General features: G+C 34.1%; 52 protein-coding genes, 2 tRNA genes and 1 pseudogene (1 of these 55 cut by a window edge). 27 read left to right on the forward strand and 28 right to left on the reverse strand.

Annotated elements, in window-relative coordinates; genetic code table 11:
• Positions 1–354: 354 nt before the first annotated feature.
• The 4 genes from ttcA to NPY00_RS02225 form a co-directional block, all read right to left on the reverse strand.
• Positions 355–1,227, reverse strand: coding sequence for a tRNA 2-thiocytidine(32) synthetase TtcA (gene ttcA / locus NPY00_RS02210; protein ID WP_269020397.1), 873 nt, complete (start codon positions 1,225–1,227; stop codon positions 355–357).
• 286 nt (positions 1,228–1,513) lie between these two features.
• Positions 1,514–2,131 (reverse strand): 30S ribosomal protein S4, encoded by a 618-nt coding sequence (gene rpsD, locus NPY00_RS02215; protein ID WP_269020398.1) that lies wholly within the window; start codon positions 2,129–2,131, stop codon positions 1,514–1,516.
• Positions 2,132–2,299: 168 nt separating this feature from the next.
• Positions 2,300–3,115: a glutamate racemase gene (murI, locus tag NPY00_RS02220; protein ID WP_269020399.1), complete on the reverse strand. Its 816-nt coding sequence runs from the start codon at positions 3,113–3,115 to the stop codon at positions 2,300–2,302.
• The gene (locus tag NPY00_RS02225) at positions 3,108–3,944 is read right to left on the reverse strand and encodes an RNA methyltransferase (RefSeq protein ID WP_269020400.1); all 837 of its coding nucleotides are present in this window, start codon (positions 3,942–3,944) and stop codon (positions 3,108–3,110) included. The genes murI and NPY00_RS02225 overlap by 8 nt, the downstream gene beginning before the upstream one ends.
• A 307-nt stretch (positions 3,945–4,251) precedes the next feature.
• Between NPY00_RS02225 and sfsA the strand changes: the two are divergent.
• From sfsA to radC, 3 genes and pseudogenes are all read left to right on the forward strand, one after another.
• Positions 4,252–4,950: pseudogene (sfsA, locus tag NPY00_RS02230) on the forward strand (DNA/RNA nuclease SfsA).
• 20 nt (positions 4,951–4,970) lie between these two features.
• A complete protein-coding gene (gene map / locus NPY00_RS02235) occupies positions 4,971–5,801 on the forward strand; it encodes a type I methionyl aminopeptidase (RefSeq protein ID WP_269020551.1) in 831 nt (276 codons plus the stop codon).
• 21 nt (positions 5,802–5,822) lie between these two features.
• Complete coding sequence (gene radC / locus NPY00_RS02240) at positions 5,823–6,617, forward strand: RadC family protein (RefSeq protein ID WP_269020401.1); 795 nt, start codon at positions 5,823–5,825, stop codon at positions 6,615–6,617.
• Between the two features lie 43 nt (positions 6,618–6,660).
• On the opposite strand, the gene NPY00_RS02245 is transcribed toward radC, so the two are convergent.
• From NPY00_RS02245 to NPY00_RS02260, 4 genes are all read right to left on the reverse strand, one after another.
• Positions 6,661–6,873 carry a DUF3126 family protein gene (locus tag NPY00_RS02245; protein WP_269020402.1) on the reverse strand — a complete coding sequence of 71 codons (213 nt, stop codon included), beginning with the start codon at positions 6,871–6,873 and terminating at the stop codon, positions 6,661–6,663.
• Positions 6,874–7,716: 843 nt separating this feature from the next.
• A complete protein-coding gene (locus tag NPY00_RS02250) occupies positions 7,717–8,490 on the reverse strand; it encodes an alpha/beta fold hydrolase (RefSeq protein ID WP_269020403.1) in 774 nt (257 codons plus the stop codon).
• On the reverse strand, positions 8,487–8,951 hold the full coding sequence (locus tag NPY00_RS02255; protein WP_269020553.1) for a DUF192 domain-containing protein: 465 nt from the start codon (positions 8,949–8,951) through the stop codon (positions 8,487–8,489). The genes NPY00_RS02250 and NPY00_RS02255 overlap by 4 nt, the downstream gene beginning before the upstream one ends.
• A 115-nt stretch (positions 8,952–9,066) precedes the next feature.
• Positions 9,067–9,642, reverse strand: a complete 576-nt coding sequence (locus NPY00_RS02260; RefSeq protein ID WP_269020404.1) for a cold-shock protein — start codon at positions 9,640–9,642, stop codon at positions 9,067–9,069.
• Positions 9,643–9,973: 331 nt separating this feature from the next.
• On the opposite strand from NPY00_RS02260, the gene NPY00_RS02265 reads away from it, so the two are divergent.
• The 5 genes from NPY00_RS02265 (at position 9,974) to NPY00_RS02285 (ending at position 14,849) form a co-directional block, all read left to right on the forward strand.
• Positions 9,974–11,107 carry an ABC transporter substrate-binding protein gene (locus tag NPY00_RS02265; protein WP_269020405.1) on the forward strand — a complete coding sequence of 378 codons (1,134 nt, stop codon included), beginning with the start codon at positions 9,974–9,976 and terminating at the stop codon, positions 11,105–11,107.
• Positions 11,108–11,237: 130 nt separating this feature from the next.
• Complete coding sequence (locus NPY00_RS02270) at positions 11,238–12,314, forward strand: branched-chain amino acid ABC transporter permease (RefSeq protein ID WP_269020406.1); 1,077 nt, start codon at positions 11,238–11,240, stop codon at positions 12,312–12,314.
• Positions 12,314–13,372 carry a branched-chain amino acid ABC transporter permease gene (locus tag NPY00_RS02275; RefSeq protein WP_269020407.1) on the forward strand — a complete coding sequence of 353 codons (1,059 nt, stop codon included), beginning with the start codon at positions 12,314–12,316 and terminating at the stop codon, positions 13,370–13,372. Before NPY00_RS02270 ends, NPY00_RS02275 begins: the two co-directional genes overlap by 1 nt.
• Positions 13,369–14,142, forward strand: coding sequence for an ABC transporter ATP-binding protein (locus NPY00_RS02280; protein ID WP_269020408.1), 774 nt, complete (start codon positions 13,369–13,371; stop codon positions 14,140–14,142). The genes NPY00_RS02275 and NPY00_RS02280 overlap by 4 nt, the downstream gene beginning before the upstream one ends.
• Positions 14,139–14,849 (forward strand): ABC transporter ATP-binding protein, encoded by a 711-nt coding sequence (locus tag NPY00_RS02285; RefSeq protein WP_269020409.1) that lies wholly within the window; start codon positions 14,139–14,141, stop codon positions 14,847–14,849. The genes NPY00_RS02280 and NPY00_RS02285 overlap by 4 nt, the downstream gene beginning before the upstream one ends.
• A gap of 94 nt (positions 14,850–14,943) precedes the next feature.
• On the opposite strand, the gene gatA is transcribed toward NPY00_RS02285, so the two are convergent.
• Positions 14,944–16,428, reverse strand: coding sequence for an Asp-tRNA(Asn)/Glu-tRNA(Gln) amidotransferase subunit GatA (gatA, locus tag NPY00_RS02290; RefSeq protein ID WP_269020410.1), 1,485 nt, complete (start codon positions 16,426–16,428; stop codon positions 14,944–14,946).
• A gap of 30 nt (positions 16,429–16,458) precedes the next feature.
• Positions 16,459–16,746 carry an Asp-tRNA(Asn)/Glu-tRNA(Gln) amidotransferase subunit GatC gene (gene gatC, locus NPY00_RS02295; protein WP_269020411.1) on the reverse strand — a complete coding sequence of 96 codons (288 nt, stop codon included), beginning with the start codon at positions 16,744–16,746 and terminating at the stop codon, positions 16,459–16,461.
• Positions 16,747–16,910: 164 nt separating this feature from the next.
• Between gatC and ruvX the strand changes: the two genes are divergently transcribed.
• Positions 16,911–17,390: a Holliday junction resolvase RuvX gene (gene ruvX / locus NPY00_RS02300; protein ID WP_269020412.1), complete on the forward strand. Its 480-nt coding sequence runs from the start codon at positions 16,911–16,913 to the stop codon at positions 17,388–17,390.
• On the opposite strand, the gene NPY00_RS02305 is transcribed toward ruvX, so the two are convergent.
• Entirely contained in the window at positions 17,375–19,003 is a 1,629-nt protein-coding gene (locus tag NPY00_RS02305; protein WP_269020413.1) for an acyl-CoA dehydrogenase family protein, read from the reverse strand. The two genes, ruvX and NPY00_RS02305, sit on opposite strands and share 16 nt — an antisense overlap.
• A 115-nt stretch (positions 19,004–19,118) precedes the next feature.
• Between NPY00_RS02305 and NPY00_RS02310 the strand changes: the two genes are divergently transcribed.
• From NPY00_RS02310 to dprA, 4 genes are read left to right on the forward strand one after another with little or no spacing between them, the layout of a single operon-like run.
• The gene (locus NPY00_RS02310) at positions 19,119–20,096 is read left to right on the forward strand and encodes an aspartate carbamoyltransferase catalytic subunit (protein WP_269020414.1); all 978 of its coding nucleotides are present in this window, start codon (positions 19,119–19,121) and stop codon (positions 20,094–20,096) included.
• Entirely contained in the window at positions 20,081–21,388 is a 1,308-nt protein-coding gene (locus NPY00_RS02315) for a dihydroorotase (RefSeq protein WP_269020415.1), read from the forward strand. The genes NPY00_RS02310 and NPY00_RS02315 overlap by 16 nt, the downstream gene beginning before the upstream one ends.
• An 8-nt stretch (positions 21,389–21,396) precedes the next feature.
• Positions 21,397–22,014, forward strand: coding sequence for a glycerol-3-phosphate 1-O-acyltransferase PlsY (gene plsY / locus NPY00_RS02320; protein WP_269020416.1), 618 nt, complete (start codon positions 21,397–21,399; stop codon positions 22,012–22,014).
• Positions 21,998–23,215, forward strand: coding sequence for a DNA-processing protein DprA (dprA, locus tag NPY00_RS02325; RefSeq protein WP_269020417.1), 1,218 nt, complete (start codon positions 21,998–22,000; stop codon positions 23,213–23,215). Before plsY ends, dprA begins: the two co-directional genes overlap by 17 nt.
• Here the strand turns inward: dprA and NPY00_RS02330 are convergent.
• A complete protein-coding gene (locus NPY00_RS02330; RefSeq protein WP_269020418.1) occupies positions 23,145–23,351 on the reverse strand; it encodes a hypothetical protein in 207 nt (68 codons plus the stop codon). The genes dprA and NPY00_RS02330 overlap by 71 nt on opposite strands.
• A 238-nt stretch (positions 23,352–23,589) precedes the next feature.
• On the opposite strand from NPY00_RS02330, the gene topA reads away from it, so the two are divergent.
• From topA to NPY00_RS02360, 6 genes are all read left to right on the forward strand, one after another.
• A complete protein-coding gene (gene topA / locus NPY00_RS02335; RefSeq protein ID WP_269020419.1) occupies positions 23,590–26,163 on the forward strand; it encodes a type I DNA topoisomerase in 2,574 nt (857 codons plus the stop codon).
• Positions 26,164–26,377: 214 nt separating this feature from the next.
• Entirely contained in the window at positions 26,378–28,423 is a 2,046-nt protein-coding gene (gene rnr / locus NPY00_RS02340) for a ribonuclease R (RefSeq protein WP_329957995.1), read from the forward strand.
• A gap of 491 nt (positions 28,424–28,914) precedes the next feature.
• Entirely contained in the window at positions 28,915–30,087 is a 1,173-nt protein-coding gene (locus NPY00_RS02345) for an MFS transporter (RefSeq protein ID WP_269020420.1), read from the forward strand.
• Positions 30,088–30,189: 102 nt separating this feature from the next.
• Entirely contained in the window at positions 30,190–30,357 is a 168-nt protein-coding gene (rpmG, locus tag NPY00_RS02350; protein WP_269020421.1) for a 50S ribosomal protein L33, read from the forward strand.
• A gap of 393 nt (positions 30,358–30,750) precedes the next feature.
• Positions 30,751–31,320 carry a thermonuclease family protein gene (locus NPY00_RS02355; protein ID WP_269020422.1) on the forward strand — a complete coding sequence of 190 codons (570 nt, stop codon included), beginning with the start codon at positions 30,751–30,753 and terminating at the stop codon, positions 31,318–31,320.
• 43 nt (positions 31,321–31,363) lie between these two features.
• Positions 31,364–31,999 (forward strand): uracil-DNA glycosylase family protein, encoded by a 636-nt coding sequence (locus NPY00_RS02360; RefSeq protein ID WP_269020423.1) that lies wholly within the window; start codon positions 31,364–31,366, stop codon positions 31,997–31,999.
• A 56-nt stretch (positions 32,000–32,055) separates the two neighbouring features.
• Here the strand turns inward: NPY00_RS02360 and NPY00_RS02365 are convergent, their stop codons facing one another.
• From NPY00_RS02365 to glpD, 3 genes are all read right to left on the reverse strand, one after another.
• Positions 32,056–33,054 carry a nicotinate-nucleotide--dimethylbenzimidazole phosphoribosyltransferase gene (locus NPY00_RS02365; RefSeq protein ID WP_269020424.1) on the reverse strand — a complete coding sequence of 333 codons (999 nt, stop codon included), beginning with the start codon at positions 33,052–33,054 and terminating at the stop codon, positions 32,056–32,058.
• Positions 33,055–33,353: 299 nt separating this feature from the next.
• Positions 33,354–34,334 carry a tRNA dihydrouridine(20/20a) synthase DusA gene (gene dusA / locus NPY00_RS02370; protein ID WP_269020425.1) on the reverse strand — a complete coding sequence of 327 codons (981 nt, stop codon included), beginning with the start codon at positions 34,332–34,334 and terminating at the stop codon, positions 33,354–33,356.
• Positions 34,335–34,592: 258 nt separating this feature from the next.
• Positions 34,593–36,107, reverse strand: coding sequence for a glycerol-3-phosphate dehydrogenase (gene glpD / locus NPY00_RS02375; protein ID WP_269020426.1), 1,515 nt, complete (start codon positions 36,105–36,107; stop codon positions 34,593–34,595).
• 318 nt (positions 36,108–36,425) lie between these two features.
• Between glpD and NPY00_RS02380 the strand changes: the two genes are divergently transcribed.
• The 4 genes from NPY00_RS02380 (at position 36,426) to NPY00_RS02395 (ending at position 39,943) form a co-directional block, all read left to right on the forward strand.
• Positions 36,426–37,283 carry a DsbA family protein gene (locus NPY00_RS02380; protein WP_269020427.1) on the forward strand — a complete coding sequence of 286 codons (858 nt, stop codon included), beginning with the start codon at positions 36,426–36,428 and terminating at the stop codon, positions 37,281–37,283.
• Between the two features lie 244 nt (positions 37,284–37,527).
• Positions 37,528–38,028 (forward strand): acetyl-CoA carboxylase biotin carboxyl carrier protein, encoded by a 501-nt coding sequence (accB, locus tag NPY00_RS02385; RefSeq protein WP_269020428.1) that lies wholly within the window; start codon positions 37,528–37,530, stop codon positions 38,026–38,028.
• 14 nt (positions 38,029–38,042) lie between these two features.
• The gene (gene accC / locus NPY00_RS02390) at positions 38,043–39,407 is read left to right on the forward strand and encodes an acetyl-CoA carboxylase biotin carboxylase subunit (protein WP_269020429.1); all 1,365 of its coding nucleotides are present in this window, start codon (positions 38,043–38,045) and stop codon (positions 39,405–39,407) included.
• Between the two features lie 460 nt (positions 39,408–39,867).
• Positions 39,868–39,943, forward strand: a tRNA-Thr gene (locus tag NPY00_RS02395).
• Between the two features lie 738 nt (positions 39,944–40,681).
• Here NPY00_RS02395 and NPY00_RS02400 read toward each other — a convergent pair.
• From NPY00_RS02400 to folE, 6 genes are all read right to left on the reverse strand, one after another.
• A complete protein-coding gene (locus NPY00_RS02400; RefSeq protein ID WP_269020430.1) occupies positions 40,682–41,107 on the reverse strand; it encodes a GNAT family N-acetyltransferase in 426 nt (141 codons plus the stop codon).
• Between the two features lie 480 nt (positions 41,108–41,587).
• The gene (locus NPY00_RS02405; RefSeq protein ID WP_269020431.1) at positions 41,588–46,210 is read right to left on the reverse strand and encodes an AAA domain-containing protein; all 4,623 of its coding nucleotides are present in this window, start codon (positions 46,208–46,210) and stop codon (positions 41,588–41,590) included.
• Between the two features lie 326 nt (positions 46,211–46,536).
• Positions 46,537–47,031 (reverse strand): hypothetical protein, encoded by a 495-nt coding sequence (locus NPY00_RS02410; protein WP_269020554.1) that lies wholly within the window; start codon positions 47,029–47,031, stop codon positions 46,537–46,539.
• Between the two features lie 133 nt (positions 47,032–47,164).
• The gene (locus NPY00_RS02415) at positions 47,165–48,367 is read right to left on the reverse strand and encodes an alpha/beta hydrolase (RefSeq protein WP_269020432.1); all 1,203 of its coding nucleotides are present in this window, start codon (positions 48,365–48,367) and stop codon (positions 47,165–47,167) included.
• Positions 48,368–48,550: 183 nt separating this feature from the next.
• Positions 48,551–48,635 (reverse strand) — tRNA-Leu (locus NPY00_RS02420).
• Positions 48,636–48,785: 150 nt separating this feature from the next.
• Positions 48,786–49,406, reverse strand: a complete 621-nt coding sequence (folE, locus tag NPY00_RS02425) for a GTP cyclohydrolase I FolE (RefSeq protein ID WP_269020433.1) — start codon at positions 49,404–49,406, stop codon at positions 48,786–48,788.
• A 124-nt stretch (positions 49,407–49,530) separates the two neighbouring features.
• Here folE and NPY00_RS02430 point away from each other — a divergent pair, with 124 nt between their 5' ends.
• The 3 genes from NPY00_RS02430 to thrS all read left to right on the forward strand — a co-directional run bounded on the left by NPY00_RS02430 (position 49,531) and on the right by thrS (position 52,427).
• The gene (locus NPY00_RS02430; protein WP_269020434.1) at positions 49,531–49,944 is read left to right on the forward strand and encodes an iron-sulfur cluster assembly scaffold protein; all 414 of its coding nucleotides are present in this window, start codon (positions 49,531–49,533) and stop codon (positions 49,942–49,944) included.
• 15 nt (positions 49,945–49,959) lie between these two features.
• Positions 49,960–50,313, forward strand: a complete 354-nt coding sequence (gene yidD / locus NPY00_RS02435) for a membrane protein insertion efficiency factor YidD (protein ID WP_269020435.1) — start codon at positions 49,960–49,962, stop codon at positions 50,311–50,313.
• A gap of 137 nt (positions 50,314–50,450) precedes the next feature.
• The gene (gene thrS, locus NPY00_RS02440) at positions 50,451–52,427 is read left to right on the forward strand and encodes a threonine--tRNA ligase (protein ID WP_269020436.1); all 1,977 of its coding nucleotides are present in this window, start codon (positions 50,451–50,453) and stop codon (positions 52,425–52,427) included.
• A 38-nt stretch (positions 52,428–52,465) separates the two neighbouring features.
• On the opposite strand, the gene NPY00_RS02445 is transcribed toward thrS, so the two are convergent.
• The 5 genes from NPY00_RS02445 to NPY00_RS02465 all read right to left on the reverse strand — a co-directional run bounded on the left by NPY00_RS02445 (position 52,466) and on the right by NPY00_RS02465 (position 56,354).
• Entirely contained in the window at positions 52,466–52,969 is a 504-nt protein-coding gene (locus NPY00_RS02445; RefSeq protein WP_269020437.1) for a MerR family transcriptional regulator, read from the reverse strand.
• A 204-nt stretch (positions 52,970–53,173) separates the two neighbouring features.
• Complete coding sequence (locus NPY00_RS02450; protein WP_269020438.1) at positions 53,174–53,485, reverse strand: integration host factor subunit alpha; 312 nt, start codon at positions 53,483–53,485, stop codon at positions 53,174–53,176.
• Between the two features lie 78 nt (positions 53,486–53,563).
• The gene (locus NPY00_RS02455) at positions 53,564–54,538 is read right to left on the reverse strand and encodes a beta-ketoacyl-ACP synthase III (RefSeq protein WP_269020439.1); all 975 of its coding nucleotides are present in this window, start codon (positions 54,536–54,538) and stop codon (positions 53,564–53,566) included.
• A gap of 49 nt (positions 54,539–54,587) precedes the next feature.
• The gene (gene plsX / locus NPY00_RS02460) at positions 54,588–55,658 is read right to left on the reverse strand and encodes a phosphate acyltransferase PlsX (protein ID WP_269020440.1); all 1,071 of its coding nucleotides are present in this window, start codon (positions 55,656–55,658) and stop codon (positions 54,588–54,590) included.
• 132 nt (positions 55,659–55,790) lie between these two features.
• Positions 55,791–56,354 carry a YceD family protein gene (locus tag NPY00_RS02465; RefSeq protein ID WP_269020441.1) on the reverse strand — a complete coding sequence of 188 codons (564 nt, stop codon included), beginning with the start codon at positions 56,352–56,354 and terminating at the stop codon, positions 55,791–55,793.
• Between the two features lie 213 nt (positions 56,355–56,567).
• Between NPY00_RS02465 and NPY00_RS02470 the strand changes: the two genes are divergently transcribed.
• Positions 56,568–57,068 (forward strand): outer membrane protein assembly factor BamE, encoded by a 501-nt coding sequence (locus NPY00_RS02470; protein ID WP_442864023.1) that lies wholly within the window; start codon positions 56,568–56,570, stop codon positions 57,066–57,068.
• 75 nt (positions 57,069–57,143) lie between these two features.
• On the opposite strand, the gene nusB is transcribed toward NPY00_RS02470, so the two are convergent.
• Both nusB and NPY00_RS02480 read right to left on the reverse strand, forming a co-directional pair.
• A complete protein-coding gene (gene nusB, locus NPY00_RS02475; RefSeq protein WP_269020442.1) occupies positions 57,144–57,620 on the reverse strand; it encodes a transcription antitermination factor NusB in 477 nt (158 codons plus the stop codon).
• A 2-nt stretch (positions 57,621–57,622) separates the two neighbouring features.
• A protein-coding gene (locus NPY00_RS02480; RefSeq protein WP_269020443.1) for a 6,7-dimethyl-8-ribityllumazine synthase crosses the window boundary here: on the reverse strand, positions 57,623–57,671 show its end. It continues 413 nt past the right edge of the window; the window shows 49 of its 462 coding nt (coding positions 414–462); its start codon lies off the right edge, out of view — the gene reads right to left on this strand; its stop codon occupies positions 57,623–57,625.

The raw sequence follows: 57,671 nt of genomic DNA on the forward strand, positions 1-57,671 counted from the left end.
ATTTTACTGATACCAACATTGTTATATCCATTAAAACTCAATAGTAGAATGCAGGATAATGGAATTATAATGCGAGAAATAAGGACTCTTTATCAAATACTACTATTCGTGTTGTATCCTCGATCCCTTTGTGACCGAATATTTTATCTCTAATCAGAAAAGTAATGCAGTGGTAAAGCGCTTACGGTTTTGCACACGAAGAACCAATTAAGAAAGCCGAATATTGGATAGATTTTTTTACAATTAAAACATTTACAGCTGAATTTGAACAAACACATGACGCCTCTTCATTCAAGGTAAGCTGGCCAAATTCAATTAAAATATCTATTATTTACAATATGTTATATCTTATATTTATAGTAATTTATCAAAGTTAAAAAAATTTTTATCAAGCAAATGACTAGGACGCACATTAGACAAAGCACGAATCATAGTATCTTTTCGTCCTGGCATTTTTCTTTCAATATCTTTTAACATTTCTTTCATAGCATTGCGTTGCAAACCATCCTGACTACCGCAAAGATTGCAAGGGATAATAGGAAATTGCATTGCATCAGAAAATTTTTTCATATCCTCTTCAGCTGCATAAACGAGAGGGCGTAAAACAAAAAGATCACCTTTATCATTTATAAGTTTTCCAGGCATAGCTGCTAATCGACCACCATGAAATAAATTCATAAAAAATGTTTCCAAAACATCATCGCGATGGTGCCCAAGTACTAATGCAGAACATCCCTCTTCACGTGCAATTCGATATAAATTTCCACGACGCAATCGAGAACAAAGTGAACAGTACGTTTGTGTATGAGTTAGTTTATCTGTAACAATAGAATAAGTATCTTGATATTCAATACGATGAGGGATTTGATAAGAATTTAAAAAATCAGGAAGAATATGTTTTGGAAAACCCGGTTGGCCTTGGTCTAAATTACAGGCTAAAATTTCAATGGGTAAAAAACCACGCCACTTTAAATCAAGAAGAAGAGCAAGTAAACCATAAGAATCCTTGCCACCAGATAAAGCAACAAGCCACTTACCTCCAGAAGAAAGCATAGAAAAATCATCAAACGCTTGCCGGATATTACGCAAAAGTCGTTTACGTAACTTATTAAACTCTACAGTCGAAGGAGCATTCTGAAATATTGGATGACAATCATCGATCCTTTCTTCTAAAGGATTAATTGTACCCTCTTCTATTGATTGATATTCAGTCTGAGTTTTTTCCATGACATCCACACCTTACATAAGTCAATAGCTTTTATTCTGTTGCAATAAATGTAAGAGGATAAAAAAGAAGCGCTACTTCAAAACTGCAGCGCTAACTAATTCACAAGTTCAGATTATAAATACAAAAAAGAAATGGAGCTATACAGATTATATTAACATTATTACACAAATAACAAAAATCCAATACAGCTCTATCCAAAAATATTCAACCACTTTAATATTACAAAGCATACAATAAGCTTTTTATAATTAAAAAAGTGATGAAATTCTTTCTTGAATAAAGAATCTAACGTGAATAAAACTCAACAACTAAATTTGGTTCCATATGTACAGCATATGGAACATCTGCAAAAGCAGGAATGCGAAGAAAAGTTGCTTTCATTTTATCATGATCTGCATTGATATATTCAGGTACATCACGTTCAGCCAACTGAACAGACTCTAAAACCATAGCAAGCTGTTTTGATTTTTCACGAACCTCAATAACATCACCAGGTTTACAGCGATATGATTGAATATTCGTGCGCCGACCGTTTACAGTGACATGACCATGATTGATGAATTGACGAGAAGCAAAAATTGTAGGGACAAATTTTGCACGATAAACAACAGCATCCAAACGTGATTCCAAAAGACCTATAAGATTTTCACCAGTATCACCACGACGACGAGCTGACTCTTCATAAGTTTTACGAAATTGTTTCTCTGAAATATCGCCATAAAAGCCTTTTAACTTTTGTTTAGCGCGCAATTGCACACCATAATCAGAAAGTTTTCCTTTACGACGCTGCCCATGTTGACCCGGACCATAATCACGGCGATTAACAGGAGATTTTGGTCGTCCCCAAATATTTTCTCCCATACGGCGGTCAATTTTATATTTTGTCGATTCGCGCTTACTCATCGCATTTCCTTTAAAAATAAAAACTCAATCACAAGGAAACGCACCCTCCTCTGTCTCCAAAAAGAAGACTGACAGAATATTTTATGTATTAGTATACATAAAAATACTCACGGGACACGTCAATTTACACTGTTTTCTCAAAAACAGTTAAGGCTGTTTTTATTAACTCTACATCTCAAAGTCAATTCTTTTTATTATATTAAAACCAAAACTTTGTAATAAATGTTTCATTGAAAAATCTATATTTTGTGATGTAAATAACGCAAAATCACTAGCTTTCTCTATAGTTTTATTTTGTATTTTTTCTATCAATAATGACTTGGTATGTTTCGCTACAGCTTTTGCTGAATCAATCCATTCCACTGGCCATAAAGCTTGTTTACGAAAAAAATCAATTAAAAAAGGATAATGTGTACAAGCTAGCACAATAACATCAGTATATTTGCCATTTTTCTCAATAAAACACGGAAGAATTTCACGGTGCAACTCATTACAATCGACAGATTTTCCGAGTAAATAATTTTCGGCAAATCCAGCAAGTTTTTCACTTCCAATCAACCGGACATCACATTGACGGGCAAAAGAATTAATTAACTCATGCGTATAAGTGCTTTTAATTGTTCCGGGGGTCGCTAAAACTGAAATAAAACCGGATTTTGTTTGTTCAGCAGCAGTTTTAATAGCAGGAACAGTTCCAACAAAAGATGTATGAGGAAATTTTTGTCGCAAATCTGTTATCATCAACGTAGAAACTGTATTACAAGCGATGACACACAAAGCAGGATTATACAGCGTCAAAAGTTTTTCAAAAAGTTTTAAAATATGAGTTTTTAGAGTATCATTTTTCCAAACTCCATAAGGAAAACCTGCATTATCTGCAACATAAATAAATTGGAAATCAGGAACAAGAAGACGAACTTCCTTCAACACTGTTAATCCGCCAATGCCGCTATCAAAAAAAAGAAGTGACTTCTTATCATTCATCAGTATTCACATTTGTTTTTATTTTTTTACGCTCACGCTCAACAGGCGCTCCACTTCCTCGTGGAAAATGAGGGGAAAAATGATCTAGTGAAGAAATAACACCCCGTAATAAATGAATTTCAGATTCACTAAAATGAGATCGTGTAAAAACAGAGCGTATATTTTTGATCATTACTTCTTTACGTTCTTTAGGTCTAAAATAACCGCGAACATCTAAAGCATCTTCTAATTGCGAAAAAAAACCATATAGCGTTTCTTTATTAGCAGGTTTCATTTCTATTGCACGAAAAGCTGTATCATTTAAATTTTCCAAACCTGATTTCATCCATTCATAAGATATCAGTAAAACTGCTTGTGCAATATTAAGTGATGCAAAAGCAGGATTAACTGGAAAAGTAATAATTTCATCAGCAAGGCTGATTTCATCATTTTTTAGTCCCCACCTCTCTCTTCCAAATAAAATACCTGTTTTATGTCCGATACTTTCACGGTAACGTAAAATATTTGCAGCTTCTACAGCGCTTTTAACAGTTTTAAAACCGCATCTTTCGCGTGCTGTTGTTGCAAACACATAATTTAAATCTGCAACTGCACCACATAATGTATCAAAAATCTGAGCATCGTTAATTATGTGATCAGCTTTACTCGCTGCAGCTATAGCTTTTTCATTTGGAAATATTTCTCGTGGTTTTACAAGACGAAGTTTTGATAATCCAAAATTCGCCATTGCTCTCGCTACCATACCAATATTTTCAGGCAATTGTGGTTCAACCAAAACAATTGTTGGGCCATTGGTCAAATTTTCACGATTTCTATTTGTTCCAGCCATCAGCTGCACCGATCATTTATAAATGACATTTTCTTGCTGTTTTTTTATTTAATCTTCAAAGAAGTATTTGATAAAATACTCATATTAACAAAATATTATAACTCATCTTAATCTTTTCGATCAGCTATAATATTTAAATAATAACGTAACAGTAATTTCTAAAGAGAAATATATCTTTTACATCTACAATAACAATATCTGTTTTCACAATTATTGTTTGCTATATCTCCGTATTTTTTAAATATATTACTATCTATTCAACGATTATCTTAATTGAACTATTAAATCACATATTCTAATAAAAAATATGTTTTTTTACTTCCAAACTTTTTCTGCAAAACTTATTTGTTGTTATAAACGTTTTTTTTCTGATGTCACAATAAATGATCAAGATATTTTCACTGTCTTAGTTCCGAATGCATGTTCAATGTTAGGATTTAAAACTCCCAGTTTTAATGTTTGGTTTTCATATAACAATAATCAAAAACAAAAATATCCATATCGATTAGAAATTGTAAAGGCAGACAATACCTTGAGTTGAAATCAATGCAACTTTACCAAACAAACTTGCATTGGAAGCACTTCAAAATGAAGTATTTCCTAAATTAACCGGATATAAAACCATTTTTATATGACCAACAATACGGTGTGCACTCACGCATTGATTTTTTTCTATGCAATAGCATTTTTCCTGAATGTTATCTGGAAGTGAAAAACGTTCATTTTATTTATCAAAAAGGATCAGCAGAATTCTCTGACACTGTACAAAACGTAGTACACGTCATCCTGAAGACCTTATAAAAGTTGTACAAAAAGAAAAACGTGCAGAAATTCTTTATAAATTTAACAAGAAGACTGCTCGGCATTTAACACTTGCCATGATCTAAATCCTATTTATAGACGTAAATTTGATTTAGTATTAAAATCAGGAGTAGAATTTTATGCTATAAAATGTCACGTAAGTATAAAGAGTATTTTTCCGATTCACTCAATAATAAAAAATTAATGATAGAAAATAGCAAAAAAATGGTTAATTACGTTGAATATAATAAAGCTCCTTTAAAACTTAATGGACAAATTCGTATTTTTGATGATTATGCTTTTGCTGAAATGCGTAAAGTTGGTCGTATTGCAGCAGAATGTCTTGATATGCTAGCGGAAATCATTAAACCTGGGATTACAACGCAAGAAATTGATGATTTTGTTTTTGCTTTTGGTGTAGAACGAAATGCTCTACCCGCTGACTTAAATTATCATGGATACAGTCACTCATGTTGTACATCTATAAATCACGTTGTTTGCCATGGAATACCAAATCAAAAACCTTTGCAGGAAGGTGATATTGTCAATGTTGATGTTACATTTATTCTCAATGGTTGGCATGGAGATTCAAGTCGCATGTATCCAGTTGGAAAAATCAAACGAGCTGCAGAACGTTTATTAGAAATTACTCATGAAAGTCTGATGAGAGGAATTGCTGTAGTAAAACCTGGAGCAACAACTGGTGATATTGGTGAAGCTATTCAGCGTTATGCGGAATCAGAACGATGCTCTGTTGTTAAAGATTTCTGCGGTCATGGAATAGGTCAACTTTTTCACGATGCACCCAATATTCTTCATTACGGGAAAGCTGGAGAAGGTGAAGAACTTAAACAAGGTATGATATTTACAATTGAACCAATGATTAATCTTGGTAAACCACACGTTAAAATTTTATCTGATGGCTGGACTGCAGTAACGCGTGATCGCTCTCTTAGTGCACAATATGAACATACAATTGGTGTAACAAGTGAAGGATATGAAATATTTACTCAATCTCCTAAAAATATTTTTTACATTTCAAACTCGCATTCCTAAGTAAAATAATGTAGAGATGCCATGGCAAAACAATCAAATAAAAATGAAATGGTTAAAAGCAGTTATTTTGCAAAAACCGAAAGGGCTTTATTTGATTCAATCCCAGAAATAAAAAATGAAAAAATTCAAAAAAAGTCGCAAACACACAAACATCATAAAGGACATCGTCAACGTCTTCGTGAGCGCTATTTAAAGACAAAAGGTTATGCAATTGAAGATTATGAATATCTTGAATTGCTGCTTTTCCGCACCATTCCTCGAGCAAATACAAAACCAATAGCTAAAAATTTAATAGAGCGCTTTGGTTCATTAGCTGATGTGTTGAATACAGATATTCATCAACTTCAAGAAGTTGAAGGATGCGGTCTCGCTACTGCAATCGATTTGAAAATTATTTCAGATGTTGCAGGACGTCTTACTCGTGCACAATTATTTAAACGTGATATTCTTTCATCATGGGATAAAGTATTAGCTTATTGTAAAGCTGTTATGGCTCATGAAACACGTGAACAATTTCGTATCTTGTTTCTTGATAAGAAAAATGGTCTTCTCTCTGATGAAGTACAACAAACTGGAACTGTTGATCACACTCCGGTCTATCCCCGTGAAGTTATTTCTCGTGCTTTGCAATTGTCCGCATCAGGACTTATTTTAGTTCACAATCACCCTTCAGGCGATGCTTCACCTTCTCAAGCAGATATATCTATGACATACAGGTTAAAAGATGTAGCAAACGCTTTAGGGATTATTCTTCATGACCATCTCATTATTTCACGTAATAGTCATGTAAGTTTTAAAGCATTAAAACTTATATAAAACGAGTTAAACACAAAAAACTTATTCTCTTCGCATTCACACATCAATTTTCTAAATCAATATCTAATATAGCCATAGAGAAATTATAAGATAATTCGTTTTCATCTTCATCTCGATAAATGATCCCTAAAAATTCATTTCCAATATACACCTCACAAGAGTCATTTTTTTTAGGCCGCGCTTTTACCTGCAACGCTGAATTTTGGAATGTGGTTTTTAAATAATTATCAAGTTTTTTTATTTCATCAGTATTCACCGCGCTCTCCTATATTTTAATATTCTCAAACAATTTCTTGTTGGTAGGTAAAACATTGCTACAAAATTTTATAAAATAATAAAAATTTTTAGTCTCAATATTCAAACATCTTATTCATGTTTAAAAAAGAAAAATTTCAAAACTGAAAAAACAACTTTCTTAAAAAATTATAATTATTAAACATAACTAGATAAGTTTTAAAAATAATAAGTTGATTAGAACTTTTAGCTTTTTATCATTTTTTTATATTGAAAAACTCTATTATAGATAACGATAAACAAAAATTGTTGTATTCATCACAAATTTAATTTCACTATCTAAAACAATTTTTAGTTATAAACATTACTCTCATCACAAACATTCCTATTTAATAAAAATTAGTAAGAAGTTTCAAAGGAATTATCTTGCAAAAACTAAATCAAATCTTTTTGTCATTTTTTTACAAAAACTAAGAAAAAATTAAAATGGAAAACAAGTTAATTAAATTCAGTTGTGGACAACAAAATTCCAAACACAGACAGATTAATAACATTCATCATATTTTTTTTAAATCGTAACATAAAAAATTATTATAGAAAAATATAAGATATAGATATTTACAATCTGATGAGAAAACAAAAAACTAAAATACTATACTAAAATTAACAATTTATTTTATTTTTGTATGCAAACTATTAAATTGCAAAAAGCATGAAATTGAGATGTATTATATGGATTCTCTTCCGTCATTATAGTTAATTTTACATAACGATATTAAGAATTCTGAATAAATTTATCTTATCAAACATAAAAAATATCTTGCTGTTTTTTAATTTTTTATAATTTTATAAGAAATCAACAATTTTAAATGATAGGGTGACGAGAAAGAAAATCGACCACTCCTTTTTTATAAATCTTATCTCCTACAGCAAGCATATGGTCTCTATTAGGGATATGTAAAACTTCACCGTGTGGGAGTAAAGCTGCTAAGGGTTCTGCTTCACCGCCAATATCATCTAATGAACCAACGGCAACAAGCGCAGGCTGTTTTATTTTATGAACTTCAGAAGGTGTTAATTCTTGTTTTGACGTCACTACACAGGCGGCAAGAGCACGTTTATCACTCTTTGTTTGATCTGCAAATTTACGAAACATCAAACCACGCGGATTGGTAATAGTTGAAGTATTTTCTGCCAAAAGAGCCTCAGCAACAGGTTTCCAGTCCCCTGCACCTGTCACCATGCCAATACCTAAACCACCAAAGATAACACTATGAACATATGTGGGATACAAAAGTGCCATAAATGCACTAATTCGTGCTCCCATAGAATACCCCATAACATGAGCCTTAGATAATTTTAAATGCTGAAGTAACTTAACAGCATCACTCGCCATAGCTTGGGGTGTATAAAATGAAGAATCATAACTTTTATCTGAATCACCATGCCCACGGTTATCAAGAGCAATAACACGATAGCCTGATTCAGTAAGAGTACGGAACCAACCCGTTGCATACCAATTAACACGAGAGGAAGATCCAAATCCATGGATCAACAAAATAGGCTCCCCTTTTCCTTCTTCACGATAAGCTAATTGTAAATCCTCATTTCTAAAAAAACGAATATTTTCAGCTGTCATTCTTTATCACTTTCACATTTTCCACAAATAACAGGATGAATAACACGTTGCCCTATTTGTATCTGTTTTTTAGAAACTTCACCTGCATTAACTTCAATTGCAAACATTGCGGGAACTTCTGATGAAATTATATCTGTTGAAAACGGTATCGTATTTTCAACAATTGAAACAATAATTCCTTCAGAGTCTAAAAAAATCATATCTAAAGATAAAGGTGTATTTGCCATCCACATAAAAATTTTATATTTATTCTTTGACTTATCACTGATCATATTTCTAAATAACATAGCATGATTACGAGGAAAGTCAGTGCGATACATCAAACCAGCCATTGAGTGAATTGATGAAAAAGCAATCTCTACTTTATAAGAAAATACATTTTGCTGACTTTTTATTTGTAAAGGAATTGGATGCACAGGAATTCGCACAGGGCTATTTGCTACAGCTAGATTTATCCACATATGAAAAATAAATATAAATTGAAGCGTTCGTTTACTATTAAAAAATTTCAAAAACCAGATCTGCCTTTAAATAAAAATTTAAAAATAAAAAATCTTTTTTAATGAAAATTGAATTTTAATGTGTTGCAAATGGAGATGATATATCAGGATAAACCTCTGCTGCCATTAATCCCTTATCTCCTTTACCAAAACGAATAAGAATAACTTGACCAGCACGAAGTTCTGCAAAACCAAAACGGCGCAAAGTTTCCATATGGATAAAAATATCCTCTGTTTCCTGACCTCGACTGAGAAAACCGAACCCTTTATCACGATTAAACCATTTAACAATTACGCGTTCTAAACCACTCTCAGGTGTAACAATAACACGTGTACGTGCTGGAATTTCTGATGGGTGAACAGCTGATGAACAGTCAATAGATTTAACTTGAACACATTTCAATCCCCGCTCAGTTTGTTTAACAACACAAACAACTTTTGCACCTTCCAAAGCTGTCTGAAAACCGTCTCGTCGCATTATAGTAACATGCAACAAAATATCAGGAAGTCCAGATAAATCAGGAACTATAAAACCATATCCTTTACTACTGTCAAACCATTTCACAATACCGCTAATTTCAATAATTTCACCACAAACACTAAGATTGTCTTTTTCAAAAGAATAATCTCTTAATACATCCTTACTCGTCATAATTAAGCATGATCCCGTAGGCTAAAATTTACCAATTGATTCTTCTGCGCTAGTAAACATTGCTCTTGTGTTTACACGCAAGACCCAAGAAAAGATTTCCCCATATTGTCGTCTTCAGTTTTATAATATTAATATATCAGTCATTAAATACTTAAAACACTTGGTAATATATTTTACACAACAAATGAATAAAATTTCATACAGTTAATAAATAATACAAGACGATAAAAAAACCTCCACAAAGTCATTATTTTTATGATGCACAACTTGCGTGATAATACAGTCCAAGCTAAAATGTAGGAACTATAATTATAAAATGAGGGAAATCACAATGAAATTAAGGAAAATTATCACCATAGCTAGTATGGCAACTGCATTTGTAATTAATGCTTATGCAAGTTCCCCTATTAAAATTGGTGTTTATCTTCCATTAACAGGCCAAAATGCATTTGGTGGACAACTTGAAATTGCAGGAATACAATTAGCCCATAAAAAAGTTCCAGAAATACTAGGAAGGAAAGTTGAGCTTATTATCATTGATAATAAATCAGATAAAGTAGAAGCTGCTAATGCTGTTATGCGCTTAACTGCAAATGATAAAGTTAACGCAATTATTGGGAGTTATGGTTCTTCATTGTCATTAGCAGGTGGAGAAGTTGCTGAAAAAGCAAAAACTCCAACAATTGCAACATCATCAACAAATCCACTCGTCACACAAGGTAAAAAATATTATTTTCGCGCTTGTTTTATTGATTCTTATCAAGGCGCAGGAGCTGCAACTTATGCAATTCAAAGTTTACACGCAAAAAAAGCAGCAATATTAAAAGATATATCAAGCGACTATGGAATTGGTCTTGCAAATTATTTTAGCAAATCATTCAAAAAGTTAGGTGGTGAAATTGTTTCAAATTTAAATTATAATTCTGGTGATCAAGATTTTTCAGCAGCTCTTATACAAATTATAGCACAAAACCCTGATGTTCTGTTTATCACATCTTATTTTTCCGAAGGTGCTATTATAATAAAACAAGCACGTGAATTAGGTGCGAAATTTCGTATTATGGGTGGTGACGCTATGGATAATCCAGAAACGGTTGCAATTGCGGGAAAGGCTGCAGAAGGATTTTTACACACAACACTCTCCTATGATGAAAATATGCAAAATATGTCTGAAGCTGCACGACAATTTACCCATGAATGGAAAGAAACTTATCCTGATAAAGAAACAAATATGAATTCTGTTTTAGCTTATACAAGCTATATGATGCTTATGGAAGCAATCAAAAATGCTGGAAGTGCTGACCGTGAAGATATCACAAGAGAATTGAGTAAACTGAAGAATTTTATGACACCTTTTGGTAACATGTCTATGGATAAAAATCATAACCCTAAAATGCCTTTGGGTGTAATTGAAATCAAAGATGGAAAGCGTGTTTATTTAGATGAAATTGAACCTGCTATTTAAAATAGATGTTTAAAATAATAATCATCAAATAAAAAATATGATGTCATTAAGGGGTTGTTCTTTCAAAGAAATCGTTTAAAGACATCATATTTCATTTTAATATGAATTAACAAATATGGAAGGATAAGAGATGAGCACTGAAATGTTCATCCAGTATTTTTTTAATGCGCTTGCATTAGGATCTCTTTATGGTCTTATCGCAATTGGTTACACTATGGTTTATGGTATCCTGAGATTAATTAATTTTGCACATGGCGATATTTTTATGCTGGGTGCATATTTTGTTTTCTTTTCTACAATTAGCTTTATGCCTGCATGGTTTGCTCTGTTACTTATACTATTAGCTGTTTTAATGTATTATTCAGTGTTTATAGGGTTTAAAAACAAGCCTAATCTTTACTGGATTAGCATTTTTTTTATTCTAATTGTGGGAATCATTTATTATTCTCAAATTGCTCCTCAAGATTTTGCACCAGTTTGGATATTAGCTATTTGCTTTTCAATTTTTATCACAAGTACCATAGGAATTACTGTCGATAAATTTGCTTATAAACCTTTACGTGATTCCCCACGTATCTCAGCTCTTATAGGAAGTATTGGTGTTTCGTTTCTTATTGAAAATTTAGCGACTGTTCTCTTTGGTGGTGTTCCTAAAGGTGTAAAACAGCCAGATTTTTTCGTAAAACCAATCCAATGGCATATAGGAGAAGATCCAAGCAACATTATTCGAATTGTTCCTATGTCTATTATTGTTCCTATTGTCTCATTTATTCTCGTTGTTTTGTTATTGTGGATCATTCATAAAACAAAACCAGGTCTCGCCATGCGTGCAATTTCTCGTGATATTGAAACGACACGTTTAATGGGTGTTTCAGTCGATAAAATTATCGCCTTTACATTTGCTATAGGTTCAGCATTAGCAGCTGTTGCGGGAATTATGTGGTCTTTACGTTATCCTCAAATTCAACCCTATATGGGTATTCTTCCTGGATTAAAAGCGTTTATAGCTGCGGTTATTGGAGGCATTGGCTCAATTCCAGGAGCCATGTTGGGTGGATTGCTCTTAGGATTTATTGAAATTATGATTATTGCTTTCTTTCCAGCTCTATCCGGTTATCGAGATGCTTTTGCCTTTATATTATTAATTCTTATCTTATTAGTTATGCCTACTGGCTTAATGGGTAAGAAAAGTCAGGAGAAAATTTAATGGCAAAGTCAACAACTACTTTTCTATCATTGATTAGTATTATACTATTTATCGGTTTTTTATTTTATGCTGATAGCCATTTTAATGACTACACACTTCGTATCATAAATCTCGTTGCTATCAACGCAATATTGGCAATATCGCTCAATTTGATTTATGGGTTTACAGGTATGTTTTCTCTTGGACATGCTGGATTCATGGCTATTGGTGCTTATGTTTGTGCCATTTTACTTCTTTCTCCTGAACAAAAAGAAATGATGTGGATCCTAGAACCAATAATAGATCCCTTGCAAAATTTGCAATTATCGTTTTTTCCTGCTGTCGTCATAAGCGGTTTGTGCGCTGCAATTGTGGGTTTATTAATTGCTCTTCCTATATTACGCCTTGGCGGAGATTATCTTGGAATTGCAACATTAGGCTTTGCGGAAATCATCCGTGTTGTGATTACCAATGCGACATCTCTAACGAATGGTGCACTAGGAATAAAAGGGATACCTCAAGATGCAACGTTGTGGTGGAACTATGGTTGGTTAGCATTTACAGTTATTTTTATTACTCTTTTATTGAGAAGCAACACAGGTAATGTATTGCGTGCCATTCGTGATGATGAAATTGCTGCCAAAACAATGGGTGTTAATGCTTTTTTCTATCGAAGCTTTTCTTTTACAGTTGGTGCATTTTTTGCCGGTGTTGGCGGTGCTTTAATGGCTGCGTTGATTTCAACGATCGATCCTAAAATGTTTAACTTTCTCCTTACTTTTAATATTTTAATGATTGTTGTTGCTGGTGGTCTTGGTTCTATTACAGGGAGTATTATTGGTAGTATTATTATTACCGTAATGTTAGAATGGTTTCGTATTATCGAAAGTCCTTTAGATTTAGGATTTATATATATACCAGGAATACCTGGTTTGCGTATGGTTATTTTTTCACTTTTATTGTTAGTCATTATTTTATTCTGGAGAAAAGGATTGTTAGGTCAACGTGAATTCTCATGGAATGGAATTTATTGTTTTTTAACACGAAAAAAAATATCAAACTGTGAGGAGAAGTCATGAAAGACACCATCCTTTCACTTAATAATCTTACCATGAATTTTGGCGGATTGATTGCTGTAAATAATATTAATATGACTGTTCAACGGGAAACAATTACTGGATTAATTGGTCCCAATGGTGCAGGAAAAACAACTGTTTTTAATATGATTTCTGGGTTTTATACTCCCACAAGTGGTACAATCCTTCTAGATGATTTCAAAATTTGTGGGCTTTCTCCTTATAACATTTGTAAACATCATATTGCTCGAACCTTTCAAAATATCCGACTTTTTTCAGGGTTAACAGTGCTACAAAATGTAATGGTAGGTGCTCACCTTCGACAAAAATATCCATGGTTTGCTTCAACTTTATTAATACCAAGTGCCATTAGAGAGAAAAAACGAATTTATAAAAACGCTATGGAGCTTCTTGAACGGCTTCAGCTTGATCATCTTGCTGACCAACCAGCAACTACTTTACCCTATGGTGCACAGCGCCGTTTAGAAATTGCTCGCGCTTTGGCAACAGAACCAAAATTACTTCTTCTTGACGAACCTGCCGCAGGTATGAATCCTCAAGAAAGTGAAGAACTTAGACAATTCATAGCAAAAGTAAAAAAAGAATTTAATCTTACAATTTTGCTTATTGAACATGATATGAAAGTTGTTATGGGACTTTGCGAACACCTTTGGGTTTTAGAGTATGGCAGTTGCATTGCTCATGGTACACCCAATGAAATTCGTAATAATCCTAAAGTCATTGAAGCTTATCTTGGTGGAGATATACATTGAATATTCTTGAAATAAAAAATCTTCATGTTCATTATGGCGCTATTAAAGCCGTTCAGGATCTTTCTCTATCTATTAAAAAAGGAAGTATAGTCACTCTCATTGGTGCTAATGGTGCTGGAAAAAGTAGTACTGTACGTTCTATTGTCGGGCTGAATAAATCTATTGATGGAGATATTATTTATAAAAATCAATCTATTATAAAAAAACAACCAGAAGAGATTTTGCGTCTAGGAATAGCATTAAGTCCTGAAGGACGGCGTGTTATGCCTCATCTTAGTGTTTTAGAAAATTTAAAGTTAGGAGCTTATATCCGTAAAGATAAGGCTGGAATTACTCGCGATATTGAATGGATATTTGATTTATTTCCGCGTTTACGTGAAAGATCTAAGCAATTGAGTGGCACAATGTCAGGTGGAGAACAGCAAATGCTTGCTGTTGGACGAGCGCTTATGAGCAATCCTGATATGGTAATATTAGATGAACCATCTCTTGGTTTAGCGCCACTTCTTGTAAAAGAGCTTTTTTCAATTATTCAAAAAATTAATGAGATGGGAAAAACTGTTCTTCTCATTGAACAAAATGCGTTTGCAGCACTTTCCATTGCTAACTATGCATATATTTTAGAAGTAGGAAAAATTTTATTCCACGGAGAAGGAAAATCTATGCTCTCTGATCCTCGTGTTAAAGAAGCATATCTCGGTGGTTAAGCATATAATATCTACAACTAAAAATCTGACTATTTATAAAAAGCATCTTTCTATATTTAGAAAGATGCTTTTTGATGTAGAGTTTAAGTTTTTATTATAGCCACCATTTTTTAGCACTCAGCATTCCTGCTTCTTGCTCTATGATATGAGCTATTTGAAACATCACTTCTTCCGCAAAAGGTTTTCCAATTAACTGTAATCCCAATGGTAAACCATCTGATGATAAACCTGCAGGAACAGAAATGCCTGGCAAACCTGCTATATTAACTGGTACTGTAAAAATATCATTAAGATACATTGCCAACGTATCATTTTTTACTTTTTCATCAGAGATACCAAAAGCTGCTGTTGGTGTTGTAGGTGTTAAAATAGAATCAATACCAGAAGCAAAACATTGCTCAAAGTCACGTTTTATTAATGTTCGTACTTTCTCTGCTTTAAGATAATAAGCATCATAATAACCTGCTGAAAGAACATAAGTTCCAATTAAAATACGCCGTTTAACTTCATCACCAAAGCCAGCTGAACGTGTATTCTCGTACATTTCAATAATATCTTTTCCTGGTACACGAAGACCAAAACGAACACCATCATAACGGGCTAAATTAGAAGATGCCTCCGCAGGAGATACAATATAATATGTAGGTAAAGCATATTTTGTATGGGGTAATGAAATATTGATAATTTCAGCTCCCGCTTCTTTTAGCCAATTAATACCTGCTTGCCATAACTCAACAATCTCAGAAGATATTCCTTCCATGTGGTATTCTTTTGGAATACCAATTTTCATTCCTTTGATTGATCGACCGATATAATTTTCGTAATCAGGAACTGGAATATTTACTGAAGTTGAATCTTTTTTATCAAAAGAAGCCATTGACTTAAGCATGATTGCACAATCACGCACATCACGTCCAATAGGTCCCGCTTGATCGAGAGATGAAGCATAGGCTACGATTCCCCATCGTGAACATCGCCCATAAGTAGGTTTGATACCCACTGTCCCTGTAAAAGCTGCTGGCTGACGTATTGATCCACCAGTATCTGTTGCTGTTGCCGCAGTACAAAGTCGTGCTGCAACAGCAGCTGATGAGCCCCCCGATGAACCACCCGGTACAAGCTTTTCATCTGATCCTTTTTTACGCCATGGATTGATAACTGGTCCATAATGGGATGTTTTATTAGATGATCCCATAGCAAATTCATCCATATTCAACTTTCCCAACATAACCGCTCCATCTTTCCATAAATTAGCGGTTACAGTTGATTCGTATTTAGGTTTAAAACCATCAAGAATATAAGAACAAGCTTGAGTATGAACATCTTGTGTTGCAAAAAGATCCTTAATTCCAAGTGGAATTCCTTCTAAAATCCCCACCTGACCCTTAGCTCGTCGGCTATCTGATTCTGTAGCCATTTGGATTGCTTTTTCTGTTGTTACTTCAACATAAGCATTTAAAATTGGATTTGCTAATTCAATCGCTTTTAAATAAGATTCTGTTAATTCAATTGCTTTGATTTCGCCTTTTGTTAAAGCATCACGTGCTTGTGCAATCGTTAAGGTTGTTAAATCGGTCATATCATTTCTCGAATTTTAAAATATAAAAAATCACTCAACAACTTTTGGAACAAGAAAAAAATTGTCTTCCGTTATAGGTGCATTTGCTACAATATCTGCAGCTTTATTCCCATCTGTGATATTATCTTCACGCATTCGTAAAGCCGTTGGAATGACCGATGTTAATGGATCTACACCGTTAACATCAACTTCATCAAGTTGTTTTACAAATTCTAAAATAGAGTTAAGTTCTTTTGTTACACGCTCTATCTCATCATTATGAATCGCAATACGCGCCAAATGTGCTACTTTCTTAACTGTTTTATAATCAATAGACATAATATGCCTTTCTTTTCGAATAATATTCGATACTAATCCCTTTATGTTGTGATTGTATATACGTATCCTTATAAGCGTCAAAAAATTTTGATATCTATATATTCAAACCCCATAATAAATACTAATCTAAAAAAATATTACGAAATCCTTTATAAAATAAATGCATGACCATTATTAATATAGACGAAGTTATCACACATCTTTTACCTGCACAAACAATAGCAGGCTTAGATTTAGGAACAAAAACTATTGGCATTGCTATTTCCGATATCAGTTTGATGTTCTCAAATCCTCGTCCTGTTATTCAACGAAAAAAATTTACCCTTGATGCTCATAAACTCGTACAAATTTTTAATAATGAAAATGTGGGTATCGCTATCATAGGTTTACCTGTTAATATGGATGGAAGTAATGGTTCACGCGTACAATCAACGCGATCTTTTGTTTCCAATATGGCCATGTATACGAAAATTCCTTTTGTTTTTTGGGACGAACGGTTATCCACAGTTGCTGCACAACGCTACCTTTTAGAAATGGATGTATCGCGTGCAAAAAGAGCAACTCGCATTGATTCAGCAGCTGCTTCTTTTATACTGCAAGGCGCTCTCGACAGAATTCAGCTTCTTCGTCAAACTGAAGGATAAAGAGTATTTAAGACTTGTCCTGCATTATATCGTGCAATCAACATACCGTAGGATGATCTCCATTGTCCTCCAAGACGACTTTCCATATAAGCATTTACAACATGCTCCATATCTGTGTGGCGCAACGATGCAGCTGCAGCTGCATAAGCCATTTGTTCAACAAAAAACCTCCCTGCCCCTTCATTTTCTGAAGCCATTTTAGCAGCAGACTTAATAATTTCGATTGCTCGCGATCCTGCTGGCCCAATATCCACAGCAATTTTTTCCAATAATTGTTGAAATAAACCGGGTGCTTTATCTGCTATAAGAATTGAATCTTTTACTAATTGATTAGCACCACTACTTTTCACTATTCGCGCAGGCCCATCTCGTAACATTTGCGATAATGGATTATTCTCCACAAAACTATCCAAACCTAGTTGTGCAATAATCTCACCAACAATAGGAACAACCAACTGACTTATATGACACGTAATAATAGGCGTCATAATACGAGCAAAAGCTGCTTCAGAACGATCATTAGCAGCATTATCAAATGCTCGTGCTAAACGTAAAACTAGCGCTTGTGAAGCAGCAATATCAAGAGCAATATCCGCAAAAATACGCTCTGTCAGAGGAGAAAAATGCTGATTTGGCATCTTTTTCCTTAAAAAATCGACTCCAAACTGAAGTGCTGCTCGCAAAACACCTGCAGATATAGTGGATTGATCAAGACGCATCATAGTTTCGATATCTTTGATTACCTTAGAACCTTCTCCGAGGTTTCCTAAAAGCCAACCATAACTATTTTGAAAATCAACAACTCCTTCTGGAACTGAGTACTCTCCAGAGCGTTCTATTAAATAACGAATGGATATAACTCCATTTAATGCACCATTTTCTTGTATTCGTGGGACTAAAAAACAACTTAAATGACCATCTAATTCTGCACTAATAATATATCCATCAGCCATTGGATTAATAACATTTGTTTTAACAGTATTTAAACGATACAGATCACGCTTTATCTTTTCATCATAAGAAACTTTCTGAACAGCTGGAACACCCACAAAACGTTTTTCATTTTTTTCAAAATCATCAAAAGCACAGCTAAGAGAAGCTCCCTTTTTATTATTAATAGGCTTAAAAGATAAATCATATTGACGTGATAAAAGAACATTTTGCCATTTTTTAAATAACTCCGAATCACAAATTAACACCGCAATAGCCGCACTTGTGATACAAATTTCATTTAAATGCCCTGTTTCCAAACCAGCAGATAATGCCAAACGAATAGCACGTGCTTGATAACGCACTCCATTTTCTGAAGTTGTATTCTCCCAAAGTGAAGTCATTAAACCTGCTTTTCTAGAATATTGTTGAAGGGTATGGTAAGCAGGATGCATTTCTAATTGTTCATTTGATTGGCTCCAATATTGCCCATGACGCAGTAAAGGACGATAGCGATTCGCTAAATAAGATAGATCCCATGCTTCGTGACTAGACACAAAATCTCCTATTTCTTCAAAATCTGCTAATAAAGGTGTTGATAATGTGGATGCGATACGGAATATAAGCGTATCATTAAGAAATGCATTTTTTTGACGGATGTTTTGCGTAAACACAGCACTCATAGGTTTTTCCTATTATTCAAATCATAGACTATTTGTTTTTTTACAATTAAAAATATTTATTAAATTAGGATAAAAGCTTGCTTAATCTCTTTAGAGATCTATAGAAAAGAATACTATGACTCAAAATACTTTTTTTCCAATTTTTCCATACCGGCACCTTTTAGGTATAAAAAACCTTACTGTACAGGATATTAATATATTACTTAATCGTGCCGATGCGAATGTTACTCTTTCTCAAAAAATTGACAAAAAAAAATCGACATTACGTGGACGAACCCAAATTAATCTCTTTTTTGAAGCTTCTACGCGAACGCAGTCTTCTTTTGAATTAGCCGGAAAACGATTAGGAGCCGATGTGATGAATATGACTATTAGCAATTCATCTGTAAAAAAAGGGGAAACATTAATTGATACAGCAACAACACTCAATGCATTAAATCCCGATATATTAATCATTCGCCATAGTTGTGCTGGAGCAGCTTCTCTTTTAGCACAAAAAGTTGATTGTTCCGTGATTAATGCAGGCGATGGTTCACATGAACATCCCACACAAGCATTATTAGATGCTTTGACCATTAAACGGACAAAAGGCTATATTCAAGGATTAACTGTTGCAATTTGTGGTGATATTTTGCATTCACGTGTTGCACGTTCCAATATCATTTGCCTTAATGCTTTAGGAGCACGTGTTCGTGTTATTGCTCCTTCAACACTATTGCCTATCGGAATTGAAGATATGAGTGTTGAAGTTTTCAACACAATGAAAGAAGGTCTTAAAGGCGCTGATGTTGTTATGATGTTGCGTTTACAACGTGAACGGATGACAGGTGCTTTTATTCCATCTATCCGAGAATATTTCCATCACTTCGGTTTACATAAAGAAAACTTAGCATATGCTAAAAATGATTGTATCATCATGCACCCTGGCCCAATAAACCGAGGTGTAGAAATTGCTTCTGATATAGCAGATGGAATACAAAGCGTTATTCATACACAAGTGGAAATGGGAATCGCTGTACGCATGGCTGTTATGGAAGCTTTATTAGATTCGCGCCATAACTGGAGTAAAGAAAAAAAATGCCAAGATCGATAGTTTTCCAAAACGCTCGTATTGTTGACCCTTCACGATCTATCGATGAAGTTGGTACAGTTATTGTTGAAGATGGCCTTATTCAAGCTGCTGGAAAAGAAGCCCTTAATCAAGGAACGCCTGAAGGAGCAGAAATTATCGATGCAAAAAACAAAGTCATTTCACCTGGACTTGTTGATGCTCGCGTTTTTGTTGGCGAACCTGGAGCTGAGCATCGTGAAACAATTGCTTCAGCAAGTCGATCTGCTGCAGCTGGAGGAATTACTTCTTTTCTTATGATGCCAGATACACAACCTATCATTGATAATGTTGCACTTGTTGAATTTATTAAACGAACCGCACATGAAATGTCATTGGTCAATATTTATCCAGTTGCTGCTATCACTCAAGGTCTCAGAGGATACGAAATAGCTGAATTTGGTTTATTAAAAAATGCTGGAGCCATTGCTTTTAGTGAAGGTAAAAAAACACTTCAAAGCTCTTCTGTTATGCGACGTGCAATGATATACGCCCGCGACTTTGATTCTGTATTAATTCATGAAACACAAGACGAAGATCTTACAAACCAAGGTGTTATAAACGAAGGTCTTCTTGCAAGCTGGCTTGGCCTTCCTGGCATTCCTCGTGAAGCAGAAGTCATACCACTAGAAAGAGATTTACGCTTAGCCGCATTGACCCAAACACGTTATCATGCAGCACAAATATCAACAGCTATGTCCGCAGAAGCGATTCGTTTAGCAAAACAGCGTAATACAAAAATTTCAGCAGGTGTTTCTATTAATCATTTATCTCTTAACGAAAATGATATTGGTGAATACCGTACTTTTTTCCGTTTAATGCCTCCATTACGTGCAGAAGAAGATCGTATCGCAATGATTGAAGCCATAAAAGATGGAACAGTCGATATTATTGTTTCCTCTCATGATCCTCAAGATGTAGATGTAAAACGCGTCCCCTTTCAAGATGCTGAAGCAGGCGCTATTGGTATGGAAACTTTATTAAGTGTAGCTCTACGTCTTTATCATAATCAAAGTATCTCTCTTTTGCGATTAATTGAACTTTTATCAACAGCACCCGCGAAACTTTTTAATCTCAAGAATGCCGGAACCTTAGCAAAAGGAACTCACGCAGATCTTGTTTTAATTGATCTTGATGAACCATGGGTATTATCTGGCGATATGTTGCATTCACGTTCAAAAAATACACCTTTTGAAAATGCACATTTTCAAGGACGTGTTCTCCAAACTTTTGTTAAAGGTCAATCCGTATTTAAACTTGACCCAAACACACCATGAGATTTTTCATGAATGAAGTAGAAATATTTTTTCAGTTCCATACGTGGTTTATTTTTCTTGTATCTTATCTGTGCGGCTCTATTCCATTCGGATTACTGTTTACGCGATTTGCTAAACTTGGCGATATACGTGCAATAGGTTCTGGAAACATTGGAGCCACTAATGTTTTACGAACCGGAAATAAAAAAATTGCAGCTCTTACTCTTTTATGCGATGCCTTAAAAGGAACTGTTGTCGTTTTAATAACAAATTTTTTTTCTCACCAAGAAATTATTGTTATTGGGTCTGGATTTTTTGCCTTTTTAGGACATCTTTTCCCTGTATGGCTCAAGTTTAAAGGTGGGAAAGGTGTTGCCACCTATTTAGGTATATGTCTTGGATTTTATTGGCCAGCAGCAATTATCTTTGTCAGTGTGTGGATCTTATTGTTTTCATTAACACGTTACTCTTCATTATCCGCACTTGTTACTATTGTTATTGTTCCTATTTTTGTTTATTTTTTCTCCTCTTATCTCTTTGCTACTTACATCATGGTAGCAATGAGTGCGCTCGTCATGATAAAACATTATACAAACATTAGCAGATTATTATCTGGAAAAGAGATAAAAGTTGAGTGTAAAAACTGAGGAATCGAGAAAAGGAATTCTACTCACTGATAATCAACGTTTAAACTGGTTACGTTTATTACGAAGTGAAAATGTTGGAGCTATTACTTTTCGTAATCTCATCGAATATTATAAAACAGCTGAAAATGCCCTTGCTGCACTCCCTGAACTCAGCAAAAAAGGTGGTTTTTCTGCATCTATTCGAATAGCAACATTAGAAGATGCTGAAAAAGAAATGCACAAAGCTGAACAATTAGGTATTCGATTTGTTGGGATTGGAGAACCGGATTATCCACCACTTCTGAAAACTATGGAAGCATCACCGCCGCTTATTGCCATAAAAGGCGATTCTTCAGTTTTTCATAAATCTTCTGTTGGAATTGTTGGTTCTCGAAATGCTTCAGCTGCTGGAAAAAAACTAACTGCTCAATTTGCTCATTTTCTTGGTCATGCTGGATTTACAATTGTTTCCGGACTTGCACGTGGAATAGATAGCGTTGCTCATCATGCAAGCCTGTTAACAGGTACAATTGCGGTTATGGCTGGCGGTATTGATCACATATATCCTTCCGAAAACAAAAAACTTTATCACGATATCCTTGCTAATGGTGGAGCGGTTATCAGTGAAATGCCAATTGGCTGGAAACCACGAGCCATCGACTTTCCAAGAAGAAATCGTATTGTCGCAGGCTTATCACTGGGTCTTTTAGTTGTAGAAGCAGCTATGCGATCAGGTTCCTTAATTACTGCACGCCAAGCTACTGAAATAGGAAGATTAATTTTTGCTATTCCCAGTTCACCGCTTGATCCTCGATCAATTGGTACAAATAATCTTATTAAAGAAGGAGCTCTGCTTTCTACACATCCTTCAGACATTGTAGAAGCACTCACACCATTAATTCCCAATACAACTGATTCTCAACTCAGTTTTTTTAAAGAATCAGACACAGTTCAACTTCAGAGAGAAAATTTTAATTTATCTAATACAAAAACTGAAAAACCTCCTTCAATTGGAAATGACGCAGAACGTATGGCTGTTTTGTCTTCTCTTTCAACGACTCCAATTGATATAGATACACTTAGCATTCACTCAGGCGTTTCGTTACAAAATCTTTACCTTTTACTCGTTGAGCTCGACCTCGCTGGAAAGCTTATTCGACACTCTGGTGGTTATGTGTCATTGTCGAATTCGAATCTTCTCCCAGAACCTCAGCACTATTAAGAATGCTTTGTCCCTCTTCTGCTACCATGTCCAAAAGTAACGCTAAAAGAGGACTATGAGCCTGACGCGCCATCTGATTCATTTGTTTTGACATATCTGTGATATACTGAATAACTTTTAAATGGTTTATAAACATATCTTCTTATCCTTGTGTACTCTCCTCACCTCTCAATAAACATTATTAGTATTTTACTACGTGCTTTCTATGTTAACCGCAGAAAATAAATCATATTATCTCTTATAAGGTGTATTTTGCATAATAACAATCAAAAGTTGTATAATTATTTTTTATATGCTCTTGACCAATTGTCATTAGCTATTCATGTGAAAGAAGTTTATAAAGACAATTTTTATTTCAACATTCGGATAAAATTATGGATATCGTTATCGTCGAATCACCAGCTAAGGCGAAGACAATTAATAAATACCTTGGATCTCAATATAAAGTTATGGCGTCATTTGGGCATGTTCGTGATTTGTCTGCGAAAAATGGATCTGTGCTCCCTGATGAAGACTTTTCGATAAAATGGGATATAGATACTGCCTCAGAAAAACGTTTAAATGAAATAGCAAAAGCAGTTAAAGAAGCAGATAGTCTTATCTTAGCGACTGACCCTGATCGTGAGGGAGAAGCTATTTCATGGCATATTCTTGATATCCTTAATCAAAAAAAAGTTTTAGGAGATAAACCTGTTAAACGTGTTGTTTTCAACGCGATTACAAAACAATCTGTACTTCATGCTATGAGCAATCCACGCGATATTGATTTAGCACTCGTCGATGCTTATCTTGCTCGCCGCGCTCTTGATTATCTTGTTGGTTTTACACTCTCACCTGTTTTATGGCGTAAATTACCTGGCGCACGCTCTGCTGGTCGTGTTCAATCGGTTGCTCTGCGTATTATTTGTGATCGCGAATCAGAAATAGAACGTTTTATCAAAGAAGATTATTGGTCGATTACAACATATTTAAAAACACTTCAAAATAATGGCTTTCACGCAAGATTAACAGCATTTAACAACAAAAAGCTTGGCAAACTCGATATTCAATCACAAGAACAAGCGGAAAACATCCGCCTTATGTTGGACAAAGCGGAATATTCTACGTTAAGTATTGAAGCAAAGCCGACGAAAAGAAATCCCTCTCCACCATTTACAACATCCACATTACAGCAAGCAGCTTCCTCAAAATTAGGATTCTCAGCTTCTCGAACCATGCAAATTGCTCAAAGACTTTATGAAGGTATTGAAATTAATGGTGAAACAACAGGTCTCATTACCTATATGCGTACGGATGGTGTGCGAATGGCTTCAGAAGCTATTGATTCTGCACGAAAAGTAATTACTAATTCTTTTGGTCATCATTATATTCCTGAAAAACCACGCATTTATTCAACAAAAGCAAAAAATGCACAAGAAGCACACGAAGCCATTCGTCCAACAGATTTTGAAAGAAATCCCAATCAAATTCGTGATTTTCTTGATAGCGATCAAGCAAAACTTTATGAATTAATATGGAAGCGCGCTATTGCTAGCCAAATGAGTTCTGCTGAAATTGAACGTACAACCGTTGAAATTGAAGCACGTCAAGATCAAAATCAAGCAAATCTACGTGCAACAGGCTCGGTTGTTCGTTTTGATGGTTTTATTTCTGCCTATACGGATCAACGAAATGAAGATAATAATGAAGAAGATGAAACAACAAATTTGCCAAAAATTAATGTTGGCGAAACACTTATAAAAGAAAAAGTTGAGGCGATACAACACTCTACAGAACCACCACCTCGTTATTCAGAAGCTTCTTTAATTAAAAAGCTCGAAGATCTTGGAATCGGTCGACCTTCAACCTATGCATCTACGTTGGCGACACTTTCTGATCGTGGATATATCACCACAGATAAAAGAAAGCTTATCCCTGATGCCAAAGGACGCATTGTTACAGCCTTTCTTGAAAATTTCTTTAACCGTTATGTAGAATATAGTTTCACAGCGGACCTTGAAGAAAAACTTGATCTTATATCGGATGGTAAACTCTCTTGGAAAAATGTTTTACGCGATTTTTGGGATGGATTTAATGCTGCCATTACCAATATTCAAGAACTGCGTATAACCAACGTTCTTGATATTTTAAATGAAACATTAGCTCCTCTTATTTTCCCTATGAGAGAAGATGGTAGCGATATTCGTTCTTGCCCCCTTTGTGCAAATGGTCAATTGTCATTAAAATTAGGGCGTTATGGCGCATTTGTTGGTTGTTCTAATTATCCTGAGTGTAAATATACACGCCAGCTAGGATCAGATACCGGAGAAAATAGCGAAACTATACGAAATGATGAACCTATCGTGCTTGGTGTCGATCCTGAAACTGGAAAAGACATTTCATTGCGCAATGGTCGATTTGGCCCATATGTTCAACTCGGTGAAGGAAAAGAAAGCAAGCGTGTAGGTTTGCCTAAAAAGTGGAAATTAGAAAATGTTGATTTTAATAAAGCTTTAGCTTTACTAGCTCTTCCTCGTGAAGTTGGAATTCATCCTGAAACAAATAAAATTATTACAGCAGCCATTGGACGATACGGTCCCTATCTTGCACATGATGGAGCATACACAACTCTTTCTGATGTTGATGAGGTTTTTGATATTGGTATCAATCGTGCTGTTACAGTGCTTGCCGAAAAAAACAACACTAAAAATAAACGAGAAAAAACAACACAGCCTCCATTAAAGACATTGGGTGATCATCCAGAAGGTGGAATTATCACTGTGCGCGATGGACGCTATGGCCCTTATGTTAATTGGGAAAAAATTAATGCAACATTACCAAAAGATAAAGATCCAATGGATGTGACACTTTCAGAAGCATTAGAACTTATATCAGCTAAAGCATCTACTAAAAAAGTAACTCCCAAGAAAAAGAAAACACCGAAAAAAACTTCTGCAAAAGCAAAATAAATGTGATTTTAGTTAAAAATGAAAAAGCGAAATATCTAAAAAATCATCTCATATTGAATACTGATCCAATGAGGCAGGCCTTTTCTTTATCATTAAGAATTTCTGGCCTGTCTGAACATGAAATCACTTATAAAGAATTATTTTTAAGTTTGGTAAAAATATATTGCGTGATGACAAAAATAACAATTAAATATCAAAATAATGTAAGAGAATCATGAAAAAACAAGAATTTCCATCTGTTGCTTTAGTCAAAATTAATGCTCGTAGTAACGATGGCGGCTTTGTTGCTCAACCTCTTGAATGGAACAGTGATTCAAAACCAAATATCAAAATACTTCCTTCTCGTCGTATTCAAAAAATAAAAGTTGGAATCGGCGATCATATTCTTATCAAAATTTTTCCAAATAAAGCTCTTCATCGTTATACCTATACAGGGCATATTATCCGTAAAGTTAATAAACAAGAGACAATTATTTTTGCTATAGTAAAAGAACTAGATAATGGCCAATGGCAACTTGATCCAATAGAACGTAAATTCAATGAGTTGATTATTGATACACCTCTAACAATGAATATAAAAACCGGTGATTTCGTTGAAGTTGAAATCAAAAAAAATAAAAATGTTAAACGGAAAAATATAACAATAAAAAGTATTTTAGGGCACATTGATAATGAAAAAGAACTCTCAATGATTGCTCTTATTTCAAAGAACATTCCTCATATTTTTCCTAAAGAAGTTCTTGAACAAGCCGAAAAGAAAAAACCTATCAGCACAATTAATCATGAAGATTGGAGACAATTGCCATTTGTTACAATTGATCCACCTGATGCAAAGGATCATGATGATGCAGTCTATGCAACCAAAGATCAAGATCCTACAAATAGTAATGGTTGGATCATTATAGTCGCCATTGCCGATGTTTCCTATTATATAAAAGCAGAAAGCAGTTTAGATCAAGAAGCATTTAAGAGAGGAAATTCTGTTTATCTCCCTGATCGCGTTATTCCTATGTTGCCGGAATATCTTTCTAATAATCTATGCTCCCTTCGTGAAGGAGAAGATCGGCCTGCTTTAGCTGTCCGTATGGTTTTCGATGCCAATGGTAATAAACGCAAACACAGTTTTCATCGGATTATCATGCGCACGGTAGCTAAACTTTCTTATCAAGAAGTGCAATCTGCGATTGAAGGAAACACTAATAAAAAAACCGCTCCTCTTCTTGAAAATATTCTACATCCACTATGGAATGCTTATCTCAGTCTTAAAAATGCGCGTAATCAGCGACAACCACTGGAATTAGAAATAGCAGAAAGGAAAATTATTCTTGATCAAAATGGTCACATTCAAGATGTTGTGGTTCCACCTCACCTAGAAGCGCATCGCTTAATTGAAGAGTTTATGATACAAGCCAATGTTGCAGCAGCCGAAACACTCAAAAAGCATAATCAACCCTTCATTTATCGCATTCATGAAAAACCGTCGCTTGCAAAACAAGAAACGTTACGAAACTTTCTTACAAGTTTAGGAATACCTCTCTCTCGAGAAAAAGAACTTACATCAGCTCGTTTTAATAATATTCTTGTAAAAGTTAGCAATACACAACAAAAAGAATTAATCAATCAGGTTATTTTGCGCTCACAATCTCAAGCTGAATATAATCCTAAAAATATAGGACATTTTGGATTAAATCTGCACAACTATACACATTTTACATCACCAATCCGTCGTTATGCTGATCTTATAATTCACCGAGCTCTTATTAAAGCTCTCAAATTGGGTGATGATATACTAACAGATACACAAGAACAAAAACTTGCCGAAATTTCTACACAAATTTCTTCATATGAACGCCGCGCAATGATGGCAGAAAGAGAAACGATTGATCGACTTATAGCACACTACTTAGCAAATAAAATTGGTCATTCATTTGCAGGACGCATTGCTGGAGTTACGAAAGCGGGTCTTTTTATTTCTCTTGATAAACTTAATGCTGATGGTTTTGTCCCCATTTCTACACTTAAAAATGATTATTATTATTTTGATGAAACACACCACGCTCTCATAGGAAAACGAACGCATAAATGCTATCAATTAGGAGATATCGTCGAAATCAAACTTGTAGAAATACGCCCTTTTGCTGGCGCTTTATGCTTTGAAATCTTAACAAAACCTCGTAAAATAACTTTTTCAGCGGCATCCAATCATAAAAATAAACGTATAGCAAAAAAACAAAAACGAATTTCTTTTAAAAGAAAATAATACTTGACAAAAAAATCTTAATAAAATTGATAAAGACTTTTATTACGATCTGTTTAAATAGTAATTATTATAATTTAAATAGTAATTATTATAATAAGAGAATAATCTGCTGAAGATCTTAATTTAAAATCAAATATTAATGCTAAAATAGTGTCTTTTTGTCACTTTAAAATAAATTATTATTCTTATATTATTGTTATTATATTCTTCCATATGAAGCATTATTTATTATCTATAACCATTTAGCTGACTTTTTTAAAGAAATAAACACTCTATATAGAAATTAAAAACATTAATATCCGAAATTAATTGGAGAATTTATAATTGTGGCTTCATTTTCTTCTTTTATTTCAAAACCTACACACTCTAGATTAGATAATACTCTATACATGTTCTCAAAAATTAGATATTTAAAACTCAAAATTTTCTTTTTTCTCGTAGAACATCAGATAACCCATTAAAAATACAACGATTATAATTAAAAAATCTCCATGATAGATAAATCTCTTAATCTCCAAAGTAACCCTTGGCGTGCAATTATCGCTGCAATTACAACTGTTGGTATTGTTGGTATAGCACTGGGAATGGGAACACAGCTTGTTTCATTACTCATGGCTCAAAAAGGTTTTTCAAATAGTATTATTGGTTATAGTGGAACAGTTGGAGGAATTGCGACAATCATCGCAGCTGTTTTTGCTGCTCGAATTGCTTTATATTTTGGAGTAGCAAAATCGATATTAATAATGATAATTATTGGATATCTTAGTTTTTTAGGCTTTTATTTTTTTGAATCACTCTGGATTGTATTTAGTTTACGATTTACGTTGCACTTTGCTATGACAATTATGTTTATCTTATCAGAATTTTGGATAAACAGTTCTGCACCGCCTCAAAGACGCAGTTTAGTTCTTTCTATCTATGCCATTACATTAGGGTTAGGGTTTTCTATAGGCTCAACACTCCTCGCAAAAATAGGAATGCAAGGCTTTGTCCCCTTTGCTACGGGTTCTATCCTTATTGCCATTGCTACCGTACCAATTTTAATTGCTTGGAAATTAAGCCCTCAATTTCAAAATAGTGAGCATGTAGCATTTTACTCTTATATTTTTCACGTTCCAACAGCGACCATGGCGGTATTCGTTTATGGTGCTATCCAAATGGGAGCATTAACGCTTATAACACCTTTTAGTTTATCAATAGGTTATAGTGAAAATGAAGCTGTAAATTTTATGGCAGTTCTCGCACTTGGAAGCGTTTTACTTTTAATCCCTATCAGTTTTATAAGTGATTATGTATCAGACAAGCGTTATTCTCTCATAAGTTGTGCTATTTTTGGGTTTTTGGGAACTTTTATTGTTCCTTGGATATCTGAATATAAATTAATTTTGATGTTTGATCTCTTTCTTCTTGGTGGTGTATCTGCTGGTCTTTATACAATTGGGCTTGCACAGTTAGGTGCACGCCTTACAGGAAACGAGCTTGCTGCTGCAAATTCTGCTTTCATTTTTTGTTATGGAATAGGTATGCTTGTTGGCCCAACAATCATTGGTCAAGCAATGGATTTTTTTCAACCCTTTGGTTTTTCTTTAACAATGGCTTGTTTTTTTGGTGTATATGTCATTTTAGTTTTCGTTCGACTAATGAGAAAAATAATCAGCTCTTGACTTTTTTGAGAACATCCGTAGTGTTATTGTGAATTTTAATTGCATTTAAAATTGATTTTATAGCAAAAGAATATCACTTTCAGTATAAATAGGACTTCTATTATGGCTAAAGCAGCAACTATTAAGGTTAAGCTTTTATCAACTGCAGATACAGGCTTTTTCTACGTAACAAAAAAAAATAGCCGTACCATGACAGATAAAATGACTAAACGTAAATATGATCCAGTTGTAAAAAAACACGTTGAATTTAAAGAAACAAAAATTAAATAATCAGATTTATTATTTCATTTGAATCTCAATCAATCGATTAGGTCATCAAATAAGATGATTGAAAATAAGGGGAGGAGTGAGAGAAGATGATGATTTCTTTTTGTGTTGACTTTATGCTTATTCTAACAGCCACTTTAATATGGCTTACGACGGCTTTACGATCTTCAGCATATTTATTATGATCTAATAATGCGTTTATAAAATGCTTATTTCCAAAAGGACGTAGAGTGGGAAATTAAATGTATAAGTATAAGGTCATTGATTTATAAAACGGGCTACAATTACCTAATCGCATAAATTGTGTGTTCAACAGGAAATTATATTCTTGTAAAATTTTTTCTAACTTTAACGAAAAATGTTATGAGTGAGTAGATAACTCAGTTTTTTACTTTAATGAAAAAAAGAGCTCTTTATTCTAATCTTATTGACTTCAAACCAAGAATTATTGTTACAAGTATTGTTATAATTACTATTTTTCTTATTAATGTAGCAATTTATTTTAAATATACTTTATCACATTCTGCTGAAGTTTCTTTTTTTTTCAATAAAGCATTTCTTAAAGGTCATGCATTAGTGGTTGATGGTGATTCAATCATAATTTCTTCTATCATGATTCGACTTTTAGGAATTGATGCTCCTGAATTACATCAATCTTGCGGCACTTCAAAAAAACGTTATCCGTGTGGTTTGAAAGCCAAAAAGCATTTAGAAAAGCTCATCGCAAGAAAACCTGTGACGTGTTATTGGAATAAAAAAGATAAATATCATCGAATTCTTGCAACGTGTAAAACAGAACAAATTAATAATATTAATGCGACAATGGTGCGTGACGGCTGGGCTATAAGCTATTATGATTACCGTAAAGAAGAAAGAAAAGCTAAAAAACAAAAAAAAGGTATATGGCAATCAAGTTTTCAAAAACCACAAGAGTGGAGAAAAGCACATTCTCATATTAATCAGTAAAATCATTGCTTAATTTTACCACTATTGCTACTTTTTATCGATTATGAAAAAACAAACATGTAATGACATCATTAGACTTGAAGAAAAGATTCGTTCATGTCGTGTTTGTATCAAACATCCTCGTTATATGCCTCCTCTTCCTCATGAGCCCAATCCTGTCGCTTATTTATCGCACACGGCTTCTATTGCAATTGCTGGCCAATCCCCAGGGCTGCGTGTCCATAAAAATTCTATTCCTTTTAATGATCGTTCTGGAGAAAGACTCCGTGATTGGCTTGGTGTTAGTCGTGAAGAATTTTATAATAAATCTCTCTTTGCAATCATTCCCATGGGATTTTGTTTTCCCGGTTATAATCAAAATAAATCTGATCTGCCGCCAAGACGTGAATGTCGAGAAATATGGCATGAAAAAGTATTTCAAGCGATGCCACAAATAAAGCTTGTTCTTGCTATTGGAAGTTATGCACAAAAATGGCATATCACGAACTTAAAACATAAAACTGTTTCAGAAACTGTTCATGATTGGAAAAACATTCTTTCTATCAATCAGCCTCGAGGATATAAAGTTATGCCTTTACCTCACCCATCATGGCGAAATACTTTTTGGTTACAAAAGCATCCTTGGTTTCAGAATGAACTTATCATCCACCTTCGTTATATTGTGCGTAAATTTTTGTAATTTACATAAAAATCCTATTAAAATATTTTAATCACATTATTACATTTTAAATGCTCTCAATTTTCTTCTCCAGGGGTTAGCGTCTTTGTATGTGTTAAAACAGCAGCTTTAACAATACCTGCTGCGATAGCCGCACCCGTTCCCTCACCAATCTTCATTCCAAAATCTAAAAGTGGTTTTTTATTAATTTTTTCTAAAAGTTTATAATGTGCCGGCTCAGCAGAAACATGACCAACAATTGCATGATCGAGAGCTTTTGGATGCATTTTATAAAGTATTGCTGCTGCAGTTGTTGCGACAAAACCATCTAAAATAACTGGAATTTTTTCCATTCTTGCAGCAAGAATAGCTCCTACCATAGCGGCAATTTCACGTCCTCCTAAACGACGCATAATTTCAAAAGGATCATTTAGATAATCCTGATGCAAAGCAATCGCCTCTTTTACTGCTATTATTTTACGCTCATATAATTCTTTCGAAGAATCTGTTCCGGATTCTATCCATTCTTCAACATTTCCTCCAAACAAAGCTAAACATAAAGCTGAAGCTATTATTCTATTGCCAATTCCCATTTCACCAACACACAAAAGATCAGTTCCTCCTGCAATTGACTCCATTCCGAATGCCATCGTTGCAGCCGTACTGCGCTCATCCATTGCCGCATCTTTTGTAATATTCATGGTTGGATATTCGAGTGCTAAATCAAAAATTTTTAATCCCAAATCATAAACCGAGCAAATTTGATTGATGGCAGCACAACCAGTTGTAAAATTTTTTACCATCTGTTGAGTCATGGATTGCGGAAAGGATGTAATATTTTCATCTGTAATACCATGGTTACCAGAAAAAATAGCTACTAAAGGACGAGATATAATTGGTTTTTCTTCACCTTTCCATCCAGCATACCAAACAGCAACATCTCCCAATTTTCCTAAGGTTCCTAAAATTTTTGCTAACTGCGCCTGTCTTTTCTTTGCTAAAATTATCATAAATTCATCAGCAACAGGCAAACTTGAAAATAAAGCACGAAAATCATCAAATGGACTGATCGCCATAAAAATACCTTTCCCAATCTACAATGTATTATTAAAATTTAATTTTATAGACAGGGTATAAATAATCTCTTGTCTTTTAAAAAAGAAAACTATTTATATATTAAACAATCTAATAAAATCGCCATTTTCCGGTGATTGATTTACAAATTTTAATAATATGGTTTGAGATTTATATCATTGAAAATTACAGATAAACATTATTTCTAAGCATTATAAATACTCTAAACATTCTAAATCTTTTTATAAAATACTTATTATAAGATATTATAAATAAAACATAAAATTATGAAATATTTATTTTAACTAAGAACAGAAAAAGCTTCTTTTAAAATATGTGCGCCTGCATCTTTTTTTGTTGCATCAGTTGATAAAATTTGTCGCCATCGACGTGCACCATTTCGACCAGAAAATAAACCAACCATATGACATGTCACATGAGAAAGACGTCCACCAGATGCGATGTGCCTAGCCGCATAATCACACATAATCTCAATGAGATCGCAATCGCTCAAATTGTTTTGCAAGTCACCATATATTTCAGAATCAATAAAATATAGAAAATCTGGATTATGATAAACTTGCCGCCCAACCATGACAGCATCACATAATTTCAAATGCTCTTTTACTTGATCAAGTGATTTAATTCCACCATTTATTCCAATGAACTTATTATGATATTTTTGCTTTAAACTATAAACTCTTTCATAATTAAGCGGTGGGATATGGCGATTTTCTTTTGGACTTAATCCCTTTAACCACGCTTTGCGTGCATGCACCCAAAGTGCATCACAGCCCGCATTCCACACTTGATCAGCTAAAAAATCTAAAGCTAGTTTTTCATCTTGCTGATCAACACCAATGCGACATTTTACAGTTATAGGAATATTAACAGCTTGTTTCATTGCTTCTACAGCGCATGCTACAAGATTAGGTTTTAACATCAAGCAAGCACCAAATGTGCCAGCTTGAACACGATTCGATGGACAACCAACATTAAGATTGATTTCATCATAACCAAAATCTTCAGCAATTCGTGCTGCTTCTACCAATTTTTTTGGATCCGCTCCTCCTAATTGCAATGCAATAGGATGCTCTTTATCGCTAAAAGCCAATAATTGTTCACGAACACCGTGAATGGCAGCATCCGCTACAATCATTTCAGTATAAAGAAGTGCTTTTTTTGTTAAAAGACGATAAAAAAATCGGCAATGTCGATCTGTCCACCCTAACATTGGTGCTACTGCAAACTTTACCAATGAGGGAGAATTATAAAGCGTCATAATATATAAATTTATTGTTTGTTATTCTCTGCTAAAATACTCAAAAATTATCTATATTTTGTTTTTGTATTCAAGTAACACAAGTTTTATAAAGATTCATATCAAAAACAAAGAAAATATATTTCTTTTCATACAAAATTTAAAATATTTTTATCATACTATTATGATAATTCAATATCTTATAAAAATTTCAAAAACAATTTTATAAGAAAATGAAATTTAATACAAAACTCTGTAATAACTCATTAAAAATAAAATCTATTGTGTTGTCGTATTTTCTATATATGCAGATATATAATTGGAAAGAACATCAACTTCTTGTTCATTAAATAAAAGACCAAGTTTTGAGCGCCTCCATAACACATCATCACATGTCTGAGCCCATTCTTTTTCGATTAACCATTTCACTTCTGCTTCGTACAGTCCATGTCCAAAATTTTTTCCCTTATCAGCATCACCATTTGCAAATATTGCAAACACTTCTGAACCATAAGAACGAGCGAGTCTACGACTAGTAAAAGAATCCAGACCTGAAAGTAAATGAGAAATCTTATTCTCGATTATATCCAATCTACTATGTAGGAAATCACCTCCAGGAAGTGTTGAATTTTTTGTCCACGAAGCTCCTCTAGAACCAAGAGCTTTTTCAACAAACTTCATCGCATCTTCAGCCAATTTACGATATGTTGTAATTTTCCCTCCATAAAGATTAAGAATCCGTGGTTCTCCTTCTGCGCCAAATTCTTTCAAAACGTAATCACGTGTTATTTCCTGTGCTTTTGAAGCACCATCATCATAAAGTGGTCGAATTCCTGAATAGGTCCACACAATATTTTCACGTAATACACGTTGTGAAAAATATTCACTGGCAGCGGTACAAATATACTCAATCTCCGCATCACAAATAGAAACATCTGAAGGATCACCTTGGTAATCACAATCTGTTGTTCCAAGCAATGTAAACTCCTCTTGGTATGGAATAGAGAAAATAATACGGCCATCATTATTTTGAAAAATATAAGCACAATTATGTGAATAAAGCTTAGGAACAACAATATGAGAACCTTTGACAAGTCGCACAGGTGAATGGTCTTTATAATCAAGTATGTTTGCTAAAATACGGTTGATCCAAGGTCCTGTCATATTTGCAACATAAGAAGCTGTAACACAGTATTCTTGAGCGTTTAACTTATCACGAAGGGTTATAAACCATTTTTGTTTTTCAATTTTTAAAGAGACAACTTCTGTTCGTACTTTTATATCAGCACCCCATTTTTCCGCATCACGTGCATTGGCAATAACTAAACGAGCATCATCAACGATCGCATCAGAATACTCGAAGCCTTTATGATAATTTTCTTTAAGAAAATTTTCTGTTTTTTTTGAAAAATAAACCGTTTTGGAATGCTGAAATTTTTGATTCCAACCACCAAGATAATCATAAATGAAAAGACCTAAACGCAGCATCCAGGCGGGACGCATGTCTTTATGATAAGGAAGAATAAAACGTAAAGGATGTACAATGTGTGGAGCCATACGCCAAATAATTTCACGCTCCTTCAAAGCTTCACGAACAAGTTTAAATTCATAATGTTCAAGATACCGAAGACCACCATGAATCAATTTTGTAGATGCACTCGATGTACCGGATGCCAGATCATTCATTTCTGCAAGTCCAACACTAAATCCACGACCCGCAGCATCTCTTGCTACTCCACATCCATTTATTCCACCACCAATAACAAATAGATCATAATGTGTTGTGATCTCCATTATTTTACTTTCATATTAGATTTATTCCGCACATAGAATGCTATGTGTAAACACAAATTTATCAAGCACTGTCGGAAAAGTACACAGCTTCTTATTTATATCCATTAAATTGTTTTAAATATAAAAATCGCTGTATAATACTGACATAGCAATTTTTAAAACATAACTGCTGTTAAAGAAAATTATAAACTGAAATAAATCAACTAGCTCATAAATATTGACATGTAAGCCGACAAAATATCTCATTCTTTATTGCACATAGCCAACACTTTCCGTATAGTTAATCCATAATTTTTAATGAAAAACAAAGGCGCGCAGATGATTTATCAATATAAAAATTTTAATATGACATTATTTGTTAAACTCTCAATCACTGCCATATTATACATTTTAATCTGCTTACCTTTATCAAATATAGCAGCACAAGAAAAAACTGTAGACCATTTAACAAAAGATAATCTTAAAGTACAGCTTCTTGAAGACTCTACCTTTTTATCCCGACTAAGTGAAAAAATTATACCACAGATCAATGATAATTATATTCGACAAATCATAACAGATTATCTTCTCAATAATCCGGAAATTCTTATTCAGATGCAATTTAGCCTTCAAGAAAAATTCAATGAAAGGAAAAAACAAGAAATACAAACTCTCAAATCATGGGAAAAAGAAATTTTTCAATCTTCTGATGATGCTATTTTAGGAAATCCAAATGGAAAAGTTACACTCGTTGAGTTTTTTGATTATAACTGTAAATATTGCAAGACTTCTTATCCTCATATAATGCACTTAATAAAAGAGCATCCAAACTTGCAAGTCATTATAAAGGATTTACCCATTTTAGGACCTGATTCAGTAGAAGCGCATCTTGTTGCCTATGCATTTAGAAAACAATTCCCTCAAAAATATTCTCAGTTTTATAAAATGCTTTTAACTTCTTCAGGTCGCGCAAATGAATCTAAAGCTATTAAAATAGCAACTTCATTAGGAGCAGATGAAACGACATTGCGTAAGACAATAAAAGACCCTAATATTATGAAAAAGTTTCAAAAAAATGTTCAAATTGCCTCAGAATTAAACATTAATGGAACTCCTTCTTTCATTATTGATGATAAAATATTCGTTGGAGCTGTAGGTGAAGATATTCTAAAGAGAGAAATAGAAAACGCTCAATAAATTTTTTGATTATGATTGTATGAAGTTTATTAAAAAATACCGTAAATTATATTATTTTTCGCTTTCTTTTCTGTGTTGACAAGATTATGAAGCTGATCTTGTAAAAAAGCTGATTTAAAATCATAAAAATGGCATTCTTTAAAAAAGATCAAAGAAAATCATCAGCAGTCTAAAGATATTTGGATATATGCATAATATAATAAAATCATGACGCTTTTCATTTGATCAAGGAGTTAAAAATAAGATGGCTACAAAAAAAATAGATACAACAAAACATGCCAAAATCGATACGGAAGTTATCCGTAATCTTGCTGAAATTTTGAATGATACAAATTTAACTAATATTGAACTTGAACAAGGTGGACTTCGTATTTGTGTTTCACGACAAAACACTCCTGCTTCTTCTGAACAGGTGATCTATACTCCTATTTCTAGTCCTAATCTAACTGCTCCCCCTACATCTCCAACTGAAACTTCTATAACTACTGCTTCTACAAAAGAAGAAAGATCAAAGAATGCTGTTACATCTCCAATGGTTGGAACAGCATATCTTGCTTCTGCTCCAGGTGCGCAACCTTTTGTAGAAATAGGGCAAAATGTTTCTGAAGGTCAAACATTACTGATTATAGAAGCAATGAAAACAATGAATCATATTTCATCACCTCATGCAGGTACTGTAACCGCTATATTGGTTAAAGATGGACAACCCGTTGAGTTTGGTGAACCACTTATTATTGTTGAATAAAACAAGGAGTCATTATGATTCAAAAAATTCTCATTGCTAATCGAGGAGAAATCGCTCTTCGTGTTCTGCGTGCTTGTAAAGAACTTGGGATTAAAACTGTAGCAGTTCATTCAACAGCAGATGCTGATGCTATGTATGTTCGTCTTGCTGATGAGAGTGTTTGTATCGGCCCTCCTCCAGCTCGCGATTCATATTTAAACATTTCTCAAATTATTGCAGCATGTGAGATTACAGGAGCTGATGCAGTGCATCCAGGGTATGGTTTTCTTTCTGAAAATGCAAAATTTGCAGATGTTTTGGAAGCTCATAATATTACATTCATAGGTCCAACAGCTGCACATATCCGAATCATGGGTGATAAAATAGAAGCAAAAAAAACTGCCAAAAATCTTGGAATTCCTGTTGTTCCAGGTTCTGATGGAGCTGTTACAGAAGAAAAAGATGCTTTACGCATCGCTAATGAAATTGGTTATCCTATTATTATTAAAGCTTCTGCCGGAGGTGGCGGACGCGGTATGAAAGTTGTTCGTTCTGATAACGAACTTATGATTGCTCTGAGTATAACACGTTCAGAAGCTGGAGCGGCATTTAATAATGATTCAGTTTATATTGAAAAATATCTAGAAAAACCGCGCCATATTGAAATTCAAATTATAGGTGATGGAGCTGGAAACGCTGTTCATTTAGGAGAACGTGATTGTTCGCTTCAGCGACGTCACCAAAAAGTATGGGAAGAAGCGCCTTCCCCTACACTTAATGAACGTGAAAGAAAAAAAATTGGTGAAATTGTTGCAAATGCTTGTGCAAAACTTAAATATCGTGGCGTAGGTACTGTTGAATTCCTTTATGAAAATGATGAGTTCTATTTTATTGAAATGAATACTCGTTTACAAGTTGAACATCCTGTTACTGAAGCAATTACAGGTATTGATTTGGTTCACGAACAAATTCGTATTGCATCTGGCCAAGGACTTTCATTTACACAAAACGATATTCATTTTTCGGGTCATGCTATTGAATGTCGTATTAACGCTGAAGATCCTGTTAATTTTACGCCTTCTCCAGGACGTATCACACATTTCCATACACCTGGTGGATTAGGCGTTCGTGTTGATTCAAGTGCTTATTCTGGTTATCAGATTCCCCCCTATTACGATAGTTTGCTTGGAAAACTAATTGTTCATGGTCGCACACGCTTAGAATGCATGATGCGTTTGCGGTGTGCTTTGGATGAATTCGTTGTTGATGGAATTAAAACTACACTGCCTTTATTTCGTGACCTTATTAATAATAAAGATATCATCAATGGTGATTATAATATTCACTGGTTAGAAAATTATCTTTCTGAAAAAGAAGCTCATAAAAATTATGAGAAATAGCAATGGTAAACATTGAGTGTAAAAAATGGTTTATATTTGTTAATAACTCATTTGAGCGTTATTATTGTAGACTTTTCACAATATCGTAACATGAAAAGATAAACATAACCAATTTATGAAAAATATCTCATGATGGAGTATGTTATTTCATAAGAAATATGTCTTATTTTTTATGGAGTGTTTGAAGCAATAAAAGCTCACATTCTTCAGATATACAGGGTGATTGTAGCTTATTTTTATTTTGATAAAATGAACATTCTCAAATAGATACACGAAAATAATTCAATGAAAATATATACTGTCCACCCATGTAATAATAACCTCAAAGTTATTATGTAAGGCAGTAATATAAAAAATATTATTTTATTAGTCTATAATAAAAATTATTTAACATTTATGCTAAAAAATATTATTTTTTATTTGCCTTTTTGTAAGTTTGTGTTAGGTTCTGCGCGGTGTTGCCCTTATAGCTCAGTTGGTAGAGCACCTGATTTGTAATCAGGGGGTCGGGAGTTCGAGTCTCTCTGGGGGCACCAGAAATATGATAATATTTTATTATTTCTTAAATTAGTTATTTAAAATATCCAAAAAAGCTACCTTTTGTGTTTCTATTAGAGCGTTATCAGGTGGAATTGTAACTATAAAAAATTGCAGTATCAGGCGTCAGAAAGCGTTTTTCTTTCTGAAAGCGAATCCTTTAAAAACCTCCATGGCTTCATAACAAACATAAAAACTCAATACAAATTCACCTTAGGCATTGTAAAAGATGTGTACCATATTTACAAAATCACCTTCCTATGTCTGAACACCAACGTATTCTTTTATCGCATAGAGTTTATTGATATTTTTTAAAAGTAAAGGATAATACAGTAAGCTTAGGGAATAAGTTTTCCAACTCGTCTTTTAAAGGCGAGTGAATTACTGTTCTTTAGTCTTTCTTTCTATTTTTTAATGCCGCTAAATCTATCTATGATAAAGGATGGCTTGTTTTTGAAACATAAGCGAACATAGTAGTAGGGTATAAAGTATATTAGTAATTTTATAGATATTATTACAAGAGACTTTTAGATGTTTTCTTATACTTAAAAGTTATTACCTTAGACACAATAAGTCTTATAGTATTTAACTATCTGATATTACTTTAACTCAAGTTGTAAATAAGCAAAAACAACCTTTCAAGTATGGTATTAGTTAATAGTCTACGTATTGCTTGTAATATTTTTTTGAGGAAATTAATTCCATATTTGAACAGATCATACCATATTTTTTAAATCTCACGCGTCAGACGAAATCCAACTGTAAATATTTTGGTCGTGAAAAACTCCATTTAAATATTCAGCCTGTCTCAACGTTCCTTCATACATAAAACCGAAACGCCTTGCAACTGCATTGCTTTTCTGATTAAAAGTGGAGCACTTAATTACAAAATGGTGGATGACACCACATGAAGAATAGCATTCAACGAGAGCTTTTATTGCTCGTGTCATAATTCCATTCCCTTGAGCTCTGCTATCAAGCCAATATCCGATATATCCGACTTTATTTCTACTATCGATGCTGTTAAAGGAAAGTAGACCAACCGGATCATCATTGAACAAAATAACATATGTTTTTCCCTCATTTTTTTGATGTGCAAGTAAACAGGAACCAAGAAAACTGGCTGTGTTATCTTCATGATTAACAAAGCGCGGCCACATCATAAATGTATTAAAGTATTCTTTATTGAAATGAATAACCTCATATAGCGCAGAAGCAAATTTTTTTGATGGTGTCCGCTAGCCAGATATTTTCATCTACGTAGAAGCCTTCTTCTCGATCTAATAAATCTTTAAAAGTGGTAGATAAAACAGACGAAGGTACTACATCCCATCCTTATTGTAATACTTTAGTAGAAACTAACTAGTCGATCATGATTTTCAGAAAACTAAAAATAATCGCCGATGGTACAATGTCATAAAATCTTTTTTATTACAAATTCATACCATTAGATTTACGGAAAAAGAATATCCACCTGATTTAACCAAACCACACATAAAAAAGTTACTGTTGGTAATGCGAGCTAGTAAGATGGTGAAATTTTATCAGAAAGATCCGAAACCTTATCTTATGCTCTCATTAAACTCTGGATATCTAGATAATATTTTCTCTACAAAAGGAACTTATATATCAAAAATTTTTAATCACGCATAATTGTTCATGTTTTCTTCTAAAAAATTGTCCGTAATAATTTCAGTTTTTTTTAGCTCTGATACTAAAACACTACGAAACTCAGTATGAGAACTCTTAGGAGCACGATCAAAACCAATCGGCTCGATTCCATTATCAGATAACTTCTGAATAAGATCAGCAATCATCTCACTTTTTCGTCGGTTCCAACTCGATGCAAAACAACGCCAAAATACCCAACCTGCACGCTCTAAGATTCTTTGACGATGCATATCTTCTTCCCACTTGTCTGATCCGTGATATCTATCTCCATCACACTCAATAGCAATACGAGAATCATTATCACCTTCAACAACCATATCAATTCTGAATTGACCAACTTTCACTTGAGGAGTCACCCAATAACCGCGTTCAGTTAAAACATCATAAACTTCAGTCTCAAATTGAGATTCACATAGTTGACGTAAATCTTCCTTTCGATCTTCATCCTGAGCAAAAGGAGCAGAAAAGTGATTAATTAAATTCCGACGCAGAATATCCTTTGAACTAAGATCTTCAATCATAACCGAACGCACAAGATACATACGATCCCTTGCTCGCGAAGCTGCAACATTAAATCTTTGTTCGTACATTTTTCCTGATAAAGCTCTAATATCATTATTAGGCGCAACAACCATAGACAAAAATATTATATCTCGCTCTTTACCTTGAAAAGTTCTAGCATCACCACAAGTAATTTTATGTCGTTCTAATTCTCTAGGATCTAATTCCTTTACAAGCATATCCCAAATTAAGCGTGCCTGTTTATCCGCAAGTAAAGATACCACACCAATAGATCGATTCATATAATGTTTATCAGAAACTATACGTTTAATTTCTTCAACAATAAATCGTGCTTCAACTTTATTCTCATCGCCAGATCTGTACCCATCTTTAATAAAAACATCTATCAGAGGTGGATCAAGCCGCTCAGAATTTTTTGGGAGACGTAATGGCTTAAGTTCATGATTATAAAATTCCCTTTTTGAGTACTCAATAATTGGCTCAACACATCGAAAATGCTCCTTTAGCATCACAGAACTTTTTGCATAAACTACTTTAAATAAATCGTAAATTGAACGATCCGGAGACATTTGCGGACGATATAACTCGACCTGATTCTTTAGAAAGCGTGCCATCAAATTTCGAATTTTGTCTTCTTCCAGTCCAATGCTTTCAGGTGCTACTTGCTTATCATCCCCTACAATAAGTATTTTTTTAGCTCTGAGTAGAGCAGGTAAAGCCGTTAAATCTGATTGCGATGCTTCATCAATAATAACAAGATCAAAATATCCTAATTCAGATGGAAGAGATTCAGAAATGCGATAATGCGACATAATCCAACAAGGAACAGCCGAGCTGGCCAAATGTGCAGCGTTCCGTGCATCTTGTCGATAGCGAATTGATCGCTTACCTGTGCCTTTACCTATTTTTTGTATAGAAATTAAATAATTTTGCAACGCTGCCCGAATACGTGACGAAGTATTTTCAGAAAACTTCAACCACGTACGTTTAGCTATAACATTTTTATAAGCGTTTGAAAGAGCTTTCTCAGTGTCAGACCGCTGTTTTGATAACTTCTTCAATTCTTCATGTGCATCAATCTCGTTTAAATATGTATCCAAACGCTTAAGTTTCCAATTCTTTTTCCAATTACTTAGTAATAAATCATTTGCTGCAAGATTATCAAATGGTTCACGCAACAATGCTGCATATTGAGGAGCTCCAGACTCACAAATTAAGTCTGTGATTTTTTGAACTGTATCTAGTTTTGATCTTAGCGCTAAAACACGAGAAAGTTCTGTCATCAATTCAGACCATTTTTTTTGTATTTCACTCTTATTTATTGCTGGGTTACCAAGAGTCTGATTAAAAAAATCTTTGATCGTTTCAACAACAGGACCGTTGTGTTCTGAAAGTATTTTTTGAAATTGAGCTTGCTGTGTATATACATTAATAAGGCGACTCTGTTTTAAATGATGTTGGAGTATCTTGTGTAATTCTTCTAGAGTTTCCAAATTTATAGTTTCATTTTCAATTCCCACCCATGAAGGAAATATTGTAGATACTTTCTGAAAAATTTCTTGCTCAAAATTCAATTCTTTTTTAATGTCCTCGTAGACAGTAAAAATCTCAATTGCATTTAGGCCTCCCTGAGGAGTTTCATCCAAGATAGGTAAACTGAGGTCTTTTGCTAGCTGGTTCCATACAAGTGTGCATTCACGTAAAGACTGTTGTAAAATAATATATTCTTCAACATGTTTCCAATCATCTATTGATTTAGTAAAATTTCCTAATATTTGAATAGAATCTAATATCTTTTTTTCTTCAGATTTACCTATCCAACCAACAAAACCAAAGGGTTTTCTTCCTGAAGCTAGATTTTTGACGGCATTAACAAGCTCACTATTTGTTTCAAAGTTATTTGAAATAGTAACTGGTCGACTTAAAAAAGATTCACGTTGTTTTTTGATCGCACTTAATTTTTCTCCTAATTCATCAAGCAAATACTGAACACGTTCTTTATTCGGATCACACAGTTGAATTTTTACTGCATTGATCCACGGATAAGCTGTGTCATGCAAAGTTCGATGAACATTTTTCCATGCATTAATTGTATCTTTTAAAATTTTTACTGTTTCGATAGTATTCTGTGAAAAATCTACAAGGTTCGGAACTTCTCCGTTTTCAACCTCACGTTTAAGTTGCTCGAACTGTAATAAATCTTCATGTATTTGACACATAGACCATTCATCTGGAAACTCAGTCAATTGTGGCAACGAAGCATTGAGATACATAAGATCTCTTCTCAATTCAGATCTCATTGCACGGAGTTCACAGATATCTTGATCATTAAATTTTGGTTTAAAATTTTTAGTAATATTTATTGGATCTGGTATACACTCGAAAGTTCCTTGACTATTGACAAGTTCTTTAGCAGCTTCTTCAGGGCTCAGTTCATTGGAATCTATAACTATCTTATCAAGATTTTTCTTCGCCCAACTAAAAATATCTCTATCAATGCAAGACAATTGTCCATGAAAACTATCTATTGATTCCTCAAGATGTTTAATTTCTTCTGATACAGCTGTCCGATTAATATTTTGGATCTCAAATGCAATTTTATTTATTGATTGCTCAAATTTCTTTAATCCCTCTTCCTCATTGCTTAGCAATGCAATTGTAAGCGATCTGATTTCATCAGGAATTTGATCTGTTAAGACTCCAAGAGCAGAATCTTTCATCGACGTAACAAGCACTTTCTTACCTTGTGCAAGATAATGACAAATAATATTAGCAATTGTATGCGTTTTTCCTGTCCCAGGTGGACCTTGAACGACTACTCCATTAAAACGTTCGAGAAATTGAATAATTTGAACCTGCTCATCGTTAAACGGTTTCGGAAAATAAAGATCTTTACTTTTATGAGACTCAACTGATCGATTCTCGTAATGACTCGTTGATACACCCCGAAAACTAGAAAATTCAATCTCTGGATTTTCATCAATTGGATCCATAAAAATTTCAGATATTGCAGATTCAGGTATTACTGAAAGAATATTTTTGCATGTTTCTATTTCTTTTTTGAAACGATCAAGATCTTGAAGATATGCACTATTTGTTTTAGGACGAGCAAACAAAACCCAAGTATCCGTCACTTTTAATTTGTCTTCAGCAGGTGGATGCGTTCTATCATTCAATGAAGTTTGCGAAGGCCAATAGATTCCACTAGAGTCCAAGTGAGTTACTGCGCTTCTCAGAAGTATCTCATAAGTATTGCGATCAAAGGGAGAGAAAATACTAGGTAAATTTTCAAAAAATTCTTTGGCCTGTTTTTCAAGTTCTGTTACTCCAGGATTATCTTGTGTTGCATACCAATCAAGCTCCATTCGAGGTGGAATATTTCTTGGACGCACCTCAAAGGTTCCCGTACCTTTATCCAATGAAAGCTCAACACATTGATTAATTAGTGGATAACAAACAGTCGTTTCTGAAGTTTTCAAAATTCCAAAACCAATCCCCCAAACAAATTCAATAGGTCCCCCAGAAATATTACCGTCCAATATCTGTTTCAAATTAAATAATTTAGAATAAATATTGATAGTTTGGCGCCGTTTTTTTTCCTCATTTGCCCATGGAATCCATTCTTCATTGATGTATTTTTCATATAAAGTAAGCACTTCGTGACGCTCAGAATAATCTTCTAAATTAACCGTTTCATTAGAATTGATTACCAAAAGCTCTGAATTTTCATTGTCCGAATAAATTTCCGCACCTAGAAGAACTCTTTTACACACACTCTGTTTTAAAGTCGGTTCTTCATTCGGATCTTGAAATAGTAACAACCATGGTTCGAGGTACTGATTTGTTACCTCTGGCGGTTTAGTTTCTTGCAGACGTTCAACGGATAACCAAACCTCATCATCTTCATTTGTATCACTTTCATTTAACTTAATACCAGGTAATCCAAATAAATCATTTTCATATAAAGTAAAAATATTATGAGAAGAAACTGAAGCAACTGGCTTTTGCTTCAATCGAGCTGAATGATAAGAAAACTCAATTAGTGCTTCTAAACGATCAATTTGTAAACTCATTAACGCCTCGTTACTGTATTTTAAATACAATGTATGTAAAAAACAGAAAAATTGTTTAAAATGAGGCAATGTTGTTTTAATACTGTCAATTTTAAGTTTAATAGCTTAAAAGCTTGCTATATACTTTCTATATAAAAGTTGAGATCTGTAGACTTTAAGCAACAATATTACAAAAATATAAGAATTTTCTATTGAATTTAAACAAATGCAAGAAAAATTCTGAAAAATTCTATCAATTTTATTTTCTTATATGATAGTTTTATTTTAATAGTTTCAATTACATTTATAGCGTTTTTTTCAATACTTAAATTCATAGGAAATTGAATTTATAATTCTTTTTCAAAAAGATGAGGATTTTCAAGAATAAGATTTTCTCGTGCTTTTTGTAATTGTTTAATAATTTCATCAATTTTTGATGGAAAATAAGAAGAATCTTGCTCATTAAAGGCACACTTCTTTTGTTCAACAGTAGAAAAATATTGTATCTGAGACTGAAGCATTCTAATTTCTTGAAAAAAAAGACGACTATTTTCTTTAAAATCATGATTAAGTGAAAAAAGTTGATCAGAAATTGATAACAGAATCTGTTTTAAAGAACGCTCATTTTCTTGGCGTTTTCTGTACTCTAAAATAAGGGCGTAGCTTATTTCATCCAACTGCTTTTTAGTTGCATCAAGTTGATACAATAAATCTGGGTTATTATCTCGATTTTCTTTCTTAACTTTCAAAAGCATAGCGTGGATATCCAACAATCTCTTTGCAGAGTAAGAAAAATGATCGACTACTTTAAGTGTACTAGTACGGCGTTTCTGCGCAACCATCATACATTGACCTAATGATTGTTTTTTTAATTTATTCTACTATCTCTTTTCTTCTTCTACAGAATTATTCTAAAGAAAGTACTAAAAAATATCGCTTTCATTTTTTTTAACTATTAGCTTACTCTTCTTATATTTAATGATGAGTAAATGGATAATGATAAGTTAGCGGAGATAAAAAATGTGCGGGTGTATAAAGAATAAAACGCGTAGTTTTTTCTAAAACACTGCTGCCATCAGCAAGAATTGCTTGACTAGGCGTTAATTCAGTACCTTGCATAATCGTTGAAGCAAGAGAACCTTCTCGAGAAAGAGCCATTAATGTTGGCGAAGATGCAAATACATTATGTGCTCCACCATCAACATCAGAAACATCTAAAACAGCAATCCCATTTTCGCGCAATGTCTCAATATCTGAACCATCTCCTATTCGAGTATGCCCACCTGTCAAACGTCTTGAAAAAGCCAGAGCTTTATCTTTGCGTGATACTAGAACAGCTGTCGGCCGTGGAAGTTCTTTAATATCATTAAGCTGACGCTCAAATACATCAAGATCAATATCGGGAGCAGCCATTAAGAGACTTGTAATACGTTGAATGGATTTATACTTTCCTTGTAATGCTAAAGTTCTAAACGCTTCCATCGTAACAAAATTTCCCATAGAATGTGCAATGATAGAAACATAATCAGCGTCTGTTTTACTAATAACAGTTAAAAGCTCCATTAATCCATCGCGTGCAAAATTCGCACTATCACGATCATAAATGTATAAAGGTATTGATCCAGCAGAAGGCCATGAATAATGTACAGTAACAACATCTAAAGAATAATCGTAAGTAAATTGAGCTGTACGAAATGTACCATCCGCAAAATTATTGTTATAACCATGAATAAAAAGAAAAATTTCTCTTTTTCCCTTTGGTTTTTTTGCTAAAGCAATATTCAATTGTTGTTTAAACTGTTCCCTGTCATCGTATTTTTGCAAAGCTACTGCTGCAAAATACTTATCATGAGTGGGCTTATAAGCATTTGTTTCCACAACACCTTTCACGTGTTGTTGCGGAATTCCAACATCAACACGATTATAATGGACTTTATTTGATCGCCCAGACCCATAAGGTTGAGAATAACTATTTTGCATCATACGACTGGTTGCCACATACACTGGAATGATCGCTTTTGGCAGAACAGGATTCTTTTCAACTTCCTGTCGTGCAGCAATCATAGATGGTGTCGCATGTATACCATGCCACAGTACAGCACGCGATCTGCTACATGCCACGAGTGTAATCAAGCAAATAAAAAGTGCCGAATATCTCAAAAATATTGTATTTTTCACCACAATACCATTCAGTTTTATAAAAATAGGGAGTCAATACTTTTAACATAAATATTAAAAATATAATGTAATAAAAAAATATATAAAAAAAGAAAAAAAATTCAGTTTTAATTTTGATATAAACTGAAAAATTTATAATATTACAAGGAAATATACACAAATTAAAATTTTATTTAAAAAAAATGGTGCGGTCGAGAAGACTCGAACTTCCACGGGTTGCCCCACAGCGACCTCAACGCTGCGCGTCTACCAATTCCGCCACGACCGCACATCATAAAAAAACTGAATATGTATCAGTTCTCGGCATTTAACAAATCATAAAGCAAGTCACAAGCTTATTTTCACATTCTTATAATTTATTTTATAAAAATCTTTAATTTTTTTGATATACATTACGAAAATTTTCATATCAGTATAATCATGATCTGCGTATCATCGTCATAAAATGAGATTGCGCTACTGAATTTTTTTCATAATAACCACGAAAGCTTGTTGTAATCGTTGTAGTTCCGTGTTTTTGAACTCCCCGCATAACCATACACATATGTTCAGCTTCAATCAGGATTGCAACACCACGAGGCTTTAGATATTTATTTAATGCATCAGCCACTTGAGCGGTCATTGTTTCTTGTGTTTGTAAACGTCGAGAAAAAACATTCACAACACGTGCAACTTTTGAAAGACCAACAACCTTTTTATCAGGAAGATAAGCAATATGAGCCTTCCCAACAATGGGTATCATATGATGTTCACAATGTGAATAAAAAGGGATATCTTTTATTATGACTGGTTCATTATACCCTGAAACTTCTTCAAAAACAGTTCCTAAAATTTCTTCAACAGATTCATTATAACCAGAAAAAAGATCACCATATGCTTTAGCAACACGACTTGGAGTATCTAAAAGTCCTTCTCGATTCGGATTTTCTCCTATCCATAATAACAGAGTACGTACTGCTGCTTCTACTTCCTTTAAACTAGGGCGCTTATTTTCAAAAGAGACTGAGTCTGCAGCTGCTCCTTTCACGATACTATGCATAAAAACTCCAATCTCCGTATAAAAAATGTCTGTTACAATATCTATTTTATCTAGTATATAATTGCTATATAAGTGAATTAAAAGCGTAAACCATATAACTTTTTACATTTCAGACAATTGTTTCATGATTAATGAGATTTATAATGATAAAATACTGGAATATGCTGCCAGTATAAGTAGAATTGGACGTCTTAATGATCCGGATGCAACATCAAAAAAATATGGGCGACTTTGTGGATCAACAGTTATTGTAGATCTAAAAATTAAAAATGATATCGTAATCGATTTTGCTCATGAAATACACGCATGTGCACTGGGGCAAGCTGCTGCATCTATCTTAGCAAATCACGTCATTGGTCAAAATACACAAAATCTTAAAATATTACGTAGAACAATTCGAGATATGCTCACAAAAAATGGCCCTCCTCCTTCAATACCACTTGAAGCATTTTCTTGTTTACAACCCATTAAAAACTATAAAGAACGGCATGCATCAACGATGCTCATTTTTGACGCAGTTATAGATTGTATTCAATAAATTGAAGAAAAACAAATGCTTAAAAAATGCTTAAACTTACAAAAAAGACAATCCAGAAATTACACAGGTTCTTGGCGCAAAACACCTGGGAGATTATTAGGTATTACATTCATACGTTTGTATCAAATAACACTTTCAGGTTTTATAGGAAATCAATGTCGCCACACACCAACTTGCTCAGAATACATCTATGAAGCAATTGCACGTCATGGTTTATGGGCTGGTGCGTGGATGGGTTTTTTTCGTATTATACGCTGTGGTCCCTTTGGAACTCGCGGTTTTGATCCAGTGCCAACTTCACTTGATAAAACTTATTCTTTTTATAAACCTTGGCGTTATTGGAAAATTTATACACAACACAATAAATAGCTCTTTTCTTTAAATAGCTCTTTTCTTTTTTTATGCATATTGATAAAAAATTAATTTATTGTCTTTAGCTGATTGTTGTTAATTTTTCACAAAACCATCCGCAATCGTTGGCGGAATTGGAACCAAAAGGTGTTTTTATGTCTTCTTCCGTCTCTCTCTCTTTTCCTGATGGCTCAAAACGCGATTACCCTATTCAAATGACAGGTTTGGAATTAGCTGAATCCATTTCTAAATCACTTGTGAAAAAAGCAGTTGCTTATAGCCTTAACGGCATTATGCGAGATTTGTCAGATCCGTTAAAAGAATCCGGTCAAGTAGAAATTATTACGCGTGATGACACACGTGCACTTGAATTAATACGCCATGATTGTGCCCATGTTTTAGCTGAAGCTGTACAAGAATTATTTCCTGAAACACAAGTTACAATCGGACCCGTTATTGAAAACGGTTTTTATTATGATTTTGCCAGAAAACAACCTTTTACGTTAGATGATCTCAAAACCATTGAACAAAAGATGCGAGAAATTATTCGACGCAATAAACCATTCAAAAAAGAAATCTGGTCTCGTGAAAAAGCTAAGAAAATTTTTACTGAAAAAGGTGAACTGTACAAAGTTGAACTTATTGATGCTATCCCTGAAGATCAAGATGTAAAAATTTACTATCAGGGCGACTGGTTTGATCTTTGTCGTGGTCCACACATGCAATCCACTGGACAAATTGGAAATGCATTTAAATTAATGAAAGTTGCAGGAGCTTATTGGCGTGGCAATGCAAATAATCCTATGTTAACAAGAATTTATGGGACTGCATTTGCTAACGAAAATGACTTAAAAGCTTATCTTCATTTACTCGAAGAGGCCGAAAGACGTGATCATCGTCGCTTAGGACGTGAAATGGATTTATTCCATTTTCAAGAAGAAAGCCCAGGGATGATTTTCTGGCATCCCAAAGGTTGGAAAATGTTTCAAAACCTGATCAGTTACATGCGGAGACGTCTCGATGAACACCAATATGCGGAAGTTAATGCACCGCAAGTTCTTGATAAATCACTCTGGGAAGTATCCGGTCATTGGGGATGGTATAAAGAAAATATGTTTAAAACAATCCCTGCTGCTGATGATTGGGATGATGAATATATTTATGCCCTAAAACCTATGAACTGTCCCGGTCATGTACAGATTTTTAAGCATGGTTTAAAATCTTATCGCGATTTACCTATTCGACTTGCTGAATTTGGTCTTGTTCATCGTTATGAACCTTCAGGTTCTTTGCACGGTCTCATGCGTGTACGGAGTTTCACACAAGATGATGCACACATTTTTTGTACCGATGATCAATTAGCTGATGAGTGTCTTAAGATTAATAATCTTATCTTATCAACATATGCAGATTTCGGTTTTGAAGAAATTAGTCTCAAACTTTCAACACGTCCAGAAAAACGTGTTGGTTCCGACGAATTATGGGATCACGCCGAAAATATTATGATCTCTGTTCTCAAAACAATTGAACAAGAATCTGCAGGGCGAATTAAAACGAGTATTCTTCCCGGTGAAGGAGCATTTTATGGACCAAAATTTGAATATACACTGAAAGATGCTATCGGACGCGAATGGCAATGTGGAACAACACAAGTAGACTTTAATTTACCTGAACGTTTTGGTGCATTTTATATTGACAGAGATTCAGAAAAACGCCAGCCTGTTATGATCCATCGCGCTATTTTTGGATCAATGGAACGTTTCCTCGGTATTCTAATCGAAAACTTTGCTGGACATATGCCACTTTGGCTTGCGCCTCAACAAATTGTTGTTGCGTCAGTTACATCTGAAGCTAATGAATATGCCAAAAAAATAACAACAAAACTTAAAGCCGCCGGTCTTTCTGCAATATCAGACCTTCGTAATGAAAAAATTAATTACAAAATACGGGAACATTCTTTACAAAAAGTTCCTGTAATTCTGGTCTGCGGAAAACGTGAATCTGAAACAAATAGCGTCAATATGCGTCGTTTAGGAAGTACCGACCAAACTTCTTTATCTGTAGAAGAAGCAATTAAACAGCTCTCCAATGAAGCAACCCCTCCTGATTTACACCGATTGATGAACATTTGAAGAAATTATTCAACAATAATAACAACAAATGGCTGCTGCTATCTCGCTCTATCAAGAGTCCGTTTACATTCAATCAATTCAAACAAAGCCTCTTGCAATAATGCCTTATCAGTTTTATCTTCGTGACTATTAACTCTACCAACGGAGGCTTCTTCTTCATTTCTCATAAAACCTAAAAGTCCAAACGTTGCTTTTTTAGGTTTTGCTGGAATAAGATCAGGCATCTGTTCCGCGTGTTTTTTTTCCATCACTATATTCATAGCATCAAGATCGCCACTACCGAGCGCAATCACAAAAGCGCAACCATTTTCTTTTAAAAGGCGCTGAACACCCTTTATCGTATAACCTTGCCCATAAAGTAATTGCTTGATACCATTAAGAAGATCAATATCAGCAGGACGATAATAACGCCTTCCACCACCACGTTTCAATGGCTTAACCTGAGAAAAACGTGTTTCCCAAAATCGCAATACGTGTTGTGGAAGCCCCAACAAATCTGCTACTTCGCTAATTGTGCGAAACGCATCAGGGCTCTTATCCATTTTGCAACACCTTATTTAAAATTAAACAAACAATTTCACAGCAAATAATTAATTTTAATCTTTTAAGCAACATTAGTCAAAAATAAGGCTATATTAAATGCATTTTAGATAAAAATCTTTTAAAATAATAAATATAAGATACCTTATAATTAAAATTTCTATCATTGAATATAAGAAATTTTAATATTATCAATTTATATAAAATTACTTTTGTTTTGCACGATGTGAATCGACAATTCTTTGTTTAAGCACATTTGCAGCTTTAAATGTCACCACTCGCCGTGGTGGAATAAGCGCTTCTACACCCGTTTTAGGATTACGTCCAACTCGTTCACTTTTATTTCGTACTTGAAAAGTCGCAAAAGAAGATAACTTAACCGCTTCACCTTTGACAAGTGAATTACAAATTTCATCCAATACAAGCTCAACTAAAGCCGCAGATTCAGTGTGTGACAAGCCCACTCTCCTACAAACCGCGTTAGCCAAGTCCACACGCGTTACTGTTTTACTTGTCATTATAACCACCCATTCCAATATTAAAAATCATACAGTGATTTATACGTTTTATTCAAATATGGTCAAGTTGGACTTAACCTACCAACGAATAAGAACCGCTCCCCATGTAAACCCCCCTCCCATAGCTTCTAACATAACGAGATTTCCTTTTTTAATTCTTCCATCTTGAACAGCGGTTTCCAAAGCTAATGGAACTGATGCAGCAGATGTATTTCCATGCTGATCCACGGTAATGACAACCTTATCTATTGCAATCCCTAATTTTTTAGCTGATGCTTCGATAATTCGCTTATTAGCTTGATGAGGAACAAACCAATCCAATTGAGAGGAATTTATACCAACAGATGTAAAACAATCATCAACCACATCAGTGATCATACCAACTGCATGCTTGAAAACTTCTCGCCCCTCCATACGTAAATAACCTGTCGTTTGTGTTGTCGAAGGACCGCCATCAACATATAATTTATTTGTATACGCTCCATTAGAACGCAGTTTTGTACACAATATACCAGATTCAAAAAAACTATTATTTTCTACTCCTTGTGCTTCTAAAATAGCTGCACCTGCACCGTCACCAAATAAAACACATGTTGTACGATCTTGCCAATCTAAAATTCGAGAAAACGTTTCAGATCCAATCACCAAAACTCTTTTGACTGTTCCACAGCGTAAATAAGCATCTCCTGTTGTTAATGCAAAAATAAAACCAGAACAAACCGCTTGAATATCAAAAGCAAAACCATGACTCATTCCTAAAGCATTCTGAATCTCAACAGAGGAAGCAGGAAAAGTACGGTTTGGTGTTGAAGTTGCTAAAATAATACAATCAATATCTTTTATCGTCATACCCGCATTTGTTAACGCAGCTTTTGCAGCGGCTACCCCCAAAGAAACAGTTGTTTCATCTGAGTCAGCAATATAACGCTGGCGAATTCCTGTACGCTGAACAATCCATTCATCAGATGTTTCAACAAATTTTGCAATCTCATCATTAGACAAACTTTTTCTAGGTAAAGCACTTCCTATACCACAAACAACTGACCGAATCATTCGTATTTGACCTTTTCCTGTTTTTTTTGACTGAGAATACGAATGTTGATCATATTATTTCCTCATCAACCATCACTGCACTTTCATCACTCAAAATTGTCGCTTTATTTTCATGAAATCGTCTTAAATCAGCCGTTATTTTCTTCAAAAGCTCATTGTTGACCATCTCATAACCAATGCGAATAGCAGAAGCAAAACCACCAGCATTAGCACTACCGTGACTTTTTATTACAATACCATTCAAACCTAAAAGAACACCACCATTAACTCGATCAGGATCCATCTTATATTTTAGTTTACGAAAAGCACCGCGTGATAAAAAATAACCAAGAGAAGAAAAAAGAGAGCTTCGCATAACAGTTCTCAAAGTCTCACTTATCTGCCGTGCAGTTCCTTCTGCTGTTTTTAAAGCGATATTACCCGCAAATCCCTCAGTGACAACAACATCTACTGTTCCTTTACCAATATCATTTCCTTCAACAAAACCCTTATATTCCAACCCTTCTAATTGCACGTTACGCAATATCATTCCTGCTTTTTTGATTTCATAGAGGCCTTTAGCTTCTTCAACCCCAATATTTAAAAGCCCAACACTTGGCTTTTCAACATGATATAAAGCGCGAAACATACCAGCTCCCATAACGGCCAAATCAACCAATTGACTAGCAGATGCACCAATTGTCGCACCAATATCCAAAACAATGCTTTCATTACGCAGTGTTGGCCAAATACCTGCAATCCCAGGGCGCTCAGCTTCCGCCATCATCTTTAAACAAAAGTAAGACATTGCCATAAGTGCACCGGTATTCCCAGCAGAAATACAAACATCTGCTTCACCATTTTTTACAGCCTCAATAGCATACCACATTGATGATTTACCACGTCCAGTCCGAAGTGCTTGGCTAGGTTTCTCATCCATACGTGTATAACCTTCCGTAGGATAAAAGTGTGATGAAGCAACTAAACAAGGATATTTTTTCAAAACTGGTTTAACGGCTTCATCTATACCGTAAAATAAAAAATGAATATTGGGTAAACATTTTTGTGCGATTGCTGCTCCCGCAATAACAACCTCTGGGCCATAATCACCACCCATTACATCCACAGAAACTCTAATCACGTTCGCATATCCCACATTTTTAAAATTGATATTCAAGACTTTGTTTATTCAAGAATAACAAAAACTTTCATCCAAACCGTTTGCAGAAAATACTGCTTTTATTCCAACACACAACAAATATTTTTTACGTATTTATAATTCTTGCCATTTTTTCAAAATAGAAAATGGTGATAATTTCTGATCAACTGACTCTGAACATTGAAACAGATTCATATTCGCGCCTTCTTTCCGTGGATAATGATCAATTGATAATTCAAAAAATTCTTCCATGATTGCACCAACATCAATTTTATCACCATAAAAAATCTCTGGTGTATCTGCTCCTTCCGCTTCTAAAAACAATTCACCTGTATCTTCTAACACTTCTGGCTTAACTAAATTTGAATCTTCAGGAACCAAAACAACTTCTATATTTTCATGCAGAATATTTTCCAAAAGATCTAATGTTACAACACATGATTGGATTATCTGTGCTCGCAACACCCCTTTTACTCTCACTCCACGTTTCTTCCATGGTAAAATATGAAAACTACCTTCACAAGATTTTACTTCGACTAAATCATGATTCTTTGCTAAGTATGTACGTTCGCGTTGAGTTGCGCAAATATGAACTTTTATACCTTTAGCAGGTAATGAATGTACTGAAACTGGATAAGACAGAGCGAACGTCATCTGAGAAACATTTTGAATATTCATTAACAACTCCGAAATATAAAGAGATGTAATATAGCGCTCTTTTATTAAGATAGATTGTATCTTATGCACTTTTTTCTTTGATAAAAAGCTTTATATGACATAACCTCTCTTACAATAAAATGTAAGCTATGCTAAACTATATTGGATTTAAAAGTTTAAAAATATTTTAGAATACCTGACCTACTATATTATTGTGTTAACGTGGAGATATAATTGTTTCAGATAACCTACAAACTCAATTCGATCAAATATAAATTACTGAGCAGTCTACTCATAGCAAGTACAACAGTAATTGCGGGATGTGGTTCAACTAATTTTTTAAATTCAAGTCAAATATATCAAGAAGGATATATTCTTGATCCAAGTGCTCTTGACACTGTTTCTGTTGGATCAAGTCAAGAACAAGTGCTTTTAGCTTTGGGGTCTCCTTCATTAAAAACAAAGTACAATAATGAAGTTTTCTATTATATTTCACAAACTCGGCATCGCGGAATGCAATTTATGAAAACAAGAATTATTAATCGTAAAGTTTTAGCTATTTACTTTAATAAAAATCACCAAGTTGCAAAAATCGCTCATTATGGCCTACAAGATGGAAGAATATTTGATTTTATTTCCCGTACAACACCAACAACTATTCAAGATCACTCTTTCTTAACTCAGATTATTAATGGTTATACAAAAACTGTAAAATTACCAACGACGAACCGGTAATTTTTAAAAATATTTGTAAAACACCTATTATAAATCTACACTAAAGAAATCCTTATATTGCTTCTCAAGTTGTTATTACTTGGAGAGGCGGATTTCTTTCGCTATGCTATCTAAAACTGCATTGACAAGTTTTGCTTCATCACTTTCAAAAAATGCCTTTGCTATATCAACATACTCGTTCACAACAACAGCAACAGGAACATCGTTTCGGTTTATTAACTCCCATAAACCTGCTCGTAATATTGCTCGTAATATTGAATCAAGACGAGAAAGTGACCATTCTTCAGAAAGTCTCTGATGAAGTATAGGATCTAATTTTTTTTGATCTTGCACAACACCTGCTATAATAGATTTAAACCATTGAAAATCAGCATCAAGATACTGATCACCATCAATATTTTTTCCTAAACGATAAGTCTCATACTCAGCGGCTGTTTCTATAACACCACTCCCTACTATATCCATTTGGTAAAGTGCCTGTACTGCAGCTAATCTTGCCGCTCCACGTTTATTCGCTAAACGTGGAGAATACGTTTTTTTTATATCTGTCATATTTAATGATTATCTCCAAATTTCTTTTTGAGAGCAATCATACATAAAGCA

The sequence above is a fragment of the Bartonella sp. F02 genome, assembly GCF_026929975.1.
Lineage (GTDB): Bacteria > Pseudomonadota > Alphaproteobacteria > Rhizobiales > Rhizobiaceae > Bartonella.

Bases quoted from the DNA above. Each gene is read 5' to 3' on its own strand.
- rnr (WP_329957995.1), top strand. From the start codon at position 26,378: ATGAAAAAACAAGAATTTCCATCTGTTGCTTTAGTCAAAATTAATGCT.
- NPY00_RS02345 (WP_269020420.1), top strand. From the start codon at position 28,915: ATGATAGATAAATCTCTTAATCTCCAAAGTAACCCTTGGCGTGCAATT.
- plsY (WP_269020416.1), top strand. From the start codon at position 21,397: ATGAATGAAGTAGAAATATTTTTTCAGTTCCATACGTGGTTTATTTTT.
- NPY00_RS02265 (WP_269020405.1), top strand. From the start codon at position 9,974: ATGAAATTAAGGAAAATTATCACCATAGCTAGTATGGCAACTGCATTT.
- NPY00_RS02355 (WP_269020422.1), top strand. From the start codon at position 30,751: ATGAAAAAAAGAGCTCTTTATTCTAATCTTATTGACTTCAAACCAAGA.
- map (WP_269020551.1), top strand. From the start codon at position 4,971: ATGGTTAATTACGTTGAATATAATAAAGCTCCTTTAAAACTTAATGGA.
- thrS (WP_269020436.1), top strand. From the start codon at position 50,451: ATGTCTTCTTCCGTCTCTCTCTCTTTTCCTGATGGCTCAAAACGCGAT.
- rpsD (WP_269020398.1), bottom strand. From the start codon at position 2,131: ATGAGTAAGCGCGAATCGACAAAATATAAAATTGACCGCCGTATGGGA.
- NPY00_RS02465 (WP_269020441.1), bottom strand. From the start codon at position 56,354: ATGAATATTCAAAATGTTTCTCAGATGACGTTCGCTCTGTCTTATCCA.
- NPY00_RS02275 (WP_269020407.1), top strand. From the start codon at position 12,314: ATGGCAAAGTCAACAACTACTTTTCTATCATTGATTAGTATTATACTA.
- glpD (WP_269020426.1), bottom strand. From the start codon at position 36,107: ATGGAGATCACAACACATTATGATCTATTTGTTATTGGTGGTGGAATA.
- NPY00_RS02405 (WP_269020431.1), bottom strand. From the start codon at position 46,210: ATGAGTTTACAAATTGATCGTTTAGAAGCACTAATTGAGTTTTCTTAT.
- NPY00_RS02330 (WP_269020418.1), bottom strand. From the start codon at position 23,351: ATGTTTATAAACCATTTAAAAGTTATTCAGTATATCACAGATATGTCA.
- NPY00_RS02250 (WP_269020403.1), bottom strand. From the start codon at position 8,490: ATGACAGCTGAAAATATTCGTTTTTTTAGAAATGAGGATTTACAATTA.
- NPY00_RS02450 (WP_269020438.1), bottom strand. From the start codon at position 53,485: ATGACAAGTAAAACAGTAACGCGTGTGGACTTGGCTAACGCGGTTTGT.
- NPY00_RS02400 (WP_269020430.1), bottom strand. From the start codon at position 41,107: ATGATGTGGCCGCGCTTTGTTAATCATGAAGATAACACAGCCAGTTTT.
- NPY00_RS02280 (WP_269020408.1), top strand. From the start codon at position 13,369: ATGAAAGACACCATCCTTTCACTTAATAATCTTACCATGAATTTTGGC.
- NPY00_RS02255 (WP_269020553.1), bottom strand. From the start codon at position 8,951: ATGTGGATAAATCTAGCTGTAGCAAATAGCCCTGTGCGAATTCCTGTG.
- NPY00_RS02380 (WP_269020427.1), top strand. From the start codon at position 36,426: ATGATTTATCAATATAAAAATTTTAATATGACATTATTTGTTAAACTC.
- accC (WP_269020429.1), top strand. From the start codon at position 38,043: ATGATTCAAAAAATTCTCATTGCTAATCGAGGAGAAATCGCTCTTCGT.
- gatC (WP_269020411.1), bottom strand. From the start codon at position 16,746: ATGTCTATTGATTATAAAACAGTTAAGAAAGTAGCACATTTGGCGCGT.
- NPY00_RS02310 (WP_269020414.1), top strand. From the start codon at position 19,119: ATGACTCAAAATACTTTTTTTCCAATTTTTCCATACCGGCACCTTTTA.
- NPY00_RS02225 (WP_269020400.1), bottom strand. From the start codon at position 3,944: ATGGCTGGAACAAATAGAAATCGTGAAAATTTGACCAATGGCCCAACA.
- gatA (WP_269020410.1), bottom strand. From the start codon at position 16,428: ATGACCGATTTAACAACCTTAACGATTGCACAAGCACGTGATGCTTTA.
- NPY00_RS02410 (WP_269020554.1), bottom strand. From the start codon at position 47,031: ATGGTTGCGCAGAAACGCCGTACTAGTACACTTAAAGTAGTCGATCAT.
- folE (WP_269020433.1), bottom strand. From the start codon at position 49,406: ATGCATAGTATCGTGAAAGGAGCAGCTGCAGACTCAGTCTCTTTTGAA.
- dusA (WP_269020425.1), bottom strand. From the start codon at position 34,334: ATGACGCTTTATAATTCTCCCTCATTGGTAAAGTTTGCAGTAGCACCA.
- radC (WP_269020401.1), top strand. From the start codon at position 5,823: ATGGCAAAACAATCAAATAAAAATGAAATGGTTAAAAGCAGTTATTTT.
- rpmG (WP_269020421.1), top strand. From the start codon at position 30,190: ATGGCTAAAGCAGCAACTATTAAGGTTAAGCTTTTATCAACTGCAGAT.
- nusB (WP_269020442.1), bottom strand. From the start codon at position 57,620: ATGACAGATATAAAAAAAACGTATTCTCCACGTTTAGCGAATAAACGT.
- ttcA (WP_269020397.1), bottom strand. From the start codon at position 1,227: ATGGAAAAAACTCAGACTGAATATCAATCAATAGAAGAGGGTACAATT.
- NPY00_RS02270 (WP_269020406.1), top strand. From the start codon at position 11,238: ATGAGCACTGAAATGTTCATCCAGTATTTTTTTAATGCGCTTGCATTA.
- accB (WP_269020428.1), top strand. From the start codon at position 37,528: ATGGCTACAAAAAAAATAGATACAACAAAACATGCCAAAATCGATACG.
- yidD (WP_269020435.1), top strand. From the start codon at position 49,960: ATGCTTAAAAAATGCTTAAACTTACAAAAAAGACAATCCAGAAATTAC.
- NPY00_RS02360 (WP_269020423.1), top strand. From the start codon at position 31,364: ATGAAAAAACAAACATGTAATGACATCATTAGACTTGAAGAAAAGATT.
- NPY00_RS02305 (WP_269020413.1), bottom strand. From the start codon at position 19,003: ATGAGTGCTGTGTTTACGCAAAACATCCGTCAAAAAAATGCATTTCTT.
- NPY00_RS02365 (WP_269020424.1), bottom strand. From the start codon at position 33,054: ATGGCGATCAGTCCATTTGATGATTTTCGTGCTTTATTTTCAAGTTTG.
- topA (WP_269020419.1), top strand. From the start codon at position 23,590: ATGGATATCGTTATCGTCGAATCACCAGCTAAGGCGAAGACAATTAAT.
- NPY00_RS02430 (WP_269020434.1), top strand. From the start codon at position 49,531: ATGATTAATGAGATTTATAATGATAAAATACTGGAATATGCTGCCAGT.
- murI (WP_269020399.1), bottom strand. From the start codon at position 3,115: ATGAATGATAAGAAGTCACTTCTTTTTTTTGATAGCGGCATTGGCGGA.
- NPY00_RS02315 (WP_269020415.1), top strand. From the start codon at position 20,081: ATGCCAAGATCGATAGTTTTCCAAAACGCTCGTATTGTTGACCCTTCA.
- NPY00_RS02445 (WP_269020437.1), bottom strand. From the start codon at position 52,969: ATGGATAAGAGCCCTGATGCGTTTCGCACAATTAGCGAAGTAGCAGAT.
- ruvX (WP_269020412.1), top strand. From the start codon at position 16,911: ATGACCATTATTAATATAGACGAAGTTATCACACATCTTTTACCTGCA.
- NPY00_RS02260 (WP_269020404.1), bottom strand. From the start codon at position 9,642: ATGACGAGTAAGGATGTATTAAGAGATTATTCTTTTGAAAAAGACAAT.
- NPY00_RS02455 (WP_269020439.1), bottom strand. From the start codon at position 54,538: ATGATTCGGTCAGTTGTTTGTGGTATAGGAAGTGCTTTACCTAGAAAA.